A 55352-nucleotide genomic window follows, 5' to 3' on the forward strand; every position below is an offset into this window, starting at 1 on the left:
GCAAGCAATCATAGAGTATCGCTCCAATAAACCCTTTGAATCCGTCAATGAATTAGGAAATGTGAAAGGCTTTGGAAAGAAGACTTTAGAGAAGCTCAAAGGAGAATTTATTGTAGAAGAATCTCCAAAGACAAAAGAGGGTAAAGGGAGCAAGGGAAAGAAAGAGAATAAAGAGTAAGGGAATTTGAGTTTATGGTGTCCAAAGGAAAGAATCTTGCGTTTAGATTCTAAGATTCCATAATCTTAAATTGCTTTAAATCCCCCATTGCAAAGCCTTCTATATATTGGATTATGGATTGCAACACTAGCGTTTGCAAGGACAGAAGTGGGAGACGCAATGACTAAGTGGTAGTATGTCATTGTGAGACTTTGTAAGAAGTCGTGTTGTGTGTTGCGTAAGCAACTCATCTGCTTTAGTGTAAATCTATAATGTTGCGCATAGAGTGTTTTATTTTAGTCATTGCGAGATTCCAATCGTGGCAATCTATTATCAAGCAAAAATTAGATTTAACAATGGAATCTTTAAAAATTTGAAGTTGTAGAATTATAAGTGAAATTCTGTGTTATGGATTACTTTGTTATTTTATTTCTTGCAAGGACAAGGTGGATAGAATCTTGAATGTGTTTGATTATGGATTGGATTGTTTTACCATTTCATATTTTATTTCTTACAAGAACAAAGAGGCTAATGGAATCTTTAGAATAGTTGTAAGAGGATTAAACTACTTCTTATCCTCTAAATCTTTGCAAGTTTTTGTGGAGATAAAAAGTGAAATACTAATCATTTCTTTTGTTGTTTCTTTCTTTTTTGGGATTTTTGGATAATTCTCTTTTGAGTTTCTCTAAAGTTTTATCTCTGAATCCTTTTGTATTCTTTAACTATTCTGCAAAAGGTTTCATAGAGCAATAATCAAGAATTATTTGTGCTTTTGCTTACCTTGTGTGTCTTATCTCAAAAGGATTCCTAGTATTCTTTTTAGATAAAAAGAGAGAATTTATTGCAAAGATTGCTAAAGGGAATAGGTGGGAATAAGTCGGTGCGCAAATGTGTGAAACACATAATTAAAAACAGAGGGTTTCTAGGGGGTAATAGAGGGTTAGCCTTTTTATCAATATTTCTATTTTGAGTGTATTTTATGAAAACAAATGTAAATTAATGGATAAAGTTTATTAATTAAAAAAGTTATGCTATAATTTCATCTCAATTTTATAGAAAGGATTTGTTGATGAGACAATATGAAACTTATAAATGCCAAAAATGTGGCAATGAGGTAGAAGTGCAAAATGTAGGTGGAGGTACATTGAGTTGTTGTGGAGCAGAAATGACTTGCATTACTAAAGACTTAACAGCTGTTAATCTTATGAAGGCTTTTGCTGGAGAATCTATGGCGCGCAATAAATATGATTTGTTTGCTGATGTAGCTCAAGAAGAAGGTTGGCACGCGGTGGCAACACATTTTAGAGAAGCGGCAGAAAATGAGAAATGGCACGCAAGAGCGGAATTTAAAGCATATCATAAAATTGTAGATGGAAAAGAATTGGAAATTACTGCAAAGAATTTGCTGACTGCAGCAGAGGGTGAAAATTATGAACATACGATAATGTATCCAAATTTTGCAAAAATTGCCGAAGAGGAAGGCAAAAAAGACATTGCAAGATTATTCACTGCGATTGGTAAGGTAGAAGTAGAACACGAAAGAGAATATTTGGAACTCAAAAAAATGCTAGACGAGGAAGGATTCTTTGAAAGCAGTAATGAGGAAGTTTGGGTTTGTGAAATTTGCGGACATATTCATAGAGGTAAAAAAGCTCCGGGTGCTTGTCCGCTTTGCAAAGCTTCTCGCGAATACTTTAAAAGAGAATTTTTGGGTTAATTTTCCTTTATTTAACTTCTTAAAACTTAAGAATTGTAGAGCTTTCATTCTACAATTCTTTTGTTTTTCTCAATGATTCATACAAAATTTTTTAATTTTATGGCTAATTTTTTATTTTGTTTGCTTTTTGTTAATTAAACCTAAAAAAAGTTGGGTAAAATGGCACTCTAATTTTGATAATAGGAACAAATATGAACCAAATACAAAAAATTGTGAATGGTGTAGTGAAAGGATTTTGTAGCTTTTTTGTTACATTTATCTTACTGATTGCTTATGGAAGTGCTTGTGCGGTGGCAACATTTGTGGAAAATGATTTTGGAACTCCAAGCGCAAAGGCATTGGTGTATAACACGGCTTGGTTTGATTTGTTGCATTTGCTTTTAGTGTTGAATCTCATTGGGGTGTTGCTTCTCTCTCGCGCATTGCAGCGCAAGAAATATGCTTCTTTCTTGTTTCATTCCTCTTTGGTTGTGATTTTTATCGGTGCGGCAATTACGCGTTATTATGGCTTTGAAGGCGTGATGCATATCCGTGAGGGAGAGCAGAGCAATACGATAGAATCGCAAGAGGAGTTTATGACGATTTTGGCAAAAGTTGATGAGAATCTTTACCGCGCATTTTTTCCAACAACTATTACGCCCCTAGTGCAAAAGCGATTCCATCAAAAATTACCCTTTGGAGATGGGGATTTAGAAGTGCAGTATGTGGATTTTATCCCGGCAAAAGACAAAATGGATACAGACAGATTAAAAGTAAAAGTTAGTTTCAAAGGCGAGAGTGAGGAGCTAGAAGTCTTGAAAAACGCTGGAGGAGGGCAGGTTACGCCTTTTATGCTTGGCGGAATGAAGTTTGCGCTAGATTGGGGAAGTCGCACGATTGCGCTACCTTTCGCGATTGCATTAAAAGACTTTCAACTAGACCGCTATGCGGGTTCAATGAGTCCTTCTTCGTATTCTTCGGAAGTTGTCTTGATAGACCCTGCAAACAATATAGAAAAGCCTTATAGGATTTTTATGAATAATGTCTTGGATTATGGAGGATTCCGCTTTTTTCAATCCTCGTATGATTTAGACGAGCAAGGAACGATTTTATCGGTGAATCGCGACCCCGGAAAGATTCCAACTTATATTGGCTATACAATGCTAACTTTGGGGCTATTGTGGGCATTTTTTGCAAAAAATGGACGCTTTTATCGTTTGGGGCAATACCTTAAAACGCAGAATCTGGTTGTGGCATTTGCCATTTCTCTTGGAATCTTCAGTGCGATTCCATTACACGCAAATCCTCAAATGGCTGAAAATCCGCAAACGGAGAATCCTCAAAGCGTCAATCCTCACGAGGGTAAGGACTTTGAGATTCCGCCAATCACAAGCGAGAGTATTTTGGATTTAATCAAGAATCTAAAAGAAAAGAGCGGCATACATTCAGAAAAATTTGGACGCTTAATCGTGCAGGATTTTGGCGGCAGAATGAAGCCTGTGGATACTTTGGCGATGGAATATCTGCATAAAATGACAAAAAAAGATTCCTTTTTAGGGCTTAGTAATATGGAATTGTTTTTGGGTATGATGGTGTATCCTAACGAGTTTAAAAAGGTGAAAATGTTAGCAGTTTCTACACCCAAGCTTAAAGAGATTATTGGTGTGGATAAAAATGAAAAATATATCGCCTTTGAGGATTTGTTTGCAGGAGATACCTATAAACTTAGTAATTATTTAGAGGAAGCGAATCGCAAAAAGCCCGCAATGCGTGATAAGTTTGACAAAGATGTGATGAGCGTAGATGAGCGCGTGAATGTGGCGTATTTGATTTATACCGCACAAGCATTGAGAATCCTCCCAAGCTTTAGCGGTGAAGGGGACAAATGGTTTGCGCCAAGTGAGGCGATTGCAAGTTTTGATAAAGAAAATGCAAGTCAGCTTCAAAAACTCTTTGGTGCGTATTTTAATAGCTTTCACTATGGGTTGGTAGAGAATAATTGGGAGAATGCGGATTTAGCTTTGGAAGCTTTCAATGGAATCCAAAACAAGTTTGGAGCGGCTTTGATTCCGCCCAAAATGCAAATTGACTTAGAGATTTTTTTAAACCATTACAATCCCTTTAAGAATCTTATGCCTTTGTATTTGCTCTTTGGAATCGTTCTGTTTGGAATCGTGCTTGTGCAGATTTTTAGACATAAAAATGCAGATATTCTAGCAAGTCGCTTGATACATTGGGTGATTGCACTTTTGGTTCTTGCGCACACGATTGCATTGGGTTTGCGTTGGTATGTCGGCGGACACGCCCCTTGGAGTAATGCCTATGAGTCTATGATTTATATTGCTTGGGCGGCTGGAATCTCTGGGGTTGTATTCTTTAGAAAAAGTTATTTAGCCCAAAGTATGGCAAGTTTCCTTGCTGGAATCTCTTTGTTTGTAGCACATTTGGGCTTTATGGACCCTCAAATTGGGAATCTTGTGCCTGTTTTAAAATCCTATTGGCTTAATATTCACGTCTCTATCATTACTGCAAGTTATGGATTCTTGGGGCTTTGCTTTATGCTAGGGGCTTTAACCTTGCTTTTGTTTGTTTTTAGAAGTCAAAAATATCCTGAACTAGACCGCACGATTCTCACTTTGCATACCATCAATGAAATGGCGATGATTTTAGGACTTGCAATGCTGACAATCGGGAACTTCTTAGGCGGTGTATGGGCAAACGAATCGTGGGGACGCTATTGGGGTTGGGACCCAAAGGAGACTTGGGCATTAATTTCTATTGTTGTGTATATCATCGTGCTACACGCGCGATTCATTCCAAAAGGAAACAATCCTTATGTTTTTGCCTCTCTTAGTGTGATTGCATTCTATTCTATTTTAATGACTTATTTTGGGGTAAATTTCTATCTCTCTGGATTGCATTCCTATGCCGCAGGAGACCCTTTACCGATTCCTGTATTTTTGTATTATTTTGTTGCCGCTACGATTCTACTCATTGTTTTTGCAGCAAGAAAAGGGGATTTACCCGCTCCAAAATTACCTTAAAGGAGCGGAATCTTTATGCTTTAAGTGTTGATTTTATAAATTTTTGGTATAATATAGGCTTATTTTTAATTTTAAGGGCAAAATTTTATGTCGCAAATCATTGGAATTAAAGCGAATAATGCAATTTATGATACACAAAGCGCAGAGGAATTAGGCTTAAAGGGTGAGCCAATTTATTTTGATAATTCCGAAGACGCACTCTCTATTATGCGCCACACTTGCGCACATTTAATGGCGGAAGCCATTAAAGCACTTTATCCTGAAGCGCAGTTTTTTGTGGGTCCTGTGGTAGAGGAGGGATTTTATTATGATTTTCGCATACAACATAAAATCAGCGAAGAGGATTTAAACAAAATAGAATCCAAAATGAAAGAAATCGCCAAAAAGGGTGAAAAAATCACAAAATATTCCCTAAAGCGTGAGGAAGCCATTGCTAAATTTCAAAATGATGATTTAAAACAAGCCGTCATTAGCAGGATTCCACTAGGTGATGGGACTTTGAGTATTTATGCACAAGGAGATTTTGAGGACTTGTGCCGTGGTCCGCATTTACCAACTTTAAAGCTTTTAAATGCTTTTAAACTCACAAAAATTGCTGGTGCTTATCTTGGAGGCGATGAAAATGCAGAAATGCTAACAAGAATCTATGGAATCGCGTTTGCAGATAAGGAATCGCTTAATAGCTATTTGCGTCAGTTAGAGGAAGCAAAGAAACGCGACCATAGAAAAGTCGGAATGGAAATGGAACTTTTCACCTTTGATGAGGAGATTGGAGCGGGGCTTCCGATTTGGCTACCTAAAGGCGCGAGACTTAGACGCAATCTTGAGCATTTATTAACCCAAGCGTTAATTGAGCGCGGATATGAGCCTGTACGTGGTCCAGAGATTCTAAAAAGTGCAGTGTGGAAAACGAGTGGGCATTATGCAAATTATGGCGAAAATATGTATTTTACAACGATTGATGAAGTAGAATACGGGATTAAGCCAATGAATTGTGTGGGGCATATCAAGGTGTATCAAAGTGCATTGCGAAGCTATCGGGAATTGCCTTTGCGATTCTATGAGTATGGCGTAGTGCATCGTCACGAAAAAAGTGGTGTATTACACGGATTGTTGCGTGTGCGCGAATTTACGCAAGATGACGCGCATATTTTTTGCCGCCCAAGTCAAATTGCAAGTGAAGTAGAAAATATCATTGATTTTACGCAAAAGATTATGAATGCCTTTGGATTTAGCTATGAAATGGAGATTTCAACCAAGCCTGAAAAATCTATCGGAAGCGATGAAATTTGGGAAGAAGCAACCAACGCACTTAAAGGCGCATTGAATCGTTGCGGAATCGCTTATAAGATTGATGAGGGGGGCGGGGCGTTTTATGGTCCAAAGATTGATATTAAAATCACCGATGCGATTGGGCGCAAATGGCAGTGTGGCACGGTGCAAATTGATATGAATCTACCCGACCGTTTCAATCTAGCTTATACTGATGAAAGCAATTCCGCACAACAACCTGTAATGATTCATCGTGCAATTTTGGGAAGCTTTGAGCGGTTTGTTGCGATTTTAACGGAGCATTTTGGCGGAGAATTTCCATTTTTTATTGCTCCTACACAAGTGATTATTATCCCAATTAATGAAGCGCAAAATGCTTATGCCAAAGAGTTGCGTAATGCGCTCTTGAAGGTCGGCGTGTATGCGGAGATTGAGGATAAGAATGAAACACTCAATAAAAGAATCCGCAATGCAGAAAAGCAGAGGGTTCCAATGATTGCGGTGTTGGGTGCAAAGGAGATGGAGGAGAGAAAGGTTGCGTTGCGGAATCGCCGCGAAAAAGCGCAATGCGAAATGTCATTGGACGAATTTATTGCATTAACAAAGGAGAAAATGCGTGAGGTTAGCTTTTGAGTAAGAATGATGATGTAATCCTCAATGAGGAGATTGATTTTCCACAAGTGCGTTGTGTCGGAGATGATGGTGAGCAGTATGGCTTAATCAGTTCGCAAGAGGCTTTAAAAATTGCAGATAGTAAGGGGTTGGATTTAGTCTTGATTGCACCGGACACAAAGCCGCCGGTGTGCAAAATAATGGATTATGGAAAGTTTCGTTACCAACAAGAAAAGAAGCAAAAAGAAGCCAAGAAAAAACAAAAGCAAATTGAGATTAAAGAGATTAAACTCTCTGTTAAGATTGCGAGTAACGATATTAATTATAAAGTCAAACACGCAAAGGAATTTTTAGAGGAAAACAAGCACGTGCGATTCCGCGTCTTTTTGCGTGGGCGTGAGGTGAGCGAACCACAAGCAGGGTTTGAGGTTCTAAATAAGGTCGCAGCTATGCTAGAAGATGTTGCAAATATTGAGCGCGATTATAAAGTAGAGGGACGTTATGTGAATATGCTTGTAACGCCAAAGAAATAATTTATCTTATGAAAGGAGAAAAGCAATGCCAAAAATGAAAACAAATCGTGGCGCAGCAAAGAGATTCAAACTCAAAAAGAATCTTATCAAACGCGGTTCTGCTTTTAAAAGTCATATTTTGACTAAGAAGCGTCCAAGAAAAATTGCGAATTTGAATGCACCAAAATATGTAAATGATGCCAACATTGAATCGGTTAAAAAAATGCTTTGTATGGCATAGACAAGAGAGAAGTTTCATACATTAAAGTATGTCATTCCCCAAGTTTTTGGGCAAGTTTGGTAGAAATACCACACCACAATATAATAAATGATGGTAAAGGATTAAAATGGCAAGAGTGAAAACAGGAGTTGTGCGAAGACGCAGACACAAAAAGGTTTTAAAATTAGCGCGTGGATTTTATAGTGCTAGACATAAGCATTTTAGAAAGGCAAAAGAGCAACTAGAAAGAAGTTTATGTTACGCATTCCGCGATAGAAAGCAAAAGAAAAGAGACTTTAGAAAGCTTTGGATTGTCCGAATCAATGCGGCGTGCAGAATCAATGCAATCAGTTATTCAAGATTTATGTTTGGGCTTAAAAAGGCTGGAATTACATTAGATAGAAAAATTTTGGCAGATATTGCGATGAATGAGCCAACAGCATTTGCAAAAATCGTTGAGAGTGCAAAAGCTGCGCTATAAGATTTTGGGATTCCTTTTGGAATCCTAGAGAAATCTTTTGAAATGAATATGTAATGTTAATTTTAAAGGATTTCTATGTTAAAGAGATTGATTGTTATTTTTGGTGTTTGGGTGGGTTTAGTTGGTGTAGCAAGTGCGGAGATGCTAATCAAACAAGATTTAAGTGTAAGTGCGGAATTGGAAGCTACTAAGTATGTAAGTTTGGTTAATGTGAGGGAAAATGAAAGTTTGCGCAAACTCAAAACTTTGAGCTTGGCGGATAAAAATGCTATCATTAAAACCTATAATAATATCAATGGATTCTTAAGCAAGGATAGCATTTGCAAGGGTGGAAGTTTTAGTATTAGCCCAATCTATGAGTATAAAAATGGCAAAAAAACCCAAAATGGATTTGAAAGTCTTTATACTTTAAATTGTGAATTTAACGAAGCGCAGAAAGAGGATTACAACAAGATTATTCAAAAAATTGAAAGCGAAGTGAGGGGAAATTCTTATTTGTTGTTTGCTCTTCCAAGCATTGATAAAGTGTTAGACGAAAAATCGCTAATGGAAATTGATGAGCAACTCAATGTAAAAATGTTAGAACTTGCTTTACAAAAAGCTAAAGAATATTCCAATCTTTCTAGGCAAAAGTGTAGTATCAAGGAGATTAATTTAAATGCGATTTCACATCAAAAGCCTACGCCTATTTTAATGAAATCTACTTTAAACGCAGCACCAAGAATGGAAGCAGCAATGCTAGAGGATATAAGTTTGCCAACTGCTAAAAATACACAAAAAACAGCACAAGGCAGTGTTATTTTTAGCTGTCGCTAAAATCTCTATATTCCTTTTATTTTCTGTACTGACTCTAGTGCATCTTGAACGATGTGGTTTGTGTATTGTTGTAATAATTCCAAACTTGCATAACCGCTTAATACGCCTATGCTTTTTATGTTTGCATTGTTTGCTGCTTGAATATCCAAAGGTGTATCGCCAATCATATAAATATTGTCTTGCGCAATATTTGTGGGCATAGACTTTAAAGCCAACAAAATGGGTTCGGCACTTGGTTTAGCCTCTTTAACATCTTCTCTGCCAACCACACAAGTAAAGTATTCTAAGACCTTGAGGTGTTCTAAAATAATTTTAGAATATTTACCTGTTTTGGTTGTTACGACTCCCAAATGCGCAAAGGAATACGCTTCTGTAATTGCTTGTTGTGCATTATCTAGTAGATGTGTTTTAGCATTGCAAATTTCTCCATAATATTCCCGATACACCGCAATAAACTCTGGAATCTTAGAGGATTCTACGCCAAAAGTTTTAAACATATCCTCTAGTGTATGCCCAATCTGCAAACTAACTTTTTCGTAGCTTGGAATCGGGTGGTTAAAAGTTTCAAAAGCCTTGCAAACCCCCTCATAAACCGCTTGTGTGGAATCAATTAGAGTGCCATCTAAGTCGAATAAAATAATCTTATCTTTCATTGTGTTTTGAGCCTTTTAATACTATGAACTTAAGTTTGAAAGTGTAACTAATTTTAGTTTAAAGGTTTAAGGCATTTTTGATTATAATTACAAATTCAACTAGAAAAACAAGAGTGGAGAAATGAAAAATATAGAATCCCAAAATATTCCTAAACTTGATGGAAATTTTGATAAAGATTTATTGCAAAAGGCTGCAAAAGAATTTGGCACACCTTTATATGTTTATGATTTGGATAGAATCCAAGAAAAATATGAGCAGATAAAAGCGGCTTTTGGTGGAAGAAAAACAATGATTTGTTATGCGTTAAAAGCAAATTCTAATTTGAGCGTGATTAAAAAGTTGGCGAGTTTGGAGAGTGGGGCAGATTGTGTTTCCTTAGGAGAGATTCAACGCGCCATTTTGGCTGGGATTCCTAAATATAAGATTATTTATAGTGGTGTGGGTAAGCAGGAATTTGAGATTAAAGAGGCTTTGAAATATGGAATTTTGTTTATTAATGTGGAAAGCAAAGAAGAGATGTTGCTTGTAGAAGCCTGTGCGAAAGAGCTAGGAATCTCTGCTAGAATCTCTGTGCGCGTCAATCCAGACATTGACCCACAAACACACCCCTATATTTCAACAGGGCTAAAAGAAAACAAGTTTGGCGTAAGTATTGAGGAAGCTAAAGCCTTGTATTTGTTAGCGCATAATTCTAAATATTTAGAGCCTGTTGGAATCCATTTTCACATTGGAAGTCAATTAACCAAGCTCAAACCCATTGCAGAATCTGCACAAAAAATTGCGCAATTAACGCATAGCCTACTTGCGCTTAAAATGGACATCAAGTTTTTTGATGTTGGTGGTGGCATTGGAATCACTTATAGCGATGAAGTTACGATTAAACCTTATGATTATGCACAGGTAATTTTAGAGGAATTGCGTGGATTGGATTTGACGATTATTTGTGAGCCGGGCAGGTTTATTGTCGGAAATAGCGGAATATTTTTGACAAAAGTGCTTTATCAAAAAGAACACCAAAATAAGCGGTTTGTTATCGTAGATGGCGCAATGAATGATTTGATTCGCCCGAGTCTTTACAATGCGTATCATCAGATTGTGCCTTTTGTGGAATCTCAAGATGTAAGTCCAACAGATGTGGTAGGTCCTATTTGTGAAAGTGGGGATTATTTGGGTAAAAATATTTCTTTGCCAATTTTACAAAACGGAGATTTGTTAGCTGTGCTGAGTGCAGGGGCGTATGGGTTCAGTATGGCGAGTAACTACAACACGCGTCCGCGTTGCGCAGAAGTTGCAATAGAGGCTAAAAAAATGCGGCTAATCCGCAAAAGAGAAAGCATAGAGGATTTAATTGCATTGGAAAAAGACTATCTATAAAGGAAACTTCAATGGATTTACAAAAATTTAGAACAGAAATTGATAGCATTGATGATACGATTTTGGAATTATTAGAAAAGCGTATGGAAATTGTAAAACGTATAGGTAAAGCAAAATTACAAAATAATGCACCTATTTATCGTCCAGAGAGGGAAAAAGAGATTCTTGATAGATTGACTTCTAAAGGTTCTTTGCTGCTCAATAAATCTGCTATTGAAGCAATTTATTTAGAAATTTTTGCAGTAAGTCGGAATCTTGAATTACCTGAGCGTGTGGCGTATTTGGGACCACTTGGAAGTTATACGCATCAAGCAGCAGAAAGTAGGTTTGGGGCAATGTGTGAGTATTTTTCCCACAATACTATTACACAGGCAGTTAAAAGCGTAGAGAATCAACGCGCAAGCTATGCGGTGATTCCGATTGAAAATAGTCAAAATGGTGTAGTGGGTGAGACTTTGGATTTACTAAGGAATACAGAGTTAAAAATTGTCGCTGAAATTTATATGCCTATCCATCATTGTTTTGCAAGTTGGACGCGAAAGATTCAAGAAATTGAAATCATTTATTCTAAAGATATTGCTTTTGGGCAATGTTCTAGCTTTTTGAGTGAGCATTCCTTAGATCATATTCAAAGAATCGCAGTAGATTCTACCGCACGTGCAGTGCAACTTGCGGGGGATAATCCAAAATGTGCTGCTATTTGCTCTCCTATTGCAGCAAAACTCTACAACACTCCTATTTTATTTGAAAACATTGAAAATAATGCGGACAACAAAACGCGTTTTATTGTAGTGAGCAATTTTAAAAATCAACCTTGCGGTAAAGACAAAACTTCTTTGTGCGCAATTTTGGCGAACGATGATAAACCGGGTGCGATTTATCGTCTGCTTTATGATGTAAAAGAATTAAATATTAATATGACTTTTTTCCAATCTCGTCCAAAGCTTGCAGGAAATGATTTTGACTATTGTTTCTTTATTGATATTGATGGGCATATTGATGATGAGAATGTGAGTGAATTGTTTAGACGTTATCCAAATGAGTTAAAATGGCTTGGCAGTTACTTGAAAATGTAAAACTTGAAAATTTAAAAAAAGATTTTATATAATAAAATTTTCATTAAGGAGAAAATATGGCAGAAGAAGAAACCAAAAAAGAATCCAAATTAGAGGGTTTAAAACAGAATAAAATGTTGCTATTTATCATCATTGGCGTAGTGGCATTGTTGCTTATCATATTAATTGTTGTTGCAATTTTGATTTTTAGTGGGGGAGATGAGCCAGAAGCACAAAATGTTGCTCCACAACAACAAAGTGCAGCTAACAAGGGAAGTGCAGCCAATCCTAATAGTAATCTTTTAAGTGTTGGTCCTATGTATCCTTTGGATCAATTTATTGTGAATCTTATGACTTCAGGCGGAGGAAAACGCTATCTTAAAACCTCTATTGCATTGGAGCTTAGCATTGTAGAAATGCAAACCGAGCTTGATACAAAGCGAGATATTTTGCGTGATGTAATCATTTCAATTCTTAGTTCAAAAACTTTTGAAGAAGTGCAAACTGCAAAAGGCAAACAAAAACTTAAAGAAGAGATCATGGAACGTTTAAACGAGTTCTTGGTTGATGGCAGGATTGCGAATATGTTTTTCACTGAATTTGTTGTGCAATAGTTGCATTTTCTATGTTTGAAGTGGGCGTGGATATTGTCAAGATTAAGCGCATAGAATCTTTATTGGCAAAATTTGGCGATAAGGGAATGAAGAGGTTTTTAAATAAATCTGAAATAGAGATTGCCAAGAATCCCCAAAGCCTTGCGGGATTTTGGGCGGCGAAAGAAGCTTGTTCTAAGGCTCTTAAATGTGGAATCGGAAAAGAATTAGGATTCCACGATATGTGGATTTTTAAGGATAAAAAGGGTGCTCCAATGCTTCGTTTGAGTGCAGAGAAATTGGCTTATTTTAAGATTCATTCCTTAAGCCTTTCTATCTCCCACGATGGTGGATTTGCCATTGCGGTTGTCGCAGTTAGCTTCAAAAACAAATAAATCTTATCAAACTATAATTTTAAAGAGATTATAATTACAAGTTTATCTCTAAGATTCAAGGAATTTGATGTTGCGTTTATGCTCTACCTCCATAGTTCGTAAGCAAATTTTGGAAGAGTATGGAATCCCTTTTGTTCAATGCGATAATGGGTTTGATGAGGAGCAGTTGCCTTTGGATAAACCTGAAAGCTTTGTTTATCAAGCAACACTTGGCAAACACAAGAGTGCGTTATCTTTATATGGCTTGGATTTGCCGCTTTTGATTGTGGATAGCGTCATTGATTGTCAAGGAATCTTGCAAAGAAAAGCAAAAAATAAAGCAGAGGCGTGTAATTTCTTGGAGGCGCAAAGTGGCAAAACATTAAAAATTTTGACTTGTTCTATTCTACATTGTAAGAGGTTTTTTTATATGGATTTAAGTCAAACTGCTTTTGAGTTTTTTCCTTTTGCACAACAAGATTTAGAGTTTTATTTAAAAAGTGATTTATGGCAAAATAAAGCAGGTGCAGTAATGGTAGAGGGATTCCATAAAAATTATATTAAGCAACAAGTGGGGGCGACTTCTAATGCAATGGGATTAAACATAGAATCTCTCTTGCCTTTTTTAAGGAATGCAGTATGAATACAACAATGGTTGCCGTAATGCTTGCTACCTCCATTGTAATTGGATTAATTGGTTTGATTGCATTTTTGTGGGGATTAAAAAGTGGGCAGTTTGATGATGAGAAAAAAATGATGCAAGGGGTATTGTTTGATAGTGAAGAGGATTTGCGTCACGCAGTAAAAGATAAATCAAAAACCAATTTAAAGGAAAATGAATGAAAGAAATTTATGATATTGCAATTATCGGTGGTGGTCCGGGCGGAATTGCATCGGCAGTAGAATCAATGATTTTGGGCATTAAAGATGTTGTTTTGTTTGAAAAAGGCGAGGGACATTCTACAACGATTCGTAAGTTTTATAAAGACAAAAAACGCGTAGATAAGGATTATAAAGGGCAAAAAGTTGAGTTAAATGGAAATATTTACTTCTGCGATGGAACAAAGGAAAGCACCTTGGATTTATTTGATAAAATTATCCAAGAAAATGGTTTTGAAGCGCAATTTCAAACTGAAGTAGAATCCATTGAAAAACAAGGGAATTATTTCGTGGTGCATACTGCAAAAAATACAACTATCAAGGCAAAATTTATTATCATCTCTATTGGCAAAATGGGGCAACCCAATAAGCCTAGCTATCCGATTCCAACAAGCATTAAGAATCTTGTGAATTTTAATGCAAATAGTTGTGTAGATGGTGAAAAGATTTTAGTTGTGGGTGGAGGAAACTCCGCAGTAGAATATGCGTGTGTGCTTAGCGAGAGTAATCCTGTAACATTAAATTATCGCAGAAAAGAATTTTCAAGAATTAATGAGACAAATCAAGAAAGCTTGAGTGCATGTTTTGAAAATGGAAAGATTGAACCTAAGTTGGGAGTTGATATTCAAAGTTTAGAGGATAAAGAGGGTAAGGTTCAAGTCAATTTTACGGATAATACAAGCGCAATCTATGATCGTGTAGTTTATGCTATTGGAGGAATGGCACCTGTGGATTTTCTGCGTAAATGCGGCGTAGAATTAGATGCCGATGGAGTTCCATTGATAGATGATAAGCATCAAAGCTCCATTCAAGGCGTTTATATTGCAGGGGATATTTTATATAAAAATGGCGGTTCTATTGCGGCGGCATTGAATCACGGATTTGATATTGTGCAAGAAATTAAAAGACGGCTTGGTTAAATGAAATATCATTTAAACTTTATATTATATAGTTTAAGATAGAATCCCAAGTCTATTTACAGCACTCAATTTTAATAATTTTAAGGATTAAGAAATGGCAAGAAAATGTTTTTTTACAGGTAAGGGTCCAATGGTTGGCAATAATGTAAGTCACGCAAATAATAAAACCAAAAAACGTTCTCTACCCAATCTAAGAACGGTTAGAATCAAACTAGAAGATGGTAGAGCAATGAAAGTAAGAATTGCAGCTTCTACATTGCGCACTATGAAGAAACGCTCTTAATCCTTGTTTTTAGGATTGGGCTGTGGCTTTTGATAGGCTCAAAAAATTTCTCCATTGGGAAAGCACTCAAAAGCCAGACATTGATATGTCTGGTTTGCTTTATGAACAGCTAAAGCCTTTCCGCGCATCTTTTTTATTAATCTTTGCAGGTTTAATACTTAGTACACTTGGCTATATGGTCATTACAGACTATAGCTTAATGGACGCATTTTTTCAGGCTTCTTATACTTTTACAACAACAGGCTTTGGTGCATTAAAAGAGGGTGAGTTTGATGGTTTAAGTATATTTTATACCGCATTTGTTATGTTGGCAGGTTCTCTAGTCTTAAGCTTTTGCGTCATTAGTGTGATTGAGGTGCTTAGTCGGGGAAAACTCATTCCAATTATCAAGGAGCGCAATATGATTTACAAGATTGCACGTTTAAAAAATCATTTTATTATTTGTTATCACAATGAATATACCATACAACTAGCACTTCAATTTCGTGAAGCGCATATTCCTTTTGTTGTAGTGGATCGCAACGATTCTTTAGAAGATATTGCGCAAAAATATCATTATCCATTTTTTATTAATGAAGACCCTCATACAGAGATTGCAATGTTGAAATGCCATCTATCTAGTGCGCGTGGCGTGATTACATTGTCTAATAATATTGCAGATAATATTGCGCAAATTACTTCCGTTAGGCTTTATGAGAGAGAATTGGGCAGAAAACCCTATTTTGTGATAGGGAATGCAAAAAACAATGAAGACGAAGAAAAATTAAAAAAGCTTGGAGCGGATTCCGCAGTTTCTCCTTCAAGATTGTTTGCCCAAAGAGTTAATGCAATGGCAACGCGTCCAGATATGGAGAATTTATTGGAACGTTTTGCTTATCAAAAAGATACCCCGCTAGATTTAGAAGAGATTATTGTTCCACGTTATTCTTGGCTTGTGCTAAAGAAGTTAAAAGAAGCGCACGTGCGAGAAATTACGCAGACTTCTGTTGTAGGAATTACGCAAAAAGATGGAAAATTTATCTCAATGCCTAATGGAGATACTCTTGTAACAAGTGGGTGCAAATTGTTAGTGATTGGGACTTCTCAAGGTGTGCGTCTAACAAAGCAGCTAATATCCAAAAAAGATAAACCAGAGGAGTTAAAATATGTTTAGTTTCTTTCCAATTCAAGGTGGAGTTGCAGCCGCAGAGGGGTTTTATTGCGATGGCGTCAATGCAGGATTAAAGAGTCAAGGGGCTTTAGATGTTGCCTTTATTTACGCAGATTCCTTATGTGAAGTGGAGGGGATTTTCACGGAGAACAGATTTTGTGCTGCTCCCATTTTGCACTATAAGGAATACGATAAAGATTTTCAAACAAATTTTGTTTTAATTAATTCCAAAAATGCCAATGCGCTAACGGGCGATGAGGGTATAAAGAATGTTAAAGAAGTATTGGGAAAACTCCAAGAGAAATTTTCCGAGATTAAGAATCCCATAATGAGTTCCACAGGAGTTATAGGGGTGCAATTGCCCAAAGAAAAAATTATAGAATCGTTTGCAAAGTTTGATTTAGGCAAAAAAGAAGATTTGTGTGCAGCAGAAGCAATTATGACAACAGATAGATTTAGCAAAAGAATTGCTTTTGAGGTGGTTTTGGAGGATAAAACAAGTTTTAAAATCGGCGCGATGTGTAAAGGTGCGGGAATGATTAATCCCTCTTTGGCAACAATGCTATGTTTTATTACAACAGATGCGAAGATTCCAAGATCTGATATGAAAGAGATTTTGCAAAAGGCGGCAAAAACAACTTTTAATGCCATTAGTGTAGATGGGGATACTTCTACAAATGATACTATTTTGCTTCTAAGCAATGGTAAGAGTGGAGCGTATGATAAAGAAGCTTTTGGGTTTGTATTAGAAAAGCTTATGCATAAATTAGCAACGGATATTGTGCGTGATGGCGAGGGCTCAACAAAGCTTGTAGCTTTTGAGGTTAGGGGGGCAAAAACACAAGAAGAAGCACAAAAGGCAGCAAAGGCTTTAAGTCAATCTTTGCTTGTCAAAACGGCATTATTTGGTTGCGACCCTAATTGGGGTAGAATCGCATCAACGATTGGAGCAAGTGGAATTGAGTGCGATTCTAAAACATTAGAAATTTACTTCAATGAAGTATGTGTATATAAACAAGGAACAATCTATTTTGATGAAGAAAATGAAAAAAAAGCCGCTGAAGTTTTAAGGCAAGATTCTTTTAGGATTTCTTGTGAGATTGGCAAAGGTGAGGAATCTTTTGTGGCTTATGGTTGTGATTTGGGCTATGAATATGTAAAAATCAATGCAGATTATCGTTCTTAATTAAAGATAAAAAATTTAAAAAATGGTAAGTATTAAGGCAAGTTTGTCTATAATTAGATTTTTAGTTTAACTTCAAGGGAGAACCGATGTTGCACGAATATCGCGATGAAATTAGTGTGTTAAAGCAGGAAAATGCGCATTTTGCAAAGATTTTTGATGAACATAATGAGTTGGATCAAAAAATCCAAGACATAGTAGAAGGCAGAGAACATGTTTCAGATATGGAATTATCCGAACTAAAGCGCAAGAAGCTTGATTTGAAAGATGAAGCTTATGCTATGGTAATGGAATACATCAAAGAAAACAAAAAATAATATAAAGCCTTTTTAAGGCTTTATAAGGATTCTTCCTCCTTTAAATAATAAAAATCCCCGAAAATATAGATAAATAGTTTTATGGTGTTACAATTATACAAAGTGAGTTATTTTTACACATTAATCACTTTTTGCAGGATTTGCAATCCATAAAAGTAAATTTTTTAAGCGCATTTTTTTTATAATCAGACTTGTAACTTTAAAATTAAAATTTAGGAGGCATTATGCTTGAGATTAGATGGCATAGCCGTGCAGGACAAGGTGCAGTAACCGGAGCAAAAGGTTTAGCAGATGTGATTGCAGGGACGGGCAAAGAGGTGCAGGCGTTTGCGTTTTATGGTTCAGCAAAAAGAGGTGCAGCAATGACTGCCTATAACCGCATTGATGATACACCCATTCTTAATCACGAAAAATTTATGAATCCCGATTATATTTTAGTTATTGACCCGGGTTTAGTCTATATCACAGATATTTGCGCAAATGAGAAGGATTCCACAAAATACATTATTACGACACATTTAAGCAAAGAGGAGTTTTTGGAATCCAAGCCGGAGCTTAAAGGCAAGGAGGTTTATACATTAGATTGTATTGGACTTTCTTTAGAAGCATTTGGCAAGTCAATCCCTAACGCACCAATGCTTGGAGCATTTTTGAAAATTTCTGGTGCGCTAGATTTGGACTTTTTCTTGGAATCTTTCAAGAAAGTATTAGGCAAAAAACTTCCCCAAAAAGTGATTGATGCAAATATGGAAGTGATTAGAAAAGCATACAACGAAGTAAAATAGGAGAAAATTATGGAATATAAAGGCTGGAATGAATTTGAAGCGGGTTCTGTGCTGTTTCCTTTTGATAAAGGCAATGCGGCAGTAGAAAAACACGCAGATTCTAGGGATTATCGTGAGGATAGCTCTTATAAGGCAAGTGTGGCGCATTGGCGTGTAGAAAAACCTGTTTATAATACAGAGCATTGCATTAATTGCTATTTTTGCTGGGTTTATTGTCCGGATTCTTCAATTCTTGTGAGAGATGAAAAAATGAGTGGTGTGGATTATGTGCATTGCAAGGGCTGTGGTGTGTGCGTAGATGTATGTCCAACCAATCCTAAATCGCTGCTAATGTTTAGTGATTATGAAAGCAATGAAAATGCGCTTAGCAAGTGGCCTAAAAAAGAAGAAAAGAAAAAGGATTAATAATGGCAGAAGTTTATGAATTACAAGAAGTAGAAGTTTGGGACGGAAATATGGCGGCAAGCCACGCAATGCGACAAGCGCAAATTGATGTTGTCTCTGCTTATCCTATTACGCCTTCAACCCCGATTGTGCAAAATTATGCAACTTTTCTTTCTAATGGTTATATTGATGGCGAGTTTGTAATGGTGGAATCCGAACACGCTGCGATGAGTGGCTGTGTAGGTGCTGCGGCTGCTGGTGGGCGTGTAGCGACTGCAACTAGCTCACAAGGGTTTGCTTTAATGGTGGAAGTGCTTTATCAAGCTTCTGGTATGCGTTTGCCAATCGTGCTAAATGTTGTGAATCGCGCACTTGCAAGTCCCTTAAATGTCAATGGAGACCATTCAGATATGTATTTAGGACGCGATGCAGGTTGGATTAATCTATGCACCTATAATCCGCAAGAAGCGTATGATTTCAACCTTATGGCATTTAAAATTGCAGAGGATTATGATGTGCGCTTACCGGTTATGGTGCATCAAGACGGATTTATCTGTTCGCATACTGCACAGAGTGTGCGTCCATTAAGCGACAAAGAGGCTTATAAGTTTATCGGCGATTATAAACCCAAAAATGCAATGCTAGACTTTGAGCGTCCTGCAACCTATGGAGCGCAAACAGAGGAGGATTGGCATTTTGAGCATAAGGCGCAATTACACAATGCGATTATGCAATCTATGGGCGTAATTGAGCGCACTTTTAAAGAGTTTGAAAAACTCACAGGGCGCAAATATAATATCGTAGAAAAATACGATATGGAAGATGCGGAAGTTGCGATTGTTGCACTTGGCACAACCGTGGAATCCGCAAGAATCGCTACAAAAGAAGCAAGAAAAAATGGAATCAAAGCAGGGGTTGTTAGCATTCGTTCTTTACGCCCATTCCCTTATCTTGCATTTTGTGAGAGTTTGAGCAAAGTAAAGGCGGTTGCATTCTTGGATAGAAGCTTACCAGCGGGTGCTATGGGAATGCTTTATAACGAGGGTGTAGCAGCACTTTATCACGGCACAAACAAGCCTGTGGTAAGCAACTATATTTATGGATTGGGCGGACGCGACTTGACACAAAGCAATCTACAAGAGATTCTAAAAGAGTTACAAGCGAATGCAAAAGCAGGGAAGCTAACACACCCAACACAGCAATTTATCGGACTTAGAGGTCCAAAACTTGGATTTAATTAAGGAGCGCGAAATGAGTGAAATTAAAAATTTAAAACAATATTCAAAAGCGAGTGAGCGATTTGAGGGTGCGCACCTTTTATGTCCGGGTTGTGCGCACGGAATGATTGTAAGAGAAGTATTAAATGCGACTTCACACCCTTTGTTGATTGCAACTTCCACCGGTTGTTTGGAGGTAAGCACCGCAGTTTATCCTTATACTTCTTGGGATACGCCTTGGATTCATATCGGATTTGAAAATAGCTCCACTGCGATTGCGGGAGCAGAGGCAATGTATAAGGCATTGAAGCGTAAAAATAAACTTTATAGCGATAAAGAGCCTAAGTTTGTAGCCTTTGGTGGAGATGGTTCTACTTATGATATTGGATTCCAATTTATTAGTGGTTGCTTTGAAAGAGGACACGATTTCACCTATGTGTGCTTGGATAATGAAGTGTATGCAAACACAGGGGGACAAAGGAGTGGTTCTACACCGCTTGGTGCTTCTACAACGACTACACCAGCAGGGCGCGTCAGCTATGGTAAAAAGGATAGAAAAAAAGATTTACTTTTCATTATGGCAGCGCACGGCGCACCTTATGTAGCACAAGTTGCGCCTAATAAATGGAAGGATATGAGTAAAAAAATCAAAACCGCAATTGAAACAGAGGGACCTACTTTTATTAACGCAATGAGTGCTTGCACCACAGAATGGAGATTCCCTGCAAATCAAACCATTGAAATGAGTGATTTAGCGGTGGATTCTCTTGTATTTCCGCTTTTTGAAATCATCAATGGGCGCGAGTTGAAAATCACTTATCGTCCTAAAAATGTCGTCCCTGTGCGTGATTATCTAGGCGCACAAGCAAGATTCAAGCATTTGTTTAAGCCAGAGAATGAATACTTGATTGTAGAATGGCAAAAAAGAGTAGATGAGTATTGGGAATACCTCCAAAGACGCGAAGAGGCAAAAGTATAATGAGGCGATAGCAGAGCTTGTAAGCTTTGCTATTTTGTAAGATTTATAAAGATTTAACATACTGCGTTTAAGGGGCGCAATAGCCCTTGTTTAGAATCTATTTTTCATCTTTCTTTTTTATTGTTAAGAATATTGTCCATTATGAGAGCATAGAATCCGCACAAACTATTAGATACATAGAATCGCATTGCGCAATTCCACAAAAAGCAGCAAAATTTTATAAAATGAATTTTTGCGTCATATCCTGTCATATTGTTGGTTTATAATTTGCCTATAGAGAAATCTATACATTCAATTTTTAAGGAGGCATTATGCTTAGATTTGTTGTAGGATTTGCGGCAGGTTGGATTGCTAAGAAGTGGCTTGATGAGGAGATTGACAAGAACAAAAATACTTTGAAAGGTCAAATGGGCGATTATGGCTATATGGACGCTTTGGGTGATAAATGGTATCACATTAAGAGAAAATTGGATATAAATTTTAACTCCAAATGCGAGGAATAAGATGATTCCTTGCATAAACACTTATGAGTCTAAATTAACAAGCAAAGATTCAGTTGCAGAGAAATGGTTAGACGTTTCGGTGAAATATAAGATTTTGATTCAAAAAATTATATTCTTGTTACGGGAAGATTTTATAGCTTCAGTAGTTTTGGATAAAACATTGACTACATTTCCTCGAGGAGAAAAAAGTTTGTCTGTTGTGGTAGAATTTCCGATTGCCTATGATTTTGATAAGATGATTCTTGTAACGAATGAGGGAGATTTTTTGTTTTGTTGTGATGAACAAGCAAAACAAGAGATGGATGAGCATATAGATATTAAGAAGCTATATGGTTAGAGGAGAATTACTGACTATGATAATGGTCGTGAAAGTGATAAATATTTTAAAGATAATAAAAAAGGAATTTAAAAATTAAAGAAATTAAAGATGGCGGGATAGAATCTCTATGGAATTCTACCATTTAATGACTTGTTCTATCGGGATTCTCCAAAATTGCTATGGTATCATCTATCATTTTAGCTTTTTAGTCTTTCGCATTTGTGTTGTAGTAAGACAAGATGAGCCACAAGCCAATGATTCCTAACACTATTGCAAAGGCGTAAGGAGAGAGGTTAAAGAGTGCTAATAATCCAAGGATTCCAAAAATCACAAGAATCCATACTAATTTAAATAAGAAAATGATTGGGACTAAAACAAGTCCCAAAATAGCAGTAAGAATCGCCCACAACATTGTTTGTCTATCGGTTTTTTTCAGATTACCACTTTAGGCAACCTGTTCTATTGGGTTGTTGCAAAATCTCTTTCACATCATCTATTGTTTTGATTTTTAATTCCGCTCCCCAAAGCGCATTAATCTTTTGCAATGCTTCAGTATAAGTGACATCATCGTTATTTTCTATTGCGATTGCGCAATCTGCAAACGAGCTTTCAAGCGTGATTAACCGCTCCTTATGCGTGGATTCTATCAGCTTTTCTATTTCCTCTCTTTCCTCTATGAGTTGGGGGAGGTTTTCTGCGCATAGGGTTATGATTGCTTCGGCTCTTTTTGCGGAGAATTCTGCATAATCTAAAGCGCCGAAGAATGCATCTAGTGCCATATCAATGCTACGCATACTTAGCACGACCGCGAACGCTCCAGCGACGATTGAGAGAATCGTAGAGAGGATATTTGCGAGTGATGCGCCAATCACTCCGACAACAGGCGTTAAAAACGCAATCATTTTTGCTTCTAATGTGCTTTGTAAGGCGACAACGCCAACTACCGCAGCGGCAGAAAAGATGGATTTTAGAATCACTCTTAGCAATTCTTGCATATTTGTAATTTTTCCGCTTATATAGTCATAGATTCCATTATAAATGGACTTTGCACTAGCTCTTGTGGTGTCCCAGATTTTTTTCAGGTCTTTAGCAATGGATTTGAAAATCTGCCCGACAATGCCGACAACAGCGTCTATCATACCAAATCCAGCCCCTCTTGCAAAAGTCTTTTGAAATGCCTCTATTGTCCTTTGAAATAGTCGTTTAATGCGCTCCAAAACAGGGGTTTCAGAATCTATTTTGCCACGAAACATATCGTTAATTTCCCATACGATTCCATTTGCAAGTGTAGAGAGTGCGACAACAACCGCATCGCTCATTCCTGCTTGGAGGATATGCCCTCCAGCACTTACGCCTTGAAACACTACTGCAGTTGCATTAGGATTTTCACACATTAAGCGGTTACAGAGATTGTTTGCGTTGAGTTTTTCTAAGGCTTTTTGCGCTTTTTGCGCTTTTTCTATTATTTTTGGGTTATCAGAATTTTTACCTTTTTCAATCATTTCTTCTAAATTTTCTCTATGTCTCTTGTAATCATCAAAGGGCATTTTGAGTTCATCGGGTGCGTTTTCTCCCTCTAAATAGCAGTCTTTTAGTAAATCATTTGTGTTTTTAATCACTTTGAGCTGTGCTGTTTTTATAACATTGCCCTTTTCATCAAAAGTTACGGTATCGGTTGTAGTATGGTGTTTGTGAGCAAGTGCCGCTAGGGTAGAATCGCTAAAATTCATATTTTCCACTTCATTTTTGTAATAGGCTAAAATATATTCTAATTTTTGTCTATCTTTTTCATTGAGATTTTCTATTTTTTTGCCACTTTTTAAAAAATCTTGCGCATATTTAATATCTGCAAGCGTGTCTGTTGTGTAAGTTTTATTACCTGTATTCAAGAGAGAATCTTTTGTGTTTTGCATTCCAATATCCAATTCTTCAAAAGTTTGTCCGAAAAATTTATCATTCTTTTTGTGCTGATTGTATGCCCTTGCGGTATCACTTGTCATCTGTGCACTTGCTCCATAAGCGGCATAGGTGTTTAGGCTAAAAATATTTAAGCCAAGTTTAGCTAGGCTTTGTGTGCCAATCTCCTCTATGACTTCATCTACAAATGCTTTTTGTGCCATTTTTTCTCCTTTGCATTTTAGAATCCCTAAGCCTTAGAGGCTTAGAAATAACTTTATTTCCCCCATTTTGCATTGATTTCTTTGATGAGTTCCTCGCTTTTTTTCTGATGTGCCATTATTTCTTTTGTTAGCGGGTCTTCATCGTTCATAAGCGGGGCGTTAATGATATATACAATCGTTTGGGCAAGTTGCATCATTGATTTTAATCTCTCTTGCTCTTCTGCTTCCCATTTGCTTACACTATGCCCTTTTTGCACAAAGGTGGTAAAAACCTTGTCTATTTGAGATTTCAAGAAAACATCACTCTCTTGGAGTATTTTTGCTTTTTCTTTGATTTTGTTTATCATCTCTTTCCAATATGATTGCTCACTCTTTACCACCTCTCTTAGTGCATTAAAAGATTCATAATAGGCTTGTGCGTCATTTAATTTGCCCTCTGAAAACATTGCAACTACAATGCTGGTAACAGCTACAAGAGGTGCGGCTACGATTCCGCCTAGCACCCACATTCCCCCAGCGATACCTAGCCCACCACTTGCGAGTGTCCCTCCACCTAGCCACGCTAGAGTTGCATTTGTTGCCGCGACACCAGAGAGTGAGCTAATCGCTGTGCCTGTCCCAGCAGTTGCAAGCAGTCCCACTCCACCTACTGCACCAAACCCCGCCATACCTCCAGCGACTCCACCCGCTACGATTCCGCTTAATGCAGATTTTAAGGCTGTGATGACTTGCTCTATTTGGGTGATATTTTCAATGGTTTCTTTTCCGATGATTTCTTGAAGTTCCTTAGAATCTTTAATATCTAGTTGATCTATAAGATTCTTATATCGCTCAAGGCTATTTTCAATGATGGATTTTTGTAGAAATCCTAGTTCATCAAACTCATCTGCAACATTTTCTTGCGCCTTTTTGAGTGCGCTTTCGGCTTTATTATAGTTTTCTGTCGCTTGATTGACTAACTCTCCAGCTTTTTTGTAATTGTCGTAAGCCTCTTTTCCCTTTGTTCCTGCAAATATAACGCTTAATAAAGTCCCTCCTGCTACTGCAATAGGTATTAATGGTAATGGCATTTTGTCTCCTTTAATTGAATTTGTTGATTGCTTGTAACGCTTCACAAGCAGAAATGTTGAGAGCATAAAACTCACTTTTGCTAAAAAACTTCCGATACACTTTCTCAAAACTCACATCTACTCTGCAAATCTCCGGACGCGTGTCGTAAATCTCACACGCATTACTTTGTAGATTAAGATATTTACAGATTCCATTGCCTTTATCAAACTCTTTTAATTCCGCAATATTGGAGATATTTTTGCAACAGATTCCACAATGTGTGCAAGGAAAATTCATCGTTTCATTCTCTTTACTTTGGTCAATGTCCATTTTTCATTTTTTCTCCTATCAATTAAAATTTCAAAATTATACAAAACCGCTTGGACAGGATTTGTCGTATAGAATGCAATAGTTTATATTTATTAGGAATTTTTTATCAAAGGTTACGATTCTTTGGAACTCGTAAGGACAAGAAGCAAATCATTATGTCATTGCGTCTCCCACTTTTGTCATTGCGAGGGAGCGAAGCGGACGAAGCAATCTATAATTTTGCATACAGAAAATTTTACAATGGAATCCTTAGAATATAAAGGAGTGCATTATTATAGATTGCCACGATTCCGCTAACGTAGAATCTCGCAATGACGCAGTGGGAAGCTTTAAAGCAGTAATATTATGGATTGCTTCGTTGCTCACTGCGTTCGTTTCTCACAATGAAAAACAAACCGCCACGACTTCTGCAAAGTCTCGCAAGGACGCAATGGCAAATCATTCTTTTGCGAATCTTGCAAAGACAAATCATTCTTTTGCGAATCAAAACAACTCTAGCGACAAGAGCGCGACATTTTCTATGCTATAATGAATCTTTTTAAAAGGAGACAAAATGAGAATGGAGCACGATACGCTTGCAAAGCGTTTGGCTTTAATCCTAAAGAAGCTCATTGGTGGAGAGAGTTTTACCATAGAGGATTTGTCGCGTGAGTTTGGGGTTAGTAAGCGCACAATTCAGCGGGATTTAAATGAGCGGTTTGATTTTTTAGAAATCGTTAGGGATAAAGAGGGAAGTTATTGTTTGGGTAAAGATTCCTTTGGATTGTATGGATTGCGGGATATTAGGGATTTCGCGCTTTTTAGTGGTATTGGAGAGTTGTATCCAAAGCTTGATGAGTCAATGCTCAATGAGATTCTAAACTCTAAAGCTTCCTCATCACCTTTTGCCCCCCCCCCCCCATTTTAGATGAAAACAATCAACCAACAAAGTCATTAACCCCAAAGATTCTTATTAAAAACCACCATATAGAATCCTCCGCAAATATTGCACATATCTTTTTGCAATTAAAACAAGCAAGTTGCGATTACCAAAAAGTGAGATTTACTTATAAAGGAAAAGATAGAGAAGCAAATCCCTATGCGCTTACGCATCATAATGGCGTTTGGTATCTACTTGCGGAGGAAAAGGAGATTTTAAAATACTTTACATTATCCAAAATTAGTTGTTTGAAAGTTTTGCAAGGTTTTAAGCCGAGCAAAAAAATCATTGATGAAATCAATCAAAGCCTTACCGCTTGGATTTCGCAAAACCCAATTTTAGTGCGTCTGTGTATTTCTAACGCGGCAAGAGAATATATTTTTCGCAAGAATTTCTTAATAAAATATAAAATCATAGAGGAATCGCCAACAGATTTTATCGTAGAATGCTACTTTGGCTATGTGGGTGAAGTCTTAAACCTTGTCAAGTGCTTTTTGCCTTATATTAGGATTTTGTCTCCAGAATCTTTGCAAGAGCAGCTTGAATATGAGCTAAAGTCTTATCTAAATTTGCAAGATTCAATGGGGTAGGGGATAGGGATTCTGTAATGGAATCGTGGGTATGCAAGATTATATGGATTGCCACAACCCTAAAGGGCTTTGCAATGATATGAAGCTAACCATCTAGTCATTGCGAGGCGTTAGCCGAAGCAATCCATAATCTTGCACACTTAAATCTTACTATTTAGTCATTGCGAACAAAGTGAAGCAATCCATAATCTTGCATAAAGTAATTTTTGCAATGGAATCTTTAAAGAAGTGCAGTATTATAGATTGCCACAGCCTCTAACGAGGCTTTGCAATGACGAAAAATAAAACGCTCTGTTTGCTTGATTATAGATTTGCGCTAAAGCGGGTAAATTTGCCAACGCAAATGCACACCACAATTTCACAAACACAGAATCTCGCAAGGACGAAATGATAAATGTTTCTTTGTGCAACATTATAGATTGCTTCGTCTCCCACTTTGTTCATTCCTCGCAAGGACAGAGTGGAATCCCTATTTTCAACAATGCAGAATACCGCAAGGACGAAATCGTAGAATGTTAATGTAGGCATAGAAAGCAAGTTGCCGAGAAAACTAAGTTTTCTTATGCTAAACAAAATAAATAGATGAAGATTCCGCATTTATGCAAAATTTAGCGAGGAATTAATCCTATTTATTTGAGATTGCAAAGCTTATTCTCATTTTTCAAGTGGTTTTGCATTTTGAATCAGCTTTAAAATGCAAGTTGCAAAATCTCGTGTGTCATTAGGGCATTTTGCAACGCGGTAGTCTTGGACATTATGTTTTTGCGCCTCCAATCTGTATTGATAAGAAAGCTCAAAATCTGTTTCAGAATTATCTATCGTAAAGGCAATGGGGTAAATGAGCAGTTTTTTGTCCTTGTATTTTGGCAATACATCTTGCAAGTTTGGCTCTAGCCATTTTATGGGTCCAATTTTGGATTGGTAAGCAACTTTTATGCTTGCAAACTCCACACCTTGCGCCTTGAGCATAGACTTTAGAATCTCAACATTTTCTAAAATCTCCTTTTGGTAAGGGTCGCCCCTTTCTATGTTTTTTTGCGGCAGAGAATGCGCAGAAAAAATGAGATGAAATTCTTGTGCGTTCTCGCCATTGAGGGCTTCTAAGATTCTATCCAAAATTACACGATTATAGGATTCCTCCTTATAATAACGCTCTACAATCTTAATCTTTGGGGAAAAATTCTGTGTTTTGAGTGCGCGTAAAAAATCTTGCACAGAGGATTTCGTAGTTGTGTAGCTAAAATGCGGATACATACTAAAAAGCACAATTTCTTGGATTCCGCGCCCCTTTAAATCCTGCACAACTCCATCTGCAAAAGGCGGTGTGTAGCGCATTGCATAGGTAAAAAATATTTGCGATTCCATTGCGCTAAGGGCTTGGCATAGCGCAAAAGTATGCCCAACAAGCGGGGATTTACCACCGATTTTTTGGTAATTGCTTTGCGCTTCCTCCAAACGTTTATTGATGATAAAACTCCCCACCATTGCGCGTAAAAAATCGCTTTTAATGGGCAAAATATAAGGGTCGTTAAACATATTTTTTAAAAAAGTTTTCACTTCAAAAAGGGAGTTTGGTCCTCCCATATTCAGCAGGACAACCGCAGTTTTTTGACAAGGAGATTCCGCAACCTTTGTAACTTTTTTAGAATTTAAATCATTCATTTTGATTCTTTGGCGCGTAAATTAATCATACCGCAAAAATTCTTGCCCTGATAGGCTTCCACGCGAAAGATACTTTTTGCTTTATCTAAGGAATATCTTGTATCCATTTCATTTTTATGGATTAAGAGATTATCTTCGCTCACAACACCCTTTTTAGAATAGCCGATGACATTAATCCGCGCCCCCTCAAGTTTGCGCACTAGAAAATCTTTACTAAAATCCAAAGTCTCACCAAAATTCGCCTGTGTTACTTTGCCATCTAGTTCTATTTCTAAGGTTTTTAAATTACACTGCATAGAAAAAATATCTTGCTTTAAAAAGCTAATTTTTTGATGTCCGATATAGACTTCATAGCCCCCCTTTACTTTCTTGGCGCGTCCTAAAGGGTGTGTAAAATCAAAATGGTTGTTTTGTGCTAAAAGCGGTGTGAAGTTTATCACATTGCGGATTCCACTTAAGTCAAGATGAATATTGTTATTGATTTTCAAGCTACCAAAATCATTGACTTTTTGCGTAATATTCTCTAAATTCAAGTCAAATTTACGCTCAAATGTAATGCCTAAAATCTCCATTAATGCTTCAATGGAGCTTAGCTGATAGAGTGTTTTAAGCGGTAATTCTGTGATATTTTTGCTCGTTTCAATGGCGATAGCGGGTTTTAAGTGGGTGATGGCAAAATATGTAAGGGAGTTTTGCTGTTCCTCATCTTTGATTCTTGTCTCTGTGTTGCGCACACCAAAGGTATGGAAGTCATAATGCAGACTTTGATTCAGCTTAGATTCTATTTGTCTTACAATGGAATCCAAATCCCCAAAAGGCACATCGTCAAGCGTTTTTTGGTCAATCACATAGGTTTGCCCCCACGCTCTAGGATTAAAAATAGAGTTTTCCCACTTTTCGCGATAGAACCCGTGTCCATCGTGGAGATTGATAATAAAATCTGTTTCTTTATCCGTAATGAGTTTTTTAATGGATTCTACATTGTTAAAATCTGGGTCATTGCGTTTAATCACTGCAAATTTACGATTCATATCCTTGTAGATTCCGCGCCGAAACGCCATAATGCTATCGGGATTGAGGTTTGGCACAACGATGACTTTACCCTTTTGGATTTGATAAAAATCCATAAGTAGCGCAGGAGCAAAATACCCGCCCGGTTCATCGCCGTGGATTCCACCAATCACCAATAAAGTGGGTCCATCTTGCTTACCTTTTAACTCATAAACGCTAAAGGGAGTGTTTTTTGTCGGTAGTTCTTTTGCGTCTGTTTTTTTTGCCACTGCGAGATTGCTTAACAAGCATACTCCAAGAAAAATGTGTATCAAAGTTTTTATATTTTTCAAATCTAATCCTTTAAGATATAACAAGCCATTTCTAAGATTCTGTGAGAATAGCCCCATTCATTATCATACCAAGTCATCACTTTTGCCATATTTTCACCAACAACAAAGGTTAAATCCAATGCAACAACACCACTTAAGGGACAATTTACAAAATCTTGAGAGACGCCATATTCTCTATCAACCCCCAAGATTCCTTTTAGCTTCCCATTAGCTGCCTCACAAAATATTGCATTGATTGCTTCTTGTGTTACTTTGTTTTTGAGATTCACATTTAAATCTACCATTGACACATTAGGAACAGGCACACGCACACTATGCCCGTGCAATCTATTTTTCATTTTGGGTAGCACCAAATGTAGAGCCTTTGCAGCCCCTGTTGTGGTAGGAATGATATTTACAGCAGCAGCACGGGAGCGGCGAAAATCTCCCTTGTGATGTGCCGCGTCAATGAGGTTTTGGTCATTGGTATAGCTATGGATTGTTGTTAGGATTCCATTCTCTACACCAAACGCCTCATCAAGCAACATTACAACGGGAGCGAGGGCGTTTGTAGTGCAACTTGCGTTAGAGATGATTTTCTCTCCCTTGTATTCTGTATGATTCACGCCTAATACAAAAGTTTTGGTATCGTCTTTTGCGGGAGCGGAGAGAATCACGCGTTTTGCGCCTTTTTGCAAATGGGATTCCACCTCACTTTGGGTTAGAAACAAGCCACTTGCTTCAATCACAATATCCGCACCGCAAATATCAATTTCCTCTGGTGTTTTTGCTTGTGAAAATGGAATCTCACAGCCGTTAAAAATAAAATTTTTGTTATCCAAATGATGAGCAAAATTCCGCGTAATAGGATTGCATTGATGCACGGAATCGTGCGTTAAAAGATAGCTTAACATTTCGGGATTTGCAAGGTCATTAATCCCAACAATTTCAATTTTATCTTGCATTTCACAGAGCGCAGTGCGTGTAATAGAGCGTCCAATCCTGCCAAAACCATTTATAAAGACTTTAGTTTTTTTCATTTTTAGATTTCCATAGATTTTAAATAAGCTTAGAAATTGTAGCATATTTAATGCGATTCTTAGCTAATTGGGATATAATTGCGAACTTAAATTTTTTAAAAAGGATTGCAATGTCTTTGTATGATAGAAAACCCTTAAATCATTATGATAATTATCAAGCAAATGTAGGCAATGAAAGCCTTGCCCAAAGTGATGTTGCGCTGATTAGTTTTGTAAAACAAACTTATCAACTCTTTGCAGGTTCGCTTCTTGCGGCTACTGCAGGTGCATATATCGGAATCTCTGCATTTGGAAATATTGTTTCGCAATATTATATTGGTTTTGTGATTTTAGAATTTGCGTTATTGTTTGGATTAATGTTTGCAAAATCCAAGCCCGGATTGAATCTAGTCTTGTTGTTTGCCTTTACTTTTACAACAGGTTTAACCTTGACACCAATTTTAAGCAGAATCTTAGGAATGCCCGGTGGAGCGGCGATTGTCGCACAAGCATTTTTGCTTACAACGGCAATTTTTGGAGTGATGAGTGTTTTTGCATTGCGCACAACAAAAGACTTAGCAAGTATGGGCAAAATGCTTTTTATCGCACTAATTGTTGTTGTAGTAGGTTCTTTAATTAACCTATTCTTAGGAAGCCCGATTCTACAAGTTGTTTTAGCTGGGGCAGGTGCGATTTTGTTTAGCATTTTTATTGCTTATGATACACAAAATATTGTACGTGGTTTATACGATAGCCCGGTAATGGCGGCTGTTAGTCTATATCTTGACTTCTTAAACCTCTTTATCTCTTTATTGCAAATTCTTGGAATCTTTAATTCAAGAGAATAATCAAAATCCCTATAATGCGCAAACTCTGCGTGTTATAGACGCAAATTTGAATCGTTTGCGTGAGGGAATCCGCGTAGTAGAGGATATTCTTCGTTACGGATTTGATAGCAAAAACTTCGCCTTTTCTTTAAAAAACCTGCGTCATCAATGCAAATTAGAAGGTTATCTTTCTTTGATTCATACACGCGATTCTGTGAAAGATGTTTTAAAAACTTCTACCGCAGAGGAGCAAAAAAGAGAGGATTTAGGGCAAATTCTCATTGCAAACTTTAAACGCGCTCAAGAATCTGCACGCGTTTTAGAAGAGCTTTTGAAACTAGATTGCATTCAAGAAAGCGAGAAGTTTAAAGAGATTCGCTATGCGCTTTATGGTTTGGAAAAACAAGTGCTTTTAGATATTTTAAAATAATTCTTATCTTTTGCTTACTCCCCTCGTAAGAGTAAAAATTTTAAGACAAAGCAAAGTTGTAGATTTGCGCTAAGGCGGGTGCAAATGCTCACGCAAATGCACTCCACGATTCCTTGCGGAATCTTGCAATGGTGCGTTAGTTCCTCTGTCGTTGCGAGATTCTGTGTTAGTAGAATCGTGGCAATCTATAATCTTGCAAAAAGCAAATCAAACAAAGGAATCTTGCAAGAATAGCTCACTCCAGATATTCCCCAATTTCTTTTTTGGAAGTTTTCCATTCCCCGATACTTTGCCATTTTGCAAGATTGCAAAACCTACAAAAGGGAATGGGTTTGGATAAGAATTGCAAAATCTCACTATAATCTTTTACCTTGTAAATATCAATGGAATCTAGCGGGGATAGGGGCAGATTTTGATTAAAAGTGGAGTTGAAATAATGGATATTTGGTGCAATATTGCAGGGGTAGATTTTGCCCTCTTTAAAATGAGTGCATTGATTTGCTTGATGGCAACCTGTGAAGCTATGGAAGCAATCTAAATTCCCTTTTGGCTCTAAAATTGTCTTATATGAAGTTTTTTCTACTTGTGCATTATTGAAAAAATGTAATGGAATCCCGTAAGTTTTGCATTGCGATTCCACAAACTCCCAATCTACTTTAATGGGGTATTTCGTGGGGTGTAGTTCAATCTTGTTTTCTTTCAAGGAATCCCAAAAGTCTTTTGGCTGGGTTTCAAGTAAGATTCCATTGGTGATTAACCAAATAGCAGAGTTTGGAAAATACTTTCTAGTAACAGCAAAGAAGTCTTTGCAATGAGGATTTAAAAGCGGTTCTCCTCCTGTAAAATATAATCTCTCAATTAGTCCATTTGTGATGAGGCTTAGTTGTTGAATGTCTTTTGTGAATCGTTCTAAATTTGGAAAGCCTTTAGGGGCGAGTTGGGAGAAATGGTTGCAGGAAAAACAATTTAAATTACAATGCTCTGCTAAATGAATCTCTACAAGCTTCAAATAGGCTTGTGGGGTGAGTTTTCTTAATTTATTGTTCGTTATATTGTTTTGTGCAATAAGATGTTTATTTTGTGATTCTAATGTTTGGATTTGCATTTTAGAATCTTGAATAAGATGTTTGTTTTGTTGCTCTAATGACAGAATGGCATTTTCAAGGTTTTGAAGTTTTTGCTCTGTTTCTTGAAGTTTAAACTTTATCTTTTGGTGTTGTTTGGCATTTTTAAAAAGAGAGAGAATCCAAAGTTTTTTATCGTGGATAAAAGTCTTTAGTTTATTTTGCCCCCCCCCCCCCATTTTTTGCTTTTGTTTCATTAGAACTCCTTTACTAGATTACAACTTTTGGAATATAGGCGTGTAAGTGCGATAGAATCTCATAAGGAATCGTGTTGAACGCCCGAGCAAATACACGAGCGTCATTAAAAATACAAACTTCTTCTTGTGTGGATTCTATGCTAATGCAATCCATTGAAGCGCGTGGCAAGATTCTAAATCCCTCTGTGCTTAAAATTTCCATTCCTTCACGCAAACGAAACAAACCATCGCCATAGCCAATATCATAAGTGGAAACCGCACTTTCTTGATTTAACGCACTTGCGCCGCTGTATCCTATTCTTGCACCACTTTTAAGGTTGAGAGTAGAAATTTTTTTGGCAAAAAGCGTGGCAATGGGTTGCAGATTTGGCATAGCAAAGGCAGAATCTTGGCATAAATAGCCATAAAATGCGATTCCAATGCGAAACAAATCATCTTGCAAATCTTGTGGCAAACGATGATGAAAGTCTTTAGCGCGAAAAGCACCAGAGGAGCTAAGAGAATGGAATCTTGGCTTTGCTAGTTTGTAATGCGCACAGAGCCTTAAAGACTCTTGCTTGATTTCCAAAAATTCTTTATTTTGCGTGTAAAATTCACTGCCAAAATCATCTCCAAAACCGATATGTGTAAAAATACCTTTGAGATTCAGGTGCTTTTTGGAGATGATTTCAAAAGCCTTGCCTAAATCCTCTTTTGCGATTCCATTGCGATGCATTCCGCTATTGACTTTCAATTCAATCTTGGTATCTTTGGGATAATTGTGCAAGGATTCTAAACTAGGAGCGCAAAAATACACTTCAGGCATTTTTAATGCTTCTTTAAAAGCGGAATCCATAGGCAATGAATAAGGGTATAGAATAGTAATGTAGTTGAAAAAGGGCGCAACTTCTAGGGCTTCATAAGCATTTTTTACAAAAGCATTTTGAATCTTTGCTTTTTTCGCAAGTGTGGCAATTTGCCTTAATCCGTGTCCATAGGCATTATCTTTTAAAACAATAGAAATTTTTTCGGGATTTTTAGGAGTAATTGTATTTAGAATCGTCTGATGATTGTGTAAGAATTTTTGAGAATCTATTTGTAAATAAGGCATAAAATATTCCCCCAAAAGGGGAAAAAGAATTATTTAACTGCAGGAAGCTTAGAGATGTAGTCTGCTACTGCATCAATGTCTGCATCAGTTAGTTTAAAGTTTTTCATATTTGCATACATAATTGCTTTTGCGCCACCATTGTCTGCTGTTCCTGCTGCGTAACCTTTAAGTTGCTCTACAAGTCTAGCTTTGTCCATTCCAGCAATTGTTACACCGCCTTTGCTTCCCGGAGCGACTTTTTCAGCATTTGCCCCGTGGCATGCGATACATTTTTTGAAAATAGCAGCACCATCACTAGCCATTAAACAGCCACTTGCCAACACGATTCCTAATAAAATCTTTTTCATAGTTAAACTCCTTTCCGTTTAAATACATTTGCAATCTTATCTTTATCTGTATAAAATAATTCTAAAATTTATTACAAAATATGAAGTTAATATTTTTTGAATGGCATTTTTATGCAGAATCCCAAGAATTTAGTGTTACAATGTCACTAATATTATAAGACGATTCTTGATTAGGGGATTAAATATTTGAAAATATTTAGATTTCTTGGAACTACATTAGAAGCAAAAGCGCGTGTGTTGGTGTTTAATATTGCTTCAGGATTGCTTTCTTTAGCGGTTGTTTCTTATGTGTATTACTTTAGTATCAAATACGATTATGATATTCTCTTTACAGAATATAGCCAGTCGTTAATCGGTTTAGAGGAGTTGCATAAAAGTGTGAATAATGCGCAAGATTTGGTTCTGAACCATAAAAAAGAGGAAATTTTAGAAGAGCGAGAAACAATTATGCAACAATGGACAAATTATAAAAATCTGCAAAGCAATCTTTTAAATGAAAGCCATTTCACTTATTTTTTGCTAAAAATTTATTATCTTTTTGGAAAAGAAAATTTAACTTTGTATGAAAAAACTTATTTTGAAGAAAGTCTTAATCGTTTAAATAATGCAATCAACAAATACCTTGATTTGTTAGGAAGCAACATTGCACAAACTATGTCTAACCAAGAGGAGAATTTTAAAAAAAGTTTAAATTCTCTTGAGCAAGAAATTTCGCGAATGACAGAAGCAAGTTTGCATTTTGTAGAGGTGAAAAAAACTCGGAATAATGCGTTGCATAGCGTGGTGCATAAAGTGGTTTTGGTAATGATGTGTTTGATTATGCTTACAACGATTCTGCTTAGTTTTTTGATTCTGCGCAATATTAAAAATTTGCACGCAATGTCAGAAAAAAAAGTGCAAGAAAAAACAAAAGAGTTGCAGATTTTGAATAATTCCTTGCAAGAGAAAATTGAACAAGAGGTATTAGAAAATCGCACAAAAGATCAAATTATGTATCAACAAGCGCGATTAGCAAGTATGGGTGAAATGATTGGCAATATTGCACACCAGTGGAGGCAACCTTTAAATGCGTTAATGCTGTTGATTCAAACTTTCAAGGTTAAATCGCAAAATGGAAAATTAACGCAAGAATTTATTGATTTGCAGGTTAATGATGGTTTGAAAATTGCTAAGGCAATGTCTCAAACAATTGAGGATTTCCGTAATTTTTTTCACTCCTCTAGCGATAGAGAAGTCTTTAATTTAAAGGAGAATATTCAAGATTCCATTTCTCTTGTTGATGCTTTTTTAAAACAAAATGAGATTAGTATTAAGGTGGATTGCCCTAGCGATATTGAGCTTTATGGCTATAAAAGTGCATTTTCTCAAGTAATTTTGAATCTTATTAAAAATTCTGAAGATGTTTTGAAAGAGCGATGCATTACACCCGCTAAGATTCATATTGTGGTAAGCGTAGAAAATGGTGGGTGTTTTAAGGAGATATCATCTAAAGATTGTGTTAAGATTTTATTTACAGATAATGCCGGAGGCATTAAACTCAAAGATATACAAAAGATTTTTGAGCCTTATTTTACAACCAAGCATAAATCCGTTGGCACAGGAATTGGATTGTATATGTCCAAACAAATTATAGAAAAGCAAATGCAAGGAAGCATTGAAGTGCGCAATGTGCGTTATGATGATGGGTTGAATCTATGTAAAGAGAAAGTTTGCATACAAGATTGCCCCATTAAAGATGGAACTTGTGGTGCGCAATTTATTATCACGATTCCGCTTAAAAGCTAGAGCAAAGGAGGAAAGATGTTGTCCAAAAACGATGAGAAAATCTTAAAAAATCTCAAGATTCTTTATGTTGAAGATGAGGAGGATATATTAAAGTTTGCCTCTATGGTGCTTGAGGATTATGTGGATAAACTTGTGATTGCTAGGAATGGTAAAGAAGCGTTAGAGATTTTGAAAAACGAAACGATTGATTTAATGATTACAGATATTTTAATGCCTAAACTCAATGGCATAGAACTCATTAGAGAAATGCGTAAGATTCCGCTTTTGGATTTATCGGTTATTGTGGTAACTGCGCATACAGAAACGCGTTATTTGTTGGATTGTATTGAATTAAAAGTTGATGGATACATTTTAAAACCTATTGATGTAGAGGAATTGTTAAAAACGATTCTACGTGCTACTTTACCTAAATATCAAGCAAGTGAATTGCGTGCTAAAAATATTCTTTTGAATGCAATTTCTGTTTTTGTAGGTGGCAAAAAGATTGAGATTATTAAGTATCTTATAGAGCATAGCGATAATGAAAATATTTTTTATGGTTCGTATGAAGACATTGTGCAAGAAGTTGGCGTCAGTAAGCCCACAGTGGTTAAGACATTTCATCAGCTCATAGATACAGGTTTGCTTGTGCGTTTAAAAAATAAAATTTATAAGTTTCAACCCGATATTTCACAATACAAAGAGGAATCTTGATAAATAAAATTTTGGTTAAACGAAAGTAGAGCAATGGAAAAAAAAGATGTATTTTATCTAGCAGGTTATGACCCTCGTAGCTATCGTTATTATTATGTGCTTTTGAAAAGAAATCTTTACAAGCAAAATTCTTTGAATGGTTTAAATTTGGACATTTCTCCTTGCAGCCAAAAAGATACGATTCCTTATTGCGTGATTTCAGGAGAACAATCTCAAGTGTATTATCATTTTTTGCAATGGGATAATATTGTAAAAAAATATTGGGCAAAAAATTTATTGGACTTTTTATTGGATTTTACCTATTTTTTGCAGAAGTATATTTTTTCTGGTATTTTTAGGATTTTTGCTAAAGAATCCAAAACTCAATTAATTGCAGGTTTGTATCCAATTTTATATTTTTGTTTGAGTTATGCAATTAGTTTGATTGGAATCTTTTACTTGTTTAAAACCATAGAATCTTGGAATCTTGTTGTTGCGATTTTGTGTATTGTGTTGTGTTTATGGGGGGTTACGAAGATTATTTTGTATGTCGGGCAAAAATTTGCAGTCTTTTGGCTCTCTAATATTTATGCGTTTTGCGCTAAATATGCAACGGGAAAAATTGTAGAATCCCGAGCAATTATCAGTGAGTTTAGTCAAGCAGTTTTAAAGGCATTACAAGAAAATCAAAAAACCAAAAATTACGAATTGATTTTGTGTGCGCATAGTGTTGGGACTATTTTGGCTGTGAGTGTTGCTGCTAAAGTTGTCAGAATTGCCAATGAGCAAAAGTTGGATTTAAGTTGTTTTAAGATTCTAACTTTGGGGCAGTGTATTCCGCTTGTAAGTTTTCAAAAGAGTTGTGAAGAGTTTAAAGCAGACTTGAAAACTCTTGGAAATGAGCCTCTTGTATGGTTTGATTTTACCTCTAAAATTGATGGTGCTTGTTTTCCCTTGCTTGATTTTTTTCGCTCCTCTGGAATAGAGGCAAGATTCAAGCCAAAGTTTTTATCTCCTAGATTTCATCAGCTCTTTACCCCGCAAACTTATAAAAAAATACGTTATAATTGGTATTTGGCACATTTTTTGTATTTATATGCTAATGAAATTTTAGGACAATATGATTTTTTTAATTTTATCGGTGGTAAAAATACTTTAGAATCTAAAATAGGAGCAGACAATGGGACAATGTCCGTTTTTTCCAAAACCGCATAAAAATAAAGCAAGTTTGCTTACAACATTCTTGCTTAAGAGACGTTCTTGGCTTGATGGATTGTATGAAAAAAGCTATAAGATGAAATCTGGACAAGTGAAAATGCCCGGCTTTGATCTTTATATAGCAAATCACCCTAAGGATATTCGCCGTGTAATGGTAGATGAAGTGAATAATTTTCCTAAGAGTAATTGGCTACATCAGCTTTTAAAACCTTTGCTTGGAGAGAGTATTTTTACTACCAATGGTGCAGTGTGGCAAAGACAAAGAGAGCTTTTAAGACCAAGTTTTGAACAAGCGCGTATTACAAAAGTCTTTGGTTTAATGAGCGAAGCCGTAGAGGATATGATGAAAAAACTTGCTCATTATCCCAATGGAGCTATGATAGAAGTAGATGAGATAATGACTTTTGTAACTGCAGATGTAATCTTCCGCACGATTTTATCCCAAAAGCTAGATGAATCACAAGGAAAAGAAGTTTTGGACGCTTTTGTGGTTTTTCAAGAGCAGACTGTACATACAGCGATTCGTAAAATGTTTTGTATCCCACAATGGATTTCTTATGTTTTAGGCGAACATAAGCGAAAAAAGGCAGGAGATAAGATTCGTAAAGTATTGGCAGATATTATCAAGCCACGTTATGATGCAGTGAGTGCAGGAGAAAGCAAAGAATACGAAGATATTTTAGCCTCATTGTTAGAAGTTGTTGATGACCAAAGTGGCAAACGATTTAGTTTTGAAGAAATTTTAGATCAAGTTGCAATGTTGTTTTTGGCAGGACACGAGACGAGTGCTAGTGCTTTAACTTGGACTTTATATATTTTAAGCATTTCACCACAGGAGCAAGAGAAAGCTTATCAAGAAATTATTGAAGTTGCAGGAAATGAAGTCCTAACTTTACAGCACATTCGCAAATTAAAATATGTTTCTAATGTTTTTAAAGAATCCCTACGACTTTATCCTCCTGTTGGATTCTTTGCAAGAACTGCTAAAAAAGAAGCAAAGATTCAAAATAAGTTAGTCAAGGAAGGTTCTGGTGTGGTGGTTGCCCCTTGGTTGATTCAAAGAAATGAGAGCTATTGGAAAAACCCACACGAATTTGACCCTAGTCGTTTTGAGGATAAAAATACAATCCAAAAGGATACTTATTTGCCTTTTGGAATGGGAGAACGCATTTGTATTGGGCAAGGATTTGCAATGCAAGAAGCTATTTTGATTTTGAGCAATATTTTAAGGGCTTATCAATTAAAATTAAAAGAAGATTTTGTTCCAGATGTTGTAGGGCGTTTAACGATTCGTTCTGCTAATGGAATGCAAATTCAATTTACAAAGAGAAAAGCTTAAATGAAAGAGAAATTGGCAGGGACTTTATTGTTATGCGCATTGGTTCCGTTGATGATTATTGGCTATCTTTTGATTGTCATTGTTGGAACATTTGGTAAGGTTTCGCGTGTGCGACAAGGAGTGCGTGCATTAGATCATTTTGTGAATGCCACTTTGTTTAATGGTTATGCGTGGGAATCTGTTTCTTCGCACGCTTGGCGTGAGCGAGATAAAAAATGGGCAAAAATAGTGATAAAAATTACAGATTTTTTTCAAAAAGATCATTGCAAACGCGCAAACTCAAGAGAGCAACCTATCATTGATTTAGTGCTTAGAAAACGTTTAAACGATCAAACGATTGGAAAGCAACTATGATGAAAGTTTGTTTTTGGGATTATTTATTTTGAGTGCGGGGGGGGGGGATTTTAGAAGAAAGAGAGCCATAAAAGCTGCCATTGATTTGATTGTGGTCTATAAGGTAGTTTCTGAAATGCGTAAAAAGTTGTTGATTGATTTTAAACTTTTTTGCATTGCTCCAAAATTGATTTAAATTTCCCTGAAAGGTAAGCCCCTCTATATCATAAAATGCGCTTCCACAAACTTTTGTAGGACATTTATGCAAGATGCTTGAAAGCCCCGTTGTGCTATTGATGACTATGCAGCCTAGTGCATTATGCAAAAACTGCGGCAAGTGAATATCGTGTAAATAAATAATCCTTTGGCTAACATTGAATTTTCTAGCTTGACGCTTGATAAAGATTTTATAGTTTTTATATCCTCTGTCCATTGGGTGGTGTTTGATAACTAGAAAATGTTGAGGTTTAGCGTATTGAGCAAAAGAACGAATAGAGTTTTTAATAAAGTTTTCAATCCTTCTGCCATCAAAATGATTTTTGATTTGCGTGTCATTATGCACTTGCAGGATTAGGGCAAAGTATTGTCTTTTGGAATCTAAAATAAATTCAATGTCTTCTTTTTCACTAAATTTATAAACTTGTTTTCTGAAAAGCGAGAGAAACCAAGGAAACATCTCCATACCGCTTAAGCTGCGGTGATGCAATTTGTTGTTAAAGTAAAATCCGCACCAAAAAGCCGCAAACCAATAGAGAAAGGAAAACCACGCCATATTCCTAAAGGAATGTTTGATGGCATACTCTTTGGATTGTGGTAAGGAATGATAGTTAAGAAAAAATTGTGGATCTTTTGGGAGTGTAGAATTTGCATTAACTCCCTCGTATTCTAAAGTGATAAAATTTGGGCGAATATAACCTTCTTCAAAGATGAAGCACGGAATCTTGAGGGATTTTGCGACTTCAATGGCAACTTTGTGCAGTGGGCGACAATCGTTAAACATTAGAACCTTTTGAATCTTATTTGTAAGATAAAAGTTTTTAATAAATCTTTTAAAATCCGTTAGATTGCCACGATAACTTTGTGCTCCAAAAGGGAAAAATAATAAATCACCCCCATTGAAATTAAGTTTAAAAATTTGATTATTATTCTTTTTAAGCTTTTGTGCTAAATGGTAAAAAAAAGGACCTACAGGTCCTTGCAGGAGGAGAATATTGGAATCTTTAAATTGTAAAATGGCATCATCTAATTGCATCGGACAATTCTTATTGTGTTGTCTTAAAGGTCTAAAATAACTTTCGTAGCAATCGCAACTTGATAAAGGATTTGCGTTAGAACACTCGTGATTTGCAATCCGCGTCCTGTTTCTATTTCAGGCAAGACAAGTAGGGAATCTCCGGGTTGCATTGTTTTAGCACTAGAAACAGAAAGCCAACCTCCATTGTAACGTTCCGCTTTACCATTGGAACGAATAACTAAGATTCGTTTTTTGTTGGCTCTTTCTGTGAAATCACCCGCTAACTTAATATAGTCTTGTAAGCTCTTGTTTGGTTCATAAGTGAATGCTCCGGGAATTGCAACCTCTCCTTGCACAAGAACCAAATTGGTTTTTGCAGGAATATTAATAATATCGCCCTCTTCAAGGATTGTTTTAGCAAAAGCTTGTTTGTTTTCTAAAACAACTTGACCTTTGGGTTGAACATTTTTAGCGCGTTCAATAAATTCCAATACCATTTTGGAGTGGCTTGCACGCATACTTGCCTCCTGTGCGGTAACAGATGAGGAAGTTAAAGCAAGTGTTTCAAGCTCTTTTAGCTGCGCTTCAATAAGTTTTTTCTGTGTTTGTGCAACACTTACGCGGAAAAGTTGAATGGCATCAATATTGGATTGTGGATTAGGCTTAAGTTTTAAAACAACTTCTGCTAGACTTGTTCCCTTTTTGACTACCATAGAATGCAATCCGCTATGCTCTCCTTCTATTGTAATATGGATATTTTCAGCATTGTAATCTGGGCGAAACTCTACTTCGTCTCCAACCCTTAAGAGAACGGATTGAAAATCTTTTTTGTTATAAGAAGCAACATCTATGGTATGATTAGGTAAATAAGAGCGGACGACTGCATTTGTTACAATAGGCTTTGCTCCAGCAGCATCTGCTAGATCTTGTAAGGTTTTTATGTTGTCTTTTAATTCAAACCTGAAAGGTTTTTGCACATCACCTTGCGCAAACGCATAGCTTTCTACATTTTTAACCAAGATGACATCTCCTGTCCTAAAGGGGAATAACTTTAATTTACCATTAAAAAGAAAGTCATATAAATCAACCTTGAGAGCAACTCTATTGTCGCGTAGAATTTCAATATCCCTGAAACTTCCATACTCTAGGTTGATTCCGCCCGCTTTGTCTAAATATTGGACAACAGAATCAGAGCTTAAGCCTTGATAGAGACCGGGCTGATTGACATTGCCTGTAACAAAGATTGAGACATTTTGATAAACATTCATATCGGCATAAACAAAAACATTTTGTTTGTAGATTTTGGCAATGTTTGCCTTAAAAACTTTAACCAAGTCTCCATTTTTGACGCCTAGTAGATTGACTGCGCCAACATTTGGCACAAATACATTTCCTTGTGAATCCACCATAAGTTCTTGTTGAAACTCTACTGCTCCCCACATTCTGAAGTTGATTTTATCGCCCACAGCAATTCTATAATCTGGATTATAGAGAGATTGGGAAGCTTGTGTGAAATTACCATTAAACAAATGCGCACCAAAGACTGAAGGCAATTGGGGCAAAATAAAATTTTGTGTATCGGTTGAAGCATTATTGACACTAGTTTGGTTTTGATTTTGAGTCATTTGTGTAGATTGCATATTTTGTGCATTTTGCATATAGATAGTATTGTTTGTATTATCCTGATTTGTTTGTGTTGGATTTGATTGAATCGGAGAAATAGACGAAACATCAACGGCTTGAGCAAAATGGCTTAAAAAAAGGCTAATTATGATGATTTGGACAATTCTTTTCATTAGTATCTGTGCTCCTCTATAATTGATACAATAAGTTTGATAATACCATATACCATAGACAAAATAGCAAAAATGGTAATAATGTTATATAGTTTTTTAGGATATTCTGGAGATTGTGGCTCACTTGCTCCTTGGATAATCACTAATTGCTTGATTTTGCGACTAGACTCTATTCTAGTGGTTTCAACAGAGGCTAATGCTACCGTATAGGCATCTTGCGCAAATTGTGCCTCAATGGTTAAATCTTGGAATTTTGCCGCTAAATTATTGAGACGTTTGGAATTATTAGATGAAATAATTTTAGAAGTTTCTTTTGCTAGTTGCTTCTTTAATGCGTTAATCTCTGATTTAAGCATAACAATCTGTGGCGCATTCTCATTGAGGTAAGTTTGCATTGTGGTAAGCTGGGTTTCTTTTTCTGCAATTTTACTTTCAATGCTGGTGGTTAGATTTGCTTTTGCTTCTGCTTGTTTAAGCGGATCAAATACACCATAACGACTTTGGAAAGTTAAAAGCTCGTTTTTAGCATTTTGCAAACGCGTTTTTGCTTTTAAGAGTTCTTGTTCTGCAAACATCATTTGTTCTCTTGCTGCACTTCGTGAAATTTCATTTACAAAGAGTTCTGATTCTTTCAAAATAGCTTGTGCAATCGTTTTGGCATCTTGAGGAGAGAATCCTTCTACATTGATTTGAAGTAAGCCTGAAGCATCATCAAATACTATTTTAACGCGATTTTGATAGAATTTTAAGAAGCTTTCTTGACTTGCGCTACTTGGCAACAGAAAGAAAAGATCTTTTTTTTGTGATTCATAAAGAGATTTGATTTGTATCTCTTTGTTTAATTTGTTGAGCATATCAAGAGAGTGAATATATTGTTTAAGAAACAATACATCTTCCCTTGCTCCCGTGTTGATTCCAACTAAAGACGCTAAGCCACTAACAGGGGCAATATCGTTATTGATGGAGCGCACACTTACAGAAATAGAGCTTACATAGCGGTCTGCTGCAATCAATAAATAATAAAGAATCACAAAAACCATTAGTAAATAGACAACTTTAAAGCTTTTAAGGAATGGTAGAAGCTTTTGAATGTTAGGTTGTTGTAAAAGAGATTTTAAAAAAGTCATATTTATTTTCCTTGATATGCTTTAATGCCCTCATCAATATCGTCATAAACTTTTGCTACGCCATCTTGAATATGAATAATTTTGTGGCACCATTTTTTGATTTCCGAAATACTATGGGATACCAAGATGACTTTAGAGGTGCTTAGTTTTTGTTGATAGAGTTCCTCACTCTTTTTCTTAAAAGATGGGTCTCCTACTGCACCTGCCTCATCAATTAGATAATAATCAAAATCAAAAGCCATACTCATTCCAAAAGATACGCGAGAGCGCATTCCAGAGGATAGAATGCCAACAGGTTCATCAAAGAATTTTCCAATTTCAGCAAATTCCTCTACAAAAGCAATTTTCTCTTTCAAGGCATCGCCTTTATAGCCATAAACACGTGCAAGAAATTTAATATTATCTCTTGCGCTTAATGTTCCTTGAAAAAAAGCTCCAAGCCCAATAGGGAAAGATATTTTTTTGTCCGTGATGACTTTGCCTTTATCGGGCATATCCATTCCGCCTAAAATTCTCATTAGGGTGGATTTTCCTGCACCATTGCGTCCCATAAGTCCAATACTGCAACCATCGGGAAATTCAAAAGTTAAATCCCTAAACACATAATGCCTTCCTTTGTTTAGGGGATAAGATTTAGTTACGCGGTCGAGTTTTATCATCGGATTTGCCCTAAATATTTGTATCGGTAATAATAATACCAAAGCCCGATAAATAGCAGAATAATAGCAAAAGAAAAAGGATAGACAAAATCAATCCCATCTGTCAAAGGATAGCCAACAAAGTAGTTTTGTCTCAACATTTCAAGAAATTGCAATACGGGATTATAAATTAAAAAATCTACAATATGGGTAGGTAGAATCCAAAGAGGATACAAAACCGCAGAAGCAAAGTATAAAATATTGATTCCATAAGTAATAAATATTTTAGCATATTCTACCTCACTATCTAAAAACGCTAGACAAATACCTAAAGCAAATCCCAAAAATGCTAAACCCAAAAAAGCAACAAGCACTTCTAAGAAATTCATTGGCAGGATTGGTAATTCCAAAAACCAACCAAATCCAAACATAAAAATAACAAAAATAGTAAAATAGATACAGATTTCAAGGAGGGCTCGGGCTAAAAAAATATGAATCGGCTTAACGGGCTTATAGGCTATTAAGCCGAGATTTGCTTGCACTCCAGCCATAATCTGCGTAACAATATTTCTAAACATAAAAAATGGCACAAAACCTGTAACTAAAAACATCTCCACAGGAACTTGGGGGATTGATCTTGCACGAATCATCGTAAAAATAATGAGAAAAAAGATGATATGCGTCATAGGCTCTCCAATAACCCAAAAATAACCTAGTCGCTTATTTTTTCCAAAACGCGTCTTTAATTCTCTAAAAAATAATGCCTGCACGATATGTGTCATTTATTTTATAAGCCTTTAGTTTTAGTATTTGAGAAAAATTATCAATAAATGTTTGAATTATAAAATAAGATAGCTTTATTTAAGTATAAATTGACAAAAAACAATAAATTTGTTATAGTAATATCAATTACTCTTTAAAGCTTGAAATTTGGTGTGTTTTTATGAATGTTAATAAAATTCTACAAATAATTATTTTGATAACAACTTTTGTTTTGAATTTGTGGGGAGATAATTCCAAAAATGTTTTATTTAAAGACTTGGAACTAAAAAGTGGCGAAAACCTCAAAGTGCTTATTTTAGATGAAAATATGCGAACTTTAGAGATTATGGAAGTGAATATAAAAGAATCCAATCAACTCACGCTCAATCTACCAAAAAATAAGAAAGTTTATGTTACTTTTATAACGCCACAAGAGGAAGAAAGTGTGGCGGATTCTAAGGTGGATTCTACAAATTTACCCACTCAAGCATTGCAGCAACCTCAAAATCAATTAATTACTTCTCTAAAAAAAGAAACTTTAGGTCAAAAATCCAATGCGGATTCCAATACTTATATGCTTTATTCTGATGAACAAACGCTTTATGAGGGGAGATTCGAGAGAAATAAGTTTATGGGAGGGTTGTTGGGATTTGAGCCGCATAAGTTTAATTATATTATCCCTGCAAATGTGAGCAGCTCCAAAGAACCAAATCAAAGCAAACAGGTGGAAACAAAGTTTCAAATCAGTATTAAAAAAATGTTGCTAGATGACTTATTTGCTAAAGATTTGGATTTATATTTTGCTTATACACAGCAGAGTTTTTGGCAACTTTATGATAACCAAAACTCTAGACCCTTTCGTGAAAGCAATTATGAACCAAGCTTGTATTTAAGTTATCCATTAGACAAATATGATTTATTTTTTGACCGCGTAGATTTTGGTTATGTGCATCAAAGCAATGGAGGAGATTTGAACAATTCTCGCAGTTGGGATAGACTTTTTGTGGAGGGGATTTATAGTTATGAAAATTTTACTATGGCTTTAAAAGCTTGGTATAGAATCCCTGAAAGTGCCGATAAAGACGATAATCCAGATATTACTAAGTATTTAGGTTATGGAGAATTAACATTTGGTTATTTATGGAATAAACATCTCTTGACTACAACCCTGCGCAATAATTTAAGAGAGGACAACAAGGGTTCAATTTTACTAGATTATTCCTATCCTATTTACAAGAATCTCTATTTGTATTTGCAGTTTTTTAATGGATATGGTGAAAGTTTGCGGGATTATAACAATTCTATCAATCGTTTTGGTGTTGGGATTTTATTTAATCGTTAGCAATGGTGGCCACGACTGGACTTGAACCAGCGACCACTACCATGTCAAGGTAGTGCTCTACCAACTGAGCTACGCGACCAAAATGTAAAATGAAGTGCGATTCTATCACGACACACTTTTATCTTTTCTTAAAAAAGCTTGGCAAAATATTAAAACAACACCTAAATTAATCATCACATCAGCAAAATTAAAAATTGCAAATTCAAACCCATAATGCCAAAAAATATAATCCACAACCCCGCCGTGAATGAAGCGGTCTAATATGTTTGAAATCCCCGCACCAAAAATCATTCCAAGCGCAAGGGAATATTCTTTTAAAATTTCCTTATGCCTCCAAAGATACGCAAAGATTCCAACCAAAAGCAGAATTTGTAGATACTTTAGCCATTCCTGCAAAAATGCAAACATTGAAAACGCCACACCCTTGTTATATACAAGCAGTAGTGAAATCACATTGGTAAAGTAAATCACATCTCCACTTTCATAGCCACTTAGGACAAAATACCACTTAATACCTTGATCTAGCGCAAATACCGCCACAAATGCGATTCCAAACCAAAGCAAGTAAGCTGCGCGCGAGACTAGCAAATTTTACCCTTAAAATAGCTTTCACATTCTTGCATTGCTTTATCTAGTGTTTTGGTGTCTTTGCCCTCAAGAAGAATCCGTAATTTGTTCTCTGTGCCACTATATCGGATTAAGTGCCTAATCTTTTGCGATTCTATATTTTTTAACAAAGATGAATAATCTTTTAATGATTCTAAGGGTGGCTTAGAATGGACATTGAGATTCTTTAAAGTTTGCGGATAAAGTTTAAAACAATCTAGGACTTTAGAAGCAGATTTCTTGGATTTTAAAATATAGGCTATGGTTTGTAAAGCACTCACCAATCCATCGCCCGTTTTGGCAAAATCACTAAAAATAATGTGTCCGCTTTGCTCCCCTCCAAAGTTTAAGCCTTGTGCTAACATTGATTCCAAAACATATTTATCTCCCACATTGGAGCGCACAAGTGTGATTCCGTGCGATTTTAAAAATTCCTCTAGTGCATAATTGCTCATAATGGTTGCTACCACAGCGTTATTTTTTAATGTTTTATTCTCTTTAGAAGCAAGTGCTAAAATTCCAATTAGTTTGTCGCCATTTACCACTCCACCTTTTTCATCAACCACCACAAGCCTATCAGCATCGCCATCAAGCGCAAACCCAATATCTGCACGCACCTTGCGCACTTCCTCTTGCAACATAAGCGGTTGGGTTGCTCCACAATTTTCATTGATATTAAACCCATTGGGTTCATCGTTAATCACAAAAACTTCCGCACCCAACTCACTAAAAATTGTCGGCGCAACTTTATAGGCTGCTCCATTAGCGCAATCTAACACGACACGGATTCCGTGCAGGGATAAATCTTTGGGAAAAGAATTTTTAATATGCACGATATAACGTCCCACAACATCATCAATCCGTTTGCTTGAGCCGATTTCCTTGCCTCGCTTTTGAGCGTTCTCAAGCTGATGCACATCGTTGTAAATTGCCTCAATTCTCTCCTCGTCTTTTTCATCAAGCTTATAACCACTGCGTCCAAAAAATTTGATTCCATTATCCATAAAAGGGTTATGACTAGCACTGACCATAATCCCGCCATCACAGCGCATATCCTCTGTTAAATACGCAATCGCAGGTGTTGGCATTGGACCAATTTGAATCACCTCATAACCTACCGCTGTAAGCCCACTTACAATAGCATTTTCTAGCATATATCCACTGCGCCTTGTGTCTTTGCCTACTAGGATTCTGTTTGTTTTGGAGTGTTCGCGGTAATAAATCCCAGCTGCAATCCCGAGTTTTAGCGCACAGAATGCGTCAAGCTTTACACCAGCTTCGCCCCTTACGCCATCTGTTCCAAAAAGTTTCATTGCTACGCCTTTTATTTGCTTTTAATAAAAAATTGGCTAAAATTATAGCTTAAAAATTTCATAAAAAAAAGGATTTACACCCTATGGCAAATCATAAATCAGCGCAAAAACGCATTCGTCAGACAAAAACACGCACAGAGCGAAATCGCTACTACAAAACAAGAATCAAAAATATGACAAGAGCCTTGAGTGAGGCGATTGCAGCAAAAGATTTAAGCAAAGCTCAAGAAGTTTTTAAGCAAATCAATCAAAGCTTCCACAGCTATGTGAGCAAAGGAATCCTAACCAAAAATACTGCTGCTAGAAAAGTTAGCCGACTCAACGCTTCTGTTAAAAAACTTGCCCTAGCAAACGCTTAAAATCAGCGTTTGTTTGGAATCTCACTTAAAGCCATTTAATGTTAGCACTCAAACTTCAGCCTTTTATTGCGCGTTACGATGAAATTAGCGCGTTGCTAGTGCAGCCTGATATTCTCAATGATATTAAACGCATTACCGAGCTTAGCAAAGAGCAAAGCGACTTGGAGGAGCTTGTGCAAAAGGCGCGTCAATATCTTAAGAATCTCCAAAGCATTGAAGAAAATAAAGCCTTGCTAGATGACAAAGAATTGGGCGATTTGGCAAAAGAGGAGATTAAAGAAGCAGAGACACAAAACGAAGTTTTAGAATCCGAAATTAAAGTTTTATTACTTCCCAAAGATCCCAATGATGATAAGAATATCTATTTGGAATTGCGCGCAGGAACGGGCGGCGATGAAGCGGGAATTTTCGTAGGCGATTTGTTCCGCACTTATGTGCGCTACGCGGATTTAAAGGGTTGGAAAGTGGAGATTATGAGTTCTAGCGAAAACAGCGTGGGAGGATACAAGGAGGTTATTGCGCTTGTAAAAGGAAGTGGCGCGTATTCTAGGCTCAAATACGAGGGTGGGACACACCGCGTCCAACGCGTCCCCGCCACAGAATCGCAAGGACGCGTGCATACTTCCGCCATTACCGTTGCCATTATGCCAGAAGTTGATGATGTAGAAGTTAATATCAACCCCAATGATTTGAGAATTGAAGTATTCCGCGCAGGAGGACACGGGGGGCAGTGCGTTAATACCACAGATTCCGCTGTTAGAATCACGCATATTCCCACAGGCATTAGTGTATCAATGCAAGATGAGAAATCCCAGCATAAAAACAAGGACAAAGCCCTAAAGATTCTAAAAGCTAGAATCTATGAAGCAGAGCTAGAAGCGCAAATGGAACAAAACGCAGAGGCACGAAAGTCGCAAGTAGGAAGTGGGGATAGAAGCGAGAGAATCCGCACTTATAATTATCCGCAAAACCGCTTAACAGACCACCGCGTTGGGCTTACATTGTATAGCTTGGAAGAAATTATGCTAAGTGGAAATTTGGATTCCGTGATTGACCCGATTGTGGCGTATTTTCAGGCAGAGGCACTACAAAATAGCGGAATCGCATAAGATTCAATGCTTGAGATTGCATTTTAGTGCTAAGATTCTCCATTCTATGGAATCTTAGCGCATTCAAAACTCCATAAAATCTTAAGAATTCCGCAAAAATATGGGATTCTTAAGTTACCTTTTACCTAAAAGTGATACAATTACATTTCTTTTTACTTTACTTGGACAGATGGGTGAGTTGGCTGAAACCACATCCCTGCTAAGGATGCGTAGTCGCAAGATTACCGAGAGTTCGAATCTCTCTCTGTCCGCCACTTTTTATCTTTCATTATTCTGTATTCTTATCTGCATCATTGCTTTTGTTGTGAATATTTTGCTATAATCTTAAATATAAAACGCCATTTAAAATCAAAGTTTTTCCATTTAAAATCGTAGTGCTTTGATTTAAAGTGGAAAAATTTAGCAATTTTTAAGGATAAGCTAGAAAGTTTAGAAGATTTGGTATAATTTATGTTAAAAATAATATATTAGGGGGCTATATGTGCAGCACTTATGATATTGAGAATAAGAAAAATAATAAAGCTCTCAAGATTGCAGAATTTTTGATTGAAAATAAGATTGAAAATGTTTGTTTGGCTATACAAGGTGCTTGGGGTGCAGGTAAAACTTATTTATGGAAAGAAGTTGAAAAAGAGATTGAGAAGATAAATAAAGAGAAACAAGTTGTTTATATTGATTTATTTGGCAAGGAAAGTTACAAACAAATCCTAGAAGAAATAGTTTTGAAGGTTAATGGGATTCATAATGAGGTGCTTGAGAAAGCAGCTAAATTTACCTCTGGTGCTATAAAACTTATAGTGCCAGCAGTACCTAAAAATATTAATCTTGATTCCATTTTTTCTATTTTTAAGAAAGAGGATTTTGAGAATATTATTGTTTGTTTTGATAACATAGAAAGAAAATCTGACAAGTTGCCACTAGATGAAATTTTGGGACTTGTCAATTTGTTAAAAGAAGATAAGTCCTGTAATGTAGTTATGATTTTTAATAAAGACGAATTGGATAAACAGGAATTAAATAATCAAAAAGAACAAAAAGCGAATAGAGGACAGGAATCAAGCAGTAGTAAAGTAGAACATCCTAAAAATTGGTATGAAACCTACAAAGAAAAAATTATTGATTATGAGACTATTATTGATAATAATGATGAAATAGCACGCAAAATCATTGAGAAGAATTTAAAGTGTAATATTGAAGAAATAAAGCAAGACGTTGCAAAACTTATCCTTGAATGTTTTAAGCAAAAATTAAATAATAATTTAAGATTGCTAATAAAGATTACACAGCATATTAATTATTTTAATAAAGAATGTTTTATGCAATTTTATAATTACAAAGAACGTGAAATTTTTATAGATACTCTAAGAATACATTATCAGACTTTATTTGATGAAGTAATGAAATATTATTCAATAAAATCCGATGATAAAAATGGAATAGTTTTTCTCTGCTACAAGAAGTATTTTAATAATTTTTGCAATTTAGAGCAACAAGAATTAGAAATTTTAAAGAACGATTTTAAAAATAGCCTAAAAAATGAAATTAGAACTAATTTTGAAAAATATAAGGACAAATATCTTTTTGGCAATTTAAATGATAAGGAGTTTGCCAAATACATTGAATATTCATTTCCAAAATTCAATAATTATGTTAAAGACAATGGAATGAATTATTCTATTGGTTATTATCAACATTTTTTTAATATTTATGAAAAGATAATTGGCAAGGAATTAGATTGCAAAAAAGATATTGAAAAGTCATTCATTGAGGCTTTAGTTAAATATGAATTTAATCTATCAGCTTATCACGCTCCATTTTATAAGGATTTTTACCAAGAAATAGAAAAATTTAAAGAAAATAATCAAGAATACAAACAATATTATCAAAAGCTTAAAGAAGAGAAATATCAAAATAAGAATATTGAATCATTTTTAGCAGAATTTGAAAAAATAACAAGCACATTTACGATTGATGGCATAAAAAGATACAATCAATACCCATTCAAAGATATTGCAGAATATTTTCAAAAAGATAATGAATTCTGCCAAGAGTTTTCTATCTTTTTTTCTAATTTAACGGTTTCTGGGATTGAGAAATACAATCTTGAAAATAACTTATTTCTAGGATACCAATATTTTCTAAATAAAAAAGAAAATAAAATTAAAAAAGAAAATGTCCTTATAACCCTTAAAAGCCAAGAACATGATTGTATCTTATTGAGGTTATTAGAAAAAAACAATCTCTCATCTTAAGAGTTTTTGCAATTTAAGATGCGCTTTAACTTTTCTTAAATTTATTAAGGAATTTTAAATGGTTAAAATAAAGAGTTTTTTATTCTTGATTCACAGAAGCTAAAATTAATTTAAAAGCTGTTTAAAATCTTTTTAAACACTCAAACTCCCTTTCATTTCAAAATCTATTCTTGCTTTTTCTTAATTTTATGCTAAATTCCTTTTAATATAAAATAATTATTGGGGATTATGATGGAAATGGAAGAGATTATAGAGAAACTAAAGGATATTTTGGCGAGTGAGGGGCAAACAAAGATTAAAAGCATTGATGTAGCCAAAGCCTTAAACATACACCCCGATACTTTCAATAGTATGAAGTTTAGAAACTCTATCCCCTATAAACAAATCCTAAACTTCCTAGAGCAAAGAAAGATTAATATCAATTACTTTTTCTTTGGAAGCTCCCCTAAAGAAAGCTTAGGAAGCGAGGAGAAGTATAGGATTCTAAAACTCTATAAAACAAATGCTTCTTTAGGAGGGGGTGGAATGAATGAGTTTGTAGAATATCAAGAAATAGTAGTGGATAATACCATGCTCAATTTCTTTCAGAGTCAAAATTGCGAATGGATTACAAGTTTTGGCGAATCTATGGAGCCTGTCATCAAGGACGGCTCTATTTGTGTGATTGATAAGGCAAAACCATTTAAAAATAAAGGCATTTATGTCATCAACACAAGAGAGGGGCTTTTTATTAAGCAAGTTTTTAAACAACAAAATGGAGTGATTCTGCATTCTTTTAATCCAGCCTTTAAAGATATTTTTTACAATAATGGAGATTTTCTGATAATTGGCGCGGTTATTGGTGAAATTAGACGAATACACAGCACACACTAAGCTATGGAGAGTTAATGTTGTCTCATCAAAACAAAGGGAGACAAAATGAATAACCTAGCTAAAAAAGAAACACTAAGAGAAGATTTAGAAGGAATCCTTTTAACAAGATACGAAGAGACTGATGATTCTCTTTATACTTACAATCAAAATTTAAATGTAAGATTGCAAACACTAGAGGAAATGAAAGCCTTAATCACTGCCTTGCAAGAAGTCAATAAGGACATCAAGAATGCAAAAGTCAGCAAGGATTTTAAAAGAATTGAAATCAAAGTAGAAGATTGCTTTTGTAAAAGCGTCATTTTAACCTATGTGGAATCTAGCAATTATTATAGAGAATCTTTTGAGTAATAGGAATAGGCACATTGAAGTGCCAGAAGCACTACTCTCTTTTTGTGTCATTCTTATTGAAAAAATCAAATTCACCCCTCATATTCAGGGTGAAATTCTCTCTTTGGAAAGTTTAAATAGGCTGTTGGCGAAGCAGGATTTAAATTGTTTGAATCCCCCAAGATATTAAAAACATTAATATTGTGCATAAACATATTAATGTTTGCTAATGTGGTTGTTGGTATAGCAATGGTTTTTGGTTGCCGATAGATTTGTGGTTGGGGTCGTTGTAATAGTTTGAATATAACTTCAGATTGCATTAGTCGTTCGTATAGAGAATAAATCACTTCTTTGATAAAAGTTTTATTCCCCTCTAGTAATTTCTCTTGTATCTCTTTGTCTTGATAAATCAAGAAAGAAAATTCACTACTTAATGCTAATCTATATCCCCAACATTCTAAGTCTTGAACAAACAATATTTTTTCATTTCCTAGCCTTTTGATATTAAGCTGTAAAACATCCACATATTCATTAAAGAGATTAATCAGCTGTTGAGTTTCAAGATTTAATTGTGCATTGGGGATAATTATCATTCCATTCAGGGGTAAATAGGCATTGTGATACGCATTAAAGAGAATAAATTTATCTAAAGGGCTTGCTTCTTTGAGTATTCTTTTTAATCTTCTAGTTTCTTTCTTTTCCTGCATATAGGGATTGAGCCAAGCCCCAAAGAAAGCCCCTCCTAAAGTTCCGCAAACACCAATCAAACTAATCCAAACACTAGAATCCATTATTTCTCTTTATATTTTTAGTTTGAAATTCTATCTAATTCTTGAGCTTTAAATGAGCTAGATTGAATGAAAATAAAAATTATTACAAGCAATCTAGCTCATAGTTTAAGGTTTTAAATCTCTTTTAATAATTCCTCACCAACAACTCCTTCCTTTTCACATTCTGTGTTTGCATATTGATTCTATATTTTGTCTCTAGAGTTTCTATGGTAAAGTTCTTATAGAGATTCCTTACTAGCTCACAATCATTATAGCTTAACAAGAATTTACCTTTGATACTCTTTAGAATCTTGCATAAATCCTTGTGGTCTTTTAAATCAAAGGTCTTTTTGTTCTTATAATAATTCTCTGTTCCCACATAAGGAGGGTCCAAATAGAATAATGTAACATCGCTATCATATTGCTTAATAAACTCTCTAAAGTCAAGATTCTCAATACTCACGGGTTTAAGCCTTTCTGCATAGACTTGAAAGCTCTTATAAATATTCTTTATGCTTCTTGCTTTTTTACACATTGCATAATTGTCCCTCTTGCCCCCGAAGCTATGCACAATAGAATAAAAATAAAGTGCGGCTTTTTCTATCTTGTTTCTTGGAATCTTTACTTTAGAATCCAAGAAAAAGTCTCTACCATTAAGCATTCTATTCAATTCTATTTGAAGACTCTGCGG

General features: G+C 36.0%; 66 protein-coding genes and 2 tRNA genes (1 of these 68 running past the window's edge). 47 read left to right on the forward strand and 21 right to left on the reverse strand.

The features are described 5' to 3' along the window. Window positions 1–10 precede the first annotated feature (10 nt). The gene (locus BS85_RS11070; RefSeq protein ID WP_245596303.1) at window positions 11–178 is read left to right on the forward strand and encodes a helix-hairpin-helix domain-containing protein; all 168 of its coding nucleotides are present in this window, start codon (window positions 11–13) and stop codon (window positions 176–178) included. Between the two features lie 65 nt (window positions 179–243). Here BS85_RS11070 and BS85_RS11390 read toward each other — a convergent pair whose 3' ends face one another. Further along, entirely contained in the window at window positions 244–408 is a 165-nt protein-coding gene (locus BS85_RS11390) for a hypothetical protein (protein ID WP_156938063.1), read from the reverse strand. 195 nt (window positions 409–603) lie between these two features. On the opposite strand from BS85_RS11390, the gene BS85_RS0105380 reads away from it, so the two are divergent. The 8 genes from BS85_RS0105380 to BS85_RS0105415 all read left to right on the forward strand — a co-directional run bounded on the left by BS85_RS0105380 (window position 604) and on the right by BS85_RS0105415 (window position 8810). After that, entirely contained in the window at window positions 604–825 is a 222-nt protein-coding gene (locus BS85_RS0105380; protein WP_026943896.1) for a hypothetical protein, read from the forward strand. Window positions 826–1226: 401 nt separating this feature from the next. Next, window positions 1227–1874 (forward strand): ferritin family protein, encoded by a 648-nt coding sequence (locus BS85_RS0105385; protein ID WP_026943897.1) that lies wholly within the window; start codon window positions 1227–1229, stop codon window positions 1872–1874. Between the two features lie 191 nt (window positions 1875–2065). Beyond that, window positions 2066–4897: a cytochrome c biogenesis protein CcsA gene (gene ccsA / locus BS85_RS0105390; protein ID WP_026943898.1), complete on the forward strand. Its 2832-nt coding sequence runs from the start codon at window positions 2066–2068 to the stop codon at window positions 4895–4897. Between the two features lie 87 nt (window positions 4898–4984). Continuing rightward, a complete protein-coding gene (thrS, locus tag BS85_RS0105395) occupies window positions 4985–6802 on the forward strand; it encodes a threonine--tRNA ligase (RefSeq protein WP_026943899.1) in 1818 nt (605 codons plus the stop codon). Then, entirely contained in the window at window positions 6799–7314 is a 516-nt protein-coding gene (infC, locus tag BS85_RS0105400; RefSeq protein WP_026943900.1) for a translation initiation factor IF-3, read from the forward strand. The genes thrS and infC overlap by 4 nt, the downstream gene beginning before the upstream one ends. A gap of 25 nt (window positions 7315–7339) precedes the next feature. After that, window positions 7340–7534, forward strand: coding sequence for a 50S ribosomal protein L35 (gene rpmI / locus BS85_RS0105405; RefSeq protein WP_026943901.1), 195 nt, complete (start codon window positions 7340–7342; stop codon window positions 7532–7534). 106 nt (window positions 7535–7640) lie between these two features. After that, on the forward strand, window positions 7641–7994 hold the full coding sequence (rplT, locus tag BS85_RS0105410) for a 50S ribosomal protein L20 (RefSeq protein ID WP_026943902.1): 354 nt from the start codon (window positions 7641–7643) through the stop codon (window positions 7992–7994). 75 nt (window positions 7995–8069) lie between these two features. Then, window positions 8070–8810 (forward strand): SIMPL domain-containing protein, encoded by a 741-nt coding sequence (locus BS85_RS0105415; protein WP_026943903.1) that lies wholly within the window; start codon window positions 8070–8072, stop codon window positions 8808–8810. Window positions 8811–8815: 5 nt separating this feature from the next. Here BS85_RS0105415 and BS85_RS0105420 read toward each other — a convergent pair whose 3' ends face one another. Next, window positions 8816–9463: an HAD family hydrolase gene (locus tag BS85_RS0105420; protein ID WP_026943904.1), complete on the reverse strand. Its 648-nt coding sequence runs from the start codon at window positions 9461–9463 to the stop codon at window positions 8816–8818. 121 nt (window positions 9464–9584) lie between these two features. On the opposite strand from BS85_RS0105420, the gene lysA reads away from it, so the two are divergent. The 18 genes from lysA to BS85_RS11395 all read left to right on the forward strand — a co-directional run bounded on the left by lysA (window position 9585) and on the right by BS85_RS11395 (window position 22044). Further along, window positions 9585–10838 carry a diaminopimelate decarboxylase gene (lysA, locus tag BS85_RS0105425; protein WP_084310196.1) on the forward strand — a complete coding sequence of 418 codons (1254 nt, stop codon included), beginning with the start codon at window positions 9585–9587 and terminating at the stop codon, window positions 10836–10838. An 11-nt stretch (window positions 10839–10849) separates the two neighbouring features. Further along, a complete protein-coding gene (pheA, locus tag BS85_RS0105430) occupies window positions 10850–11914 on the forward strand; it encodes a chorismate mutase (RefSeq protein ID WP_026943906.1) in 1065 nt (354 codons plus the stop codon). 56 nt (window positions 11915–11970) lie between these two features. Next, window positions 11971–12507: a flagellar basal body-associated protein FliL gene (gene fliL / locus BS85_RS0105435; protein ID WP_026943907.1), complete on the forward strand. Its 537-nt coding sequence runs from the start codon at window positions 11971–11973 to the stop codon at window positions 12505–12507. A gap of 11 nt (window positions 12508–12518) precedes the next feature. After that, complete coding sequence (gene acpS, locus BS85_RS0105440) at window positions 12519–12881, forward strand: holo-ACP synthase (protein ID WP_026943908.1); 363 nt, start codon at window positions 12519–12521, stop codon at window positions 12879–12881. A 67-nt stretch (window positions 12882–12948) separates the two neighbouring features. Next, on the forward strand, window positions 12949–13503 hold the full coding sequence (gene maf, locus BS85_RS0105445) for a septum formation inhibitor Maf (RefSeq protein WP_026943909.1): 555 nt from the start codon (window positions 12949–12951) through the stop codon (window positions 13501–13503). After that, window positions 13500–13703 carry a cbb3-type cytochrome oxidase assembly protein CcoS gene (gene ccoS, locus BS85_RS0105450; RefSeq protein WP_026943910.1) on the forward strand — a complete coding sequence of 68 codons (204 nt, stop codon included), beginning with the start codon at window positions 13500–13502 and terminating at the stop codon, window positions 13701–13703. Before maf ends, ccoS begins: the two co-directional genes overlap by 4 nt. Continuing rightward, window positions 13700–14659 carry an NAD(P)-binding domain-containing protein gene (locus tag BS85_RS0105455; protein ID WP_026943911.1) on the forward strand — a complete coding sequence of 320 codons (960 nt, stop codon included), beginning with the start codon at window positions 13700–13702 and terminating at the stop codon, window positions 14657–14659. Before ccoS ends, BS85_RS0105455 begins: the two co-directional genes overlap by 4 nt. Before the next feature lie 94 nt (window positions 14660–14753). After that, window positions 14754–14942: a 50S ribosomal protein L28 gene (gene rpmB / locus BS85_RS0105460; RefSeq protein ID WP_026943912.1), complete on the forward strand. Its 189-nt coding sequence runs from the start codon at window positions 14754–14756 to the stop codon at window positions 14940–14942. A gap of 22 nt (window positions 14943–14964) precedes the next feature. Continuing rightward, window positions 14965–16095, forward strand: a complete 1131-nt coding sequence (locus BS85_RS0105465; protein ID WP_026943913.1) for a potassium channel family protein — start codon at window positions 14965–14967, stop codon at window positions 16093–16095. Next, window positions 16088–17278, forward strand: a complete 1191-nt coding sequence (gene argJ / locus BS85_RS0105470) for a bifunctional glutamate N-acetyltransferase/amino-acid acetyltransferase ArgJ (protein WP_026943914.1) — start codon at window positions 16088–16090, stop codon at window positions 17276–17278. Before BS85_RS0105465 ends, argJ begins: the two co-directional genes overlap by 8 nt. Before the next feature lie 86 nt (window positions 17279–17364). After that, on the forward strand, window positions 17365–17592 hold the full coding sequence (locus BS85_RS0105475; protein ID WP_026943915.1) for an HP1242/YdcH family protein: 228 nt from the start codon (window positions 17365–17367) through the stop codon (window positions 17590–17592). A gap of 224 nt (window positions 17593–17816) precedes the next feature. After that, complete coding sequence (locus BS85_RS0105480; protein ID WP_026943916.1) at window positions 17817–18377, forward strand: pyruvate flavodoxin oxidoreductase subunit gamma; 561 nt, start codon at window positions 17817–17819, stop codon at window positions 18375–18377. A 9-nt stretch (window positions 18378–18386) separates the two neighbouring features. Then, window positions 18387–18782, forward strand: coding sequence for a 4Fe-4S dicluster-binding protein (locus BS85_RS0105485; protein WP_026943917.1), 396 nt, complete (start codon window positions 18387–18389; stop codon window positions 18780–18782). Window positions 18783–18784: 2 nt separating this feature from the next. Continuing rightward, the gene (locus tag BS85_RS0105490; protein WP_026943918.1) at window positions 18785–20002 is read left to right on the forward strand and encodes a 2-oxoacid:ferredoxin oxidoreductase subunit alpha; all 1218 of its coding nucleotides are present in this window, start codon (window positions 18785–18787) and stop codon (window positions 20000–20002) included. Between the two features lie 10 nt (window positions 20003–20012). Beyond that, on the forward strand, window positions 20013–20957 hold the full coding sequence (locus BS85_RS0105495) for a thiamine pyrophosphate-dependent enzyme (protein ID WP_026943919.1): 945 nt from the start codon (window positions 20013–20015) through the stop codon (window positions 20955–20957). A 311-nt stretch (window positions 20958–21268) separates the two neighbouring features. Then, window positions 21269–21460, forward strand: a complete 192-nt coding sequence (locus tag BS85_RS0105500) for a hypothetical protein (RefSeq protein WP_026943920.1) — start codon at window positions 21269–21271, stop codon at window positions 21458–21460. 1 nt (window position 21461) lies between these two features. Beyond that, window positions 21462–21797 carry a hypothetical protein gene (locus tag BS85_RS0105505; protein ID WP_026943921.1) on the forward strand — a complete coding sequence of 112 codons (336 nt, stop codon included), beginning with the start codon at window positions 21462–21464 and terminating at the stop codon, window positions 21795–21797. A 109-nt stretch (window positions 21798–21906) separates the two neighbouring features. Then, on the forward strand, window positions 21907–22044 hold the full coding sequence (locus BS85_RS11395; RefSeq protein ID WP_156938064.1) for a hypothetical protein: 138 nt from the start codon (window positions 21907–21909) through the stop codon (window positions 22042–22044). Window positions 22045–22216: 172 nt separating this feature from the next. Here the strand turns inward: BS85_RS11395 and BS85_RS0105515 are convergent, their stop codons facing one another. The 3 genes from BS85_RS0105515 to BS85_RS0105525 are packed head-to-tail and all read right to left on the reverse strand — an operon-like array spanning window position 22217 to window position 25279. Beyond that, window positions 22217–23899 (reverse strand): phage tail family protein, encoded by a 1683-nt coding sequence (locus BS85_RS0105515; protein ID WP_026943923.1) that lies wholly within the window; start codon window positions 23897–23899, stop codon window positions 22217–22219. Between the two features lie 53 nt (window positions 23900–23952). Then, on the reverse strand, window positions 23953–24969 hold the full coding sequence (locus BS85_RS0105520; protein ID WP_026943924.1) for an ATP synthase subunit B family protein: 1017 nt from the start codon (window positions 24967–24969) through the stop codon (window positions 23953–23955). Between the two features lie 10 nt (window positions 24970–24979). After that, window positions 24980–25279, reverse strand: a complete 300-nt coding sequence (locus tag BS85_RS0105525) for a YkgJ family cysteine cluster protein (RefSeq protein WP_245596297.1) — start codon at window positions 25277–25279, stop codon at window positions 24980–24982. A gap of 123 nt (window positions 25280–25402) precedes the next feature. Between BS85_RS0105525 and BS85_RS11400 the strand changes: the two genes are divergently transcribed. The 5 genes from BS85_RS11400 (at window position 25403) to BS85_RS12090 (ending at window position 27307) form a co-directional block, all read left to right on the forward strand. Beyond that, window positions 25403–25576 (forward strand): hypothetical protein, encoded by a 174-nt coding sequence (locus BS85_RS11400; RefSeq protein ID WP_156938065.1) that lies wholly within the window; start codon window positions 25403–25405, stop codon window positions 25574–25576. A 22-nt stretch (window positions 25577–25598) separates the two neighbouring features. Further along, complete coding sequence (locus BS85_RS11405; RefSeq protein WP_156938066.1) at window positions 25599–25808, forward strand: hypothetical protein; 210 nt, start codon at window positions 25599–25601, stop codon at window positions 25806–25808. 24 nt (window positions 25809–25832) lie between these two features. Continuing rightward, complete coding sequence (locus BS85_RS0105535) at window positions 25833–26186, forward strand: HTH domain-containing protein (protein ID WP_026943926.1); 354 nt, start codon at window positions 25833–25835, stop codon at window positions 26184–26186. A 92-nt stretch (window positions 26187–26278) separates the two neighbouring features. Next, a complete protein-coding gene (locus BS85_RS0105540; RefSeq protein WP_026943927.1) occupies window positions 26279–26788 on the forward strand; it encodes a WYL domain-containing protein in 510 nt (169 codons plus the stop codon). 387 nt (window positions 26789–27175) lie between these two features. Continuing rightward, the gene (locus tag BS85_RS12090; protein WP_281173575.1) at window positions 27176–27307 is read left to right on the forward strand and encodes a hypothetical protein; all 132 of its coding nucleotides are present in this window, start codon (window positions 27176–27178) and stop codon (window positions 27305–27307) included. A 135-nt stretch (window positions 27308–27442) separates the two neighbouring features. On the opposite strand, the gene hemH is transcribed toward BS85_RS12090, so the two are convergent. The 3 genes from hemH to gap are packed head-to-tail and all read right to left on the reverse strand — an operon-like array spanning window position 27443 to window position 30812. Continuing rightward, window positions 27443–28450, reverse strand: a complete 1008-nt coding sequence (gene hemH / locus BS85_RS0105550; RefSeq protein ID WP_026943928.1) for a ferrochelatase — start codon at window positions 28448–28450, stop codon at window positions 27443–27445. Continuing rightward, on the reverse strand, window positions 28447–29793 hold the full coding sequence (locus BS85_RS0105555) for a M99 family carboxypeptidase catalytic domain-containing protein (protein WP_245596298.1): 1347 nt from the start codon (window positions 29791–29793) through the stop codon (window positions 28447–28449). Before BS85_RS0105555 ends, hemH begins: the two co-directional genes overlap by 4 nt. A 2-nt stretch (window positions 29794–29795) precedes the next feature. Further along, window positions 29796–30812, reverse strand: coding sequence for a type I glyceraldehyde-3-phosphate dehydrogenase (gene gap / locus BS85_RS0105560; protein WP_026943930.1), 1017 nt, complete (start codon window positions 30810–30812; stop codon window positions 29796–29798). A gap of 110 nt (window positions 30813–30922) precedes the next feature. On the opposite strand from gap, the gene BS85_RS0105565 reads away from it, so the two are divergent. The 3 genes from BS85_RS0105565 to BS85_RS11410 all read left to right on the forward strand — a co-directional run bounded on the left by BS85_RS0105565 (window position 30923) and on the right by BS85_RS11410 (window position 32282). Next, window positions 30923–31639, forward strand: coding sequence for a Bax inhibitor-1/YccA family protein (locus BS85_RS0105565; RefSeq protein WP_026943931.1), 717 nt, complete (start codon window positions 30923–30925; stop codon window positions 31637–31639). Then, window positions 31614–32048: a thiamine-phosphate pyrophosphorylase gene (locus BS85_RS0105570; protein WP_245596299.1), complete on the forward strand. Its 435-nt coding sequence runs from the start codon at window positions 31614–31616 to the stop codon at window positions 32046–32048. Before BS85_RS0105565 ends, BS85_RS0105570 begins: the two co-directional genes overlap by 26 nt. An 84-nt stretch (window positions 32049–32132) precedes the next feature. After that, a complete protein-coding gene (locus BS85_RS11410) occupies window positions 32133–32282 on the forward strand; it encodes a hypothetical protein (RefSeq protein WP_156938067.1) in 150 nt (49 codons plus the stop codon). 1 nt (window position 32283) lies between these two features. On the opposite strand, the gene BS85_RS0105580 is transcribed toward BS85_RS11410, so the two are convergent. The 3 genes from BS85_RS0105580 to BS85_RS0105590 are packed head-to-tail and all read right to left on the reverse strand — an operon-like array spanning window position 32284 to window position 34806. Continuing rightward, the gene (locus BS85_RS0105580) at window positions 32284–33369 is read right to left on the reverse strand and encodes a radical SAM protein (RefSeq protein WP_245596300.1); all 1086 of its coding nucleotides are present in this window, start codon (window positions 33367–33369) and stop codon (window positions 32284–32286) included. A 13-nt stretch (window positions 33370–33382) separates the two neighbouring features. After that, on the reverse strand, window positions 33383–34459 hold the full coding sequence (locus tag BS85_RS0105585; protein WP_026943934.1) for an alanine racemase: 1077 nt from the start codon (window positions 34457–34459) through the stop codon (window positions 33383–33385). A 29-nt stretch (window positions 34460–34488) separates the two neighbouring features. Next, entirely contained in the window at window positions 34489–34806 is a 318-nt protein-coding gene (locus tag BS85_RS0105590; protein WP_026943935.1) for a c-type cytochrome, read from the reverse strand. Between the two features lie 186 nt (window positions 34807–34992). Between BS85_RS0105590 and BS85_RS0105595 the strand changes: the two genes are divergently transcribed. From BS85_RS0105595 to BS85_RS0105615, 5 genes are read left to right on the forward strand one after another with little or no spacing between them, the layout of a single operon-like run. Continuing rightward, on the forward strand, window positions 34993–36591 hold the full coding sequence (locus BS85_RS0105595) for a sensor histidine kinase (RefSeq protein WP_026943936.1): 1599 nt from the start codon (window positions 34993–34995) through the stop codon (window positions 36589–36591). Between the two features lie 15 nt (window positions 36592–36606). After that, on the forward strand, window positions 36607–37284 hold the full coding sequence (locus BS85_RS0105600; protein WP_026943937.1) for a response regulator: 678 nt from the start codon (window positions 36607–36609) through the stop codon (window positions 37282–37284). Between the two features lie 33 nt (window positions 37285–37317). After that, window positions 37318–38478: a hypothetical protein gene (locus BS85_RS10365; protein ID WP_051604710.1), complete on the forward strand. Its 1161-nt coding sequence runs from the start codon at window positions 37318–37320 to the stop codon at window positions 38476–38478. Further along, the gene (locus tag BS85_RS0105610; RefSeq protein WP_026943938.1) at window positions 38444–39820 is read left to right on the forward strand and encodes a cytochrome P450; all 1377 of its coding nucleotides are present in this window, start codon (window positions 38444–38446) and stop codon (window positions 39818–39820) included. Before BS85_RS10365 ends, BS85_RS0105610 begins: the two co-directional genes overlap by 35 nt. After that, window positions 39821–40174 carry a hypothetical protein gene (locus BS85_RS0105615; protein ID WP_026943939.1) on the forward strand — a complete coding sequence of 118 codons (354 nt, stop codon included), beginning with the start codon at window positions 39821–39823 and terminating at the stop codon, window positions 40172–40174. Between the two features lie 19 nt (window positions 40175–40193). On the opposite strand, the gene kpsS is transcribed toward BS85_RS0105615, so the two are convergent. The 5 genes from kpsS to kpsM are packed head-to-tail and all read right to left on the reverse strand — an operon-like array spanning window position 40194 to window position 45730. Next, a complete protein-coding gene (kpsS, locus tag BS85_RS0105620; RefSeq protein ID WP_026943940.1) occupies window positions 40194–41405 on the reverse strand; it encodes a capsule polysaccharide modification protein KpsS in 1212 nt (403 codons plus the stop codon). A 23-nt stretch (window positions 41406–41428) separates the two neighbouring features. After that, window positions 41429–43183, reverse strand: coding sequence for a polysaccharide biosynthesis/export family protein (locus BS85_RS0105625; protein WP_026943941.1), 1755 nt, complete (start codon window positions 43181–43183; stop codon window positions 41429–41431). After that, window positions 43183–44310 (reverse strand): KpsE/RkpR family capsule polysaccharide export protein, encoded by a 1128-nt coding sequence (locus tag BS85_RS0105630; RefSeq protein ID WP_026943942.1) that lies wholly within the window; start codon window positions 44308–44310, stop codon window positions 43183–43185. Before BS85_RS0105630 ends, BS85_RS0105625 begins: the two co-directional genes overlap by 1 nt. A 2-nt stretch (window positions 44311–44312) precedes the next feature. Next, window positions 44313–44969: an ABC transporter ATP-binding protein gene (locus tag BS85_RS0105635; RefSeq protein ID WP_026943943.1), complete on the reverse strand. Its 657-nt coding sequence runs from the start codon at window positions 44967–44969 to the stop codon at window positions 44313–44315. Next, window positions 44966–45730: a capsule polysaccharide transporter KpsM gene (gene kpsM, locus BS85_RS0105640; RefSeq protein WP_026943944.1), complete on the reverse strand. Its 765-nt coding sequence runs from the start codon at window positions 45728–45730 to the stop codon at window positions 44966–44968. The genes BS85_RS0105635 and kpsM overlap by 4 nt, the downstream gene beginning before the upstream one ends. Window positions 45731–45891: 161 nt before the next feature. Here kpsM and BS85_RS0105645 point away from each other — a divergent pair, with 161 nt between their 5' ends. Continuing rightward, window positions 45892–47052, forward strand: a complete 1161-nt coding sequence (locus tag BS85_RS0105645; protein ID WP_034551266.1) for a phospholipase A — start codon at window positions 45892–45894, stop codon at window positions 47050–47052. A gap of 3 nt (window positions 47053–47055) precedes the next feature. On the opposite strand, the gene BS85_RS0105650 is transcribed toward BS85_RS0105645, so the two are convergent. The 3 genes from BS85_RS0105650 to glmM all read right to left on the reverse strand — a co-directional run bounded on the left by BS85_RS0105650 (window position 47056) and on the right by glmM (window position 48971). Continuing rightward, window positions 47056–47131: transfer RNA gene (locus tag BS85_RS0105650), tRNA-Val, on the reverse strand. Window positions 47132–47157: 26 nt separating this feature from the next. Beyond that, window positions 47158–47640, reverse strand: coding sequence for a signal peptidase II (gene lspA / locus BS85_RS0105655; protein ID WP_026943946.1), 483 nt, complete (start codon window positions 47638–47640; stop codon window positions 47158–47160). Then, window positions 47634–48971 (reverse strand): phosphoglucosamine mutase, encoded by a 1338-nt coding sequence (gene glmM / locus BS85_RS0105660; protein WP_026943947.1) that lies wholly within the window; start codon window positions 48969–48971, stop codon window positions 47634–47636. Before glmM ends, lspA begins: the two co-directional genes overlap by 7 nt. Before the next feature lie 83 nt (window positions 48972–49054). Here glmM and rpsT point away from each other — a divergent pair, with 83 nt between their 5' ends. From rpsT to BS85_RS0105690, 6 genes are all read left to right on the forward strand, one after another. Beyond that, window positions 49055–49330 (forward strand): 30S ribosomal protein S20, encoded by a 276-nt coding sequence (rpsT, locus tag BS85_RS0105665; RefSeq protein ID WP_026943948.1) that lies wholly within the window; start codon window positions 49055–49057, stop codon window positions 49328–49330. Between the two features lie 38 nt (window positions 49331–49368). Beyond that, window positions 49369–50439 (forward strand): peptide chain release factor 1, encoded by a 1071-nt coding sequence (gene prfA, locus BS85_RS0105670; RefSeq protein ID WP_026943949.1) that lies wholly within the window; start codon window positions 49369–49371, stop codon window positions 50437–50439. A 163-nt stretch (window positions 50440–50602) separates the two neighbouring features. Next, window positions 50603–50693, forward strand: a tRNA-Ser gene (locus tag BS85_RS0105675). A 225-nt stretch (window positions 50694–50918) separates the two neighbouring features. Then, window positions 50919–52691 carry a P-loop NTPase fold protein gene (locus BS85_RS0105680; RefSeq protein ID WP_051604711.1) on the forward strand — a complete coding sequence of 591 codons (1773 nt, stop codon included), beginning with the start codon at window positions 50919–50921 and terminating at the stop codon, window positions 52689–52691. 231 nt (window positions 52692–52922) lie between these two features. Further along, on the forward strand, window positions 52923–53564 hold the full coding sequence (locus BS85_RS0105685; RefSeq protein WP_026943951.1) for a S24 family peptidase: 642 nt from the start codon (window positions 52923–52925) through the stop codon (window positions 53562–53564). Between the two features lie 45 nt (window positions 53565–53609). Next, a complete protein-coding gene (locus BS85_RS0105690) occupies window positions 53610–53912 on the forward strand; it encodes a hypothetical protein (RefSeq protein ID WP_026943952.1) in 303 nt (100 codons plus the stop codon). A 71-nt stretch (window positions 53913–53983) separates the two neighbouring features. On the opposite strand, the gene BS85_RS0105695 is transcribed toward BS85_RS0105690, so the two are convergent. Then, window positions 53984–54682: a hypothetical protein gene (locus tag BS85_RS0105695; protein ID WP_026943953.1), complete on the reverse strand. Its 699-nt coding sequence runs from the start codon at window positions 54680–54682 to the stop codon at window positions 53984–53986. Between the two features lie 124 nt (window positions 54683–54806). Then, a protein-coding gene (locus BS85_RS0105700) for a DNA adenine methylase (RefSeq protein WP_026943954.1) crosses the window boundary here: on the reverse strand, window positions 54807–55352 show its 3' portion. Its footprint extends 246 nt past the window's final position; only the last 546 of its 792 coding nucleotides appear in the window; the start codon falls outside the window, past its right edge; the stop codon is at window positions 54807–54809.

This window comes from Helicobacter rodentium ATCC 700285, assembly GCF_000687535.1.
Taxonomy (GTDB): Bacteria; Campylobacterota; Campylobacteria; order Campylobacterales; family Helicobacteraceae; genus Helicobacter_D; species Helicobacter_D rodentium.

What these genes read in the sequence shown, in the direction of transcription:
- BS85_RS11395 (WP_156938064.1), top strand. Translation starts at nt 21,907, where the DNA reads ATGGAATTCTACCATTTAATGACTTGTTCTATCGGGATTCTCCAAAAT.
- prfA (WP_026943949.1), top strand. Translation starts at nt 49,369, where the DNA reads ATGTTAGCACTCAAACTTCAGCCTTTTATTGCGCGTTACGATGAAATT.
- BS85_RS0105690 (WP_026943952.1), top strand. Translation starts at nt 53,610, where the DNA reads ATGAATAACCTAGCTAAAAAAGAAACACTAAGAGAAGATTTAGAAGGA.
- BS85_RS0105630 (WP_026943942.1), bottom strand. Translation starts at nt 44,310, where the DNA reads ATGACTTTTTTAAAATCTCTTTTACAACAACCTAACATTCAAAAGCTT.
- BS85_RS0105455 (WP_026943911.1), top strand. Translation starts at nt 13,700, where the DNA reads ATGAAAGAAATTTATGATATTGCAATTATCGGTGGTGGTCCGGGCGGA.
- BS85_RS0105645 (WP_034551266.1), top strand. Translation starts at nt 45,892, where the DNA reads ATGAATGTTAATAAAATTCTACAAATAATTATTTTGATAACAACTTTT.
- BS85_RS11390 (WP_156938063.1), bottom strand. Translation starts at nt 408, where the DNA reads ATGAGTTGCTTACGCAACACACAACACGACTTCTTACAAAGTCTCACA.
- BS85_RS0105495 (WP_026943919.1), top strand. Translation starts at nt 20,013, where the DNA reads ATGAGTGAAATTAAAAATTTAAAACAATATTCAAAAGCGAGTGAGCGA.
- maf (WP_026943909.1), top strand. Translation starts at nt 12,949, where the DNA reads ATGTTGCGTTTATGCTCTACCTCCATAGTTCGTAAGCAAATTTTGGAA.
- BS85_RS0105520 (WP_026943924.1), bottom strand. Translation starts at nt 24,969, where the DNA reads ATGCCATTACCATTAATACCTATTGCAGTAGCAGGAGGGACTTTATTA.
- gap (WP_026943930.1), bottom strand. Translation starts at nt 30,812, where the DNA reads ATGAAAAAAACTAAAGTCTTTATAAATGGTTTTGGCAGGATTGGACGC.
- BS85_RS0105680 (WP_051604711.1), top strand. Translation starts at nt 50,919, where the DNA reads ATGTGCAGCACTTATGATATTGAGAATAAGAAAAATAATAAAGCTCTC.
- BS85_RS0105615 (WP_026943939.1), top strand. Translation starts at nt 39,821, where the DNA reads ATGAAAGAGAAATTGGCAGGGACTTTATTGTTATGCGCATTGGTTCCG.
- BS85_RS0105475 (WP_026943915.1), top strand. Translation starts at nt 17,365, where the DNA reads ATGTTGCACGAATATCGCGATGAAATTAGTGTGTTAAAGCAGGAAAAT.
- BS85_RS0105490 (WP_026943918.1), top strand. Translation starts at nt 18,785, where the DNA reads ATGGCAGAAGTTTATGAATTACAAGAAGTAGAAGTTTGGGACGGAAAT.
- BS85_RS0105635 (WP_026943943.1), bottom strand. Translation starts at nt 44,969, where the DNA reads ATGATAAAACTCGACCGCGTAACTAAATCTTATCCCCTAAACAAAGGA.
- BS85_RS0105505 (WP_026943921.1), top strand. Translation starts at nt 21,462, where the DNA reads ATGATTCCTTGCATAAACACTTATGAGTCTAAATTAACAAGCAAAGAT.
- fliL (WP_026943907.1), top strand. Translation starts at nt 11,971, where the DNA reads ATGGCAGAAGAAGAAACCAAAAAAGAATCCAAATTAGAGGGTTTAAAA.
- BS85_RS10365 (WP_051604710.1), top strand. Translation starts at nt 37,318, where the DNA reads ATGGAAAAAAAAGATGTATTTTATCTAGCAGGTTATGACCCTCGTAGC.
- BS85_RS0105500 (WP_026943920.1), top strand. Translation starts at nt 21,269, where the DNA reads ATGCTTAGATTTGTTGTAGGATTTGCGGCAGGTTGGATTGCTAAGAAG.
- acpS (WP_026943908.1), top strand. Translation starts at nt 12,519, where the DNA reads ATGTTTGAAGTGGGCGTGGATATTGTCAAGATTAAGCGCATAGAATCT.
- BS85_RS0105625 (WP_026943941.1), bottom strand. Translation starts at nt 43,183, where the DNA reads ATGAAAAGAATTGTCCAAATCATCATAATTAGCCTTTTTTTAAGCCAT.
- BS85_RS0105610 (WP_026943938.1), top strand. Translation starts at nt 38,444, where the DNA reads ATGGGACAATGTCCGTTTTTTCCAAAACCGCATAAAAATAAAGCAAGT.
- pheA (WP_026943906.1), top strand. Translation starts at nt 10,850, where the DNA reads ATGGATTTACAAAAATTTAGAACAGAAATTGATAGCATTGATGATACG.
- BS85_RS0105600 (WP_026943937.1), top strand. Translation starts at nt 36,607, where the DNA reads ATGTTGTCCAAAAACGATGAGAAAATCTTAAAAAATCTCAAGATTCTT.
- BS85_RS0105585 (WP_026943934.1), bottom strand. Translation starts at nt 34,459, where the DNA reads ATGCCTTATTTACAAATAGATTCTCAAAAATTCTTACACAATCATCAG.
- kpsM (WP_026943944.1), bottom strand. Translation starts at nt 45,730, where the DNA reads ATGACACATATCGTGCAGGCATTATTTTTTAGAGAATTAAAGACGCGT.
- BS85_RS12090 (WP_281173575.1), top strand. Translation starts at nt 27,176, where the DNA reads ATGATAAATGTTTCTTTGTGCAACATTATAGATTGCTTCGTCTCCCAC.
- BS85_RS0105580 (WP_245596300.1), bottom strand. Translation starts at nt 33,369, where the DNA reads ATGAAACAAAAGCAAAAAATGGGGGGGGGGGGGCAAAATAAACTAAAG.
- BS85_RS0105480 (WP_026943916.1), top strand. Translation starts at nt 17,817, where the DNA reads ATGCTTGAGATTAGATGGCATAGCCGTGCAGGACAAGGTGCAGTAACC.
- ccoS (WP_026943910.1), top strand. Translation starts at nt 13,500, where the DNA reads ATGAATACAACAATGGTTGCCGTAATGCTTGCTACCTCCATTGTAATT.
- hemH (WP_026943928.1), bottom strand. Translation starts at nt 28,450, where the DNA reads ATGAATGATTTAAATTCTAAAAAAGTTACAAAGGTTGCGGAATCTCCT.
- kpsS (WP_026943940.1), bottom strand. Translation starts at nt 41,405, where the DNA reads ATGCAATTAGATGATGCCATTTTACAATTTAAAGATTCCAATATTCTC.
- BS85_RS0105485 (WP_026943917.1), top strand. Translation starts at nt 18,387, where the DNA reads ATGGAATATAAAGGCTGGAATGAATTTGAAGCGGGTTCTGTGCTGTTT.
- BS85_RS0105565 (WP_026943931.1), top strand. Translation starts at nt 30,923, where the DNA reads ATGTCTTTGTATGATAGAAAACCCTTAAATCATTATGATAATTATCAA.
- rplT (WP_026943902.1), top strand. Translation starts at nt 7,641, where the DNA reads ATGGCAAGAGTGAAAACAGGAGTTGTGCGAAGACGCAGACACAAAAAG.
- BS85_RS0105415 (WP_026943903.1), top strand. Translation starts at nt 8,070, where the DNA reads ATGTTAAAGAGATTGATTGTTATTTTTGGTGTTTGGGTGGGTTTAGTT.
- ccsA (WP_026943898.1), top strand. Translation starts at nt 2,066, where the DNA reads ATGAACCAAATACAAAAAATTGTGAATGGTGTAGTGAAAGGATTTTGT.
- BS85_RS0105385 (WP_026943897.1), top strand. Translation starts at nt 1,227, where the DNA reads ATGAGACAATATGAAACTTATAAATGCCAAAAATGTGGCAATGAGGTA.
- BS85_RS0105695 (WP_026943953.1), bottom strand. Translation starts at nt 54,682, where the DNA reads ATGGATTCTAGTGTTTGGATTAGTTTGATTGGTGTTTGCGGAACTTTA.
- glmM (WP_026943947.1), bottom strand. Translation starts at nt 48,971, where the DNA reads ATGAAACTTTTTGGAACAGATGGCGTAAGGGGCGAAGCTGGTGTAAAG.
- BS85_RS0105515 (WP_026943923.1), bottom strand. Translation starts at nt 23,899, where the DNA reads ATGGCACAAAAAGCATTTGTAGATGAAGTCATAGAGGAGATTGGCACA.
- thrS (WP_026943899.1), top strand. Translation starts at nt 4,985, where the DNA reads ATGTCGCAAATCATTGGAATTAAAGCGAATAATGCAATTTATGATACA.
- lysA (WP_084310196.1), top strand. Translation starts at nt 9,585, where the DNA reads ATGAAAAATATAGAATCCCAAAATATTCCTAAACTTGATGGAAATTTT.
- rpmI (WP_026943901.1), top strand. Translation starts at nt 7,340, where the DNA reads ATGCCAAAAATGAAAACAAATCGTGGCGCAGCAAAGAGATTCAAACTC.
- BS85_RS0105525 (WP_245596297.1), bottom strand. Translation starts at nt 25,279, where the DNA reads ATGGACATTGACCAAAGTAAAGAGAATGAAACGATGAATTTTCCTTGC.
- BS85_RS0105535 (WP_026943926.1), top strand. Translation starts at nt 25,833, where the DNA reads ATGAGAATGGAGCACGATACGCTTGCAAAGCGTTTGGCTTTAATCCTA.
- BS85_RS0105590 (WP_026943935.1), bottom strand. Translation starts at nt 34,806, where the DNA reads ATGAAAAAGATTTTATTAGGAATCGTGTTGGCAAGTGGCTGTTTAATG.
- rpsT (WP_026943948.1), top strand. Translation starts at nt 49,055, where the DNA reads ATGGCAAATCATAAATCAGCGCAAAAACGCATTCGTCAGACAAAAACA.
- BS85_RS0105685 (WP_026943951.1), top strand. Translation starts at nt 52,923, where the DNA reads ATGGAAATGGAAGAGATTATAGAGAAACTAAAGGATATTTTGGCGAGT.
- rpmB (WP_026943912.1), top strand. Translation starts at nt 14,754, where the DNA reads ATGGCAAGAAAATGTTTTTTTACAGGTAAGGGTCCAATGGTTGGCAAT.
- BS85_RS11410 (WP_156938067.1), top strand. Translation starts at nt 32,133, where the DNA reads ATGCTCACGCAAATGCACTCCACGATTCCTTGCGGAATCTTGCAATGG.
- BS85_RS0105420 (WP_026943904.1), bottom strand. Translation starts at nt 9,463, where the DNA reads ATGAAAGATAAGATTATTTTATTCGACTTAGATGGCACTCTAATTGAT.
- argJ (WP_026943914.1), top strand. Translation starts at nt 16,088, where the DNA reads ATGTTTAGTTTCTTTCCAATTCAAGGTGGAGTTGCAGCCGCAGAGGGG.